A 57,671-nucleotide genomic window follows, 5' to 3' on the forward strand; every position below is an offset into this window, starting at 1 on the left:
AATATACTTAAAACAGATAAAATAATATCAACAACTTAAGGATATTTTTTAGTGAAAGAAGGGAACTGTAATATGATGAATATTAATAATCTTGTGAGACAACATGAAGCAATACGTGAAAATGTAAAAACAATAGAAAGTTTAATTAACAAGAATAGTATAGAAAATGATTCTTTTGAAATATCTAAAAATATTAATTTACTAATAGGGGTATTAAAAGTTCATTTGCAATCAGAGGATAATTTCTTATATCCTGAATTATTAAATGGCGATGATGATAAGCTTAAAGATATGGCTAAACATTATATAGATGAAATGGGAAATATAAATGCAGAGCTTGAAAAATATAAAGCTGAATTTAATACTAAAACCAAAATTAATAACAATATTGAAAGTTTTAAAAATCACACAGCTGAAATTATAAAAGTGCTGAAAAATAGGCTAGATAAAGAAGATAAGCACTTATATCCACTTATAAAGTAACATAAATTGTTTATAAATGCTTTTTAAAATAGTGCTTTTTATATCATTTAAGGAAAAATATTTATGAAGTTTGTTTATAACTTTTTTAAAAATGAGAATATTTCATATAAAAAATCCTATTACTGAAAATTTAATAATAGGATTTTTTATATGAAGGTTATTTAATTATTTGGACCAATAATCTGGACGAGTTAAACTTGCAGGTATTCTCGTATTTGAATTACCTTTAGCTGTGTTGATCTGAGCTTGAGTGAGAAATATGCTGTTTGTAAGATTAGCACCACTGAGGTCAGCATCTCGTAAATCTGCACCAATCAAATCTGCACCACTCAAATTAGTACCTCTAAGGTTTGCTGCAATAAGACATGCTCCTCTTAAGTCAGCACCTATAAGATTAGTTTTTCTAAGATCTGCTCCAAAGAAGTCTAATGATCTAGAAATTGTTTTTTTATTTTTTAAATTAGCATTTCTTTTATTACATGTTTTAGTGCGTATAAGTTCACTAGTATTTCTAAGAAATATGTTAACTTTGCTTCTATGAGCTTCTATATCTAATGATAATAGAGAATTAATATCAAGTAAGGTGAGATTTTTAGTGTTTTCTAATAATGAACTTATTTCTTCCTTAAGGTTGGCATCCGTTTGAAGCATTAATGCTTCAGTAAGATACCATAACATTTCATGAAGCTGTCTCATAATTAAAAAGGCTTCAAACATTTGCTTAGCATGTTCTTGGCTTTCGTGCCAATTGACACCCTTACAAGTAACTTGAGATACCTTTTGACCAGCACCAAAACAATCATAAGCAGTGCAGCCTTTTAGGCCTTTACTTCTAAGATTTTTGTGAACAGAGCAGGTAAAGTCAGGTTGAAGATTTATGCAGGGCTTACCAGCTTCTTTGTCTGTTGGAAAACCTTCAGATGCTGAAAAGTATAATGCTGTACAGCATAATCCAAAACATTTTTTACATTCAATTTTTAATTCTTTATTGTTCTCATTTGTATGTACCATATTTATCTATCTCCTATTGATTACTAAAAAATACAAATAATTTTTACTTATAAATTGTATCATATACAGCTTATATTTCAATATTTACATACTCAATATTTAAAACTTGAATATTATAAAGTTTAATGTAATAATATCTATAAAAATGATAATACATAAATGTTAGAGGTAAAAATATGATATTTTTTGGACATGTAGGAATAACAACTGCGGCTTTTAAATTATACGAAAATATTGTTCCAGTGGAAAAAGTTAATGAAAATGAATCTTATATAGATTATAGGCTGGTTGCCATTGGATCTATACTTCCAGATATTATAGATAAGCCAATAGGAGCATATTTTTTTAGAAGCACATTTCACAATAGTAGGATATTTGCTCATTCTCTGGTATTTTCTATGTTTTTAATAATTTTAGGATCATATTATTTTAAAAGAAGTAAAAATAATGGTTTTATAACACTTGGAGTGTGCAGCTTAATACATCAAATATTGGACAGCATGTGGTTATATCCAGGTATATTGTTCTGGCCAGCTTATGGATTGAAGTTCCCTACTAGACCAGAGGGAAATTGGCTGGCTATGAATATTGCAAATTTACTAAGAAATCCAGCAGTTTATATGCCTGAAATAATTGGTGCAATTATTGTTGGGTACTATTTCATTATGTTAGTAAAAAATAAGAGAGTAAAAGAATTTTTAAAAAGTGGAAGGCTGTAGTTTAAATTAACTTTTTGTATGTAGAAAAGTTTGACTTAATATAAGCAAATTCCGGCACAACTTTTCAGAGGACAGAGGACAATTTACCTTCATTGTCCTCTAAAAATAATGTTTTATATTATACTTTTATACTAATTAGTGATAACATTATAAGTGAAACGAGGTGTAAAAGAATGATATTTTATCATTTTTCAAGTGAAAAGTATAGCAAACTAATTCCACAAGCAGGAGAAAAAAGACATTTAGGTAAGAGTAAGTCTATAGGGAAAAAAGTGACATTTTTAACTACTAATCCTAATATGTTTTATGAAAATGACAATGGAGGTAATTTCTTCGAGTATAGATATATTCTAAATATAGATAAGAATGATCCTCATCTATATGCTGATGATAAATTTAATAATATGATGGAGAAGTTCAATAGAACTTTTGGTTCGAGACGTGGAGTATTTAAGTGGTTTTTCTATGATAGTCCACTTGATTATATTTGTATATCCAAATGGAATGAGAAACTATGTAGATTTAGTTAACAATAAAATATTCACATGTTATAAAGGCTTATTAAATTAAGCCTTTTTTATTTGAAAATAAATATGTAGATAAAGTTTTATAATATAAATAGATTAGTTTACAAATATTTTATAATTATTTATAATGTTTATAAGGCAAAAAGGCCATATTTTTAGAACTATGAGCTTTTAAATTATAAAGATGAAGAGGTAAATATTATGAATGATACTAACATTAATCCACAAGATGTAATATTTGCATTAGATATAGGTACACGTTCTGTAATAGGTACAGCGGGTACAGTAAGAGATAAAAAATTTCATATAGTGGCTGAATATTGTATAGAGCATGAAGAAAGAGCCATGATAGATGGTCAAATTCATGATATAGGTTTGGTAGCTAATGCAGTAAACAATGTTAAAAAGCAGTTAGAAGAAAAGCTTAATATGAAAATGGAGAGTGTATCCATTGCAGCAGCAGGAAGATTTTTAAGGACTATGGTATCTAAAGCACAGCTTAAAATTGATTATGATAAGGAAATAGATAAGGATACTGTAAGAAGCTTAGAGCTTACAGCAGTAAAAAGTGCGGAAGAAAAAATAAATGAACAAAGGGAAGGAAAGCTTTATTGTGTTGGCTATAGTGTAAAAAATTATTATTTAAATGGATACATAATAAACAATTTACTTTCACATAAGGGAGAAAACATAGAAGCAGAAGTTATAGCAACCTTTCTTCCAAGATCAGTAGTAGATAGTCTTTATTCTGTTATGGAAAAGGTTGGACTTCAAGTAGCAAGTATGACTTTAGAGCCTATAGCAGCTATGGAAGCAGCTATACCACAAAATTTAAGACTTTTAAATTTAGCGTTGGTAGATGTAGGTGCAGGTACTTCAGATATAGCTATAAGTAGTAAGGATACTATAAGTGCCTATGGTATGGTTCCTTTAGCTGGTGATGAAGTAACAGAAGTCATTGCACAAAATTATCTTGTAGATTTCAATACGGCAGAATATATAAAAAGACAGTGCAGTACTAATGATAAATTAGTATATAAAGATGTTTTAGGATTAGAAAATGAATTGAATTCCGAAGATGTAGTGAAATTCATTACTCCAACAGTAAAAAAGATAGCAGATGAAATAGGAAGTAAAATTATAGAATTAAATGGAGATAAATCTCCTAATGCTATTTTTATAGTAGGAGGAGGAGCACATACTCCTAAATTAAAGGAGTTTTTAGCAGATAAGCTTAACATATTACCTCAAAGAATAGCCATTAAAGGTAGGGATGCTGTAACCGAATGTGTATGTGAGGATAATTCATTAGGTAGTACTGGTGTAACAGTTTTGGGAATAGCATTAGTTTCCATAAGAAGGCTTGGACATGACTTTATAGATGTAATTTTAAATGATAAAGTAATAAGCTTATTTAATTCACATAGACATACAGTGATGGATGTAATGATGCAGGGGGGGATGAATCCTAAAGTACTAATTGGCAGAAACGGAAAAAATATTAGATTCACTTTAAATGGAATTAAAAGAGTAGCCTTTGGAACTCTTGCTTCACCAGCAGAAATTATGCTTAATGGTAATAAGTCCAATATAGATGAGGATGTTAAAGAAGGAGATAAGGTAGAAATAAAATATGCTAGAGATGGAAATGATTCTGCACCTAGTGCTTTAGATTATGTTAAAAGGCTTTACTCCATAAGCTTTTTTGTTAATGACATAATAGAAAATTTAGAGCCAATAGCTTTAATAAATGGGGAAAAGGTTGATCTTAATGAAAAAATAAAGGAAAATGATGAAGTTGAAATACTATTTCCTGAAACTTTAACTCAATATAAAAAATATGTATCGGAAAACAGTGAAGAATATAAATACTATTTAAATGGCACAGAAATTTCAGATGACTATAAAATAGAAGAGGGAGACAGAATTTATAGTATAAAGAATGATGAAGCAGAAAAAGATGAGGTTATAGAAGAAGTTGTTGAACAAAAGGAAATTGAAACTAGTGAAGAAAGTGTTGATACCGTAGAAAATAAAACTACTGTAGAAAATGAAACTAGTGAGGTGGAAGCTGCTTTAGATAGTGAAAAAAGTGAAGAAAAAGTTGAAGCTTTAGAGGAAAATAAAGAAACAAAACAAGATGAAGAGTTATTAAAAAAGGAAAAATCAGAAGATGAAATTGAAGTAATAGTTAATGGTAAAAACGTATGTTTACAAGGTAAAAAGGAATATGTTTTTATAGATATATTTAATTTTATAGATTTTGATTTAACAATACCCAAAGGAAAGTTATATTTACGTTTAAATCAAAAAGATGCAGGCTATTATGATAAGCTTTCAAGTGGCGATATAATTGAAATTGGTTGGCAATAATATTGTAGATTGGAGAATTAAACATGGAATTAGATTTTTTAAAACTATCAGAGAATATAAAAGATGAAATTGTAAGTATAAGAAGAGATTTTCATATGAATCCAGAATTGGGTTATGAGGAGAACAGAACTTCTCAAAAGATAAAGGATTTTTTACAAAAGGAAGGTATAGAATATACTGAAACAGCTAAAACAGGAATTTGCGGAATAATAAAGGGTAATGGAAATAAAACTATAGGATTAAGAGCCGATATGGATGCTCTTCCACTAGAAGATAGAAAAAACTGTGACTACTGTTCAAAAGTAAAGGGAAAAATGCATGCTTGTGGGCATGATGCACATACATCTATACTTTTAGGTGCGGCTAAAATATTAAACAGTATAAAAGATAAATTAAATGGAAATGTAAAATTATTTTTTGAACCTGCAGAAGAAACCACAGGTGGAGCTAAAGTAATGATAAAAGAAGGAGTTTTAGAAAATCCACAAGTTGATAATGTAATAGGTTTGCATGTAGATGAAAATATAGAGGTTGGAAAAATAGGAGTAAAAAGAGGAGTTGTAAATGCGGCGTCAAATCCTTTTACCATAAAAATTAAGGGAAAAGGAGCTCATGGAGCTCGCCCACATACAGGAATAGATCCAGTAGTTATAGCAAGTTCAGTGGTAATAGCTCTTCAAAATGTTATAAGTAGAGAAATATCACCAACAGATGCAGCAGTTATAACTATAGGGACTATTCATGGAGGTACAGCTCAAAATATAATACCAGAAGAAGTTACAATATCAGGTATTATGAGAACTATGACTACAGAAAACAGAGCTTATGTAAAGAAAAGATTAGTTGAAGTAGTTGAAGGAACTGTGCATGCAATGCGTGGAGAATGTGAAATAGATATAGAAGAGAGCTATCCTTGCTTGTATAATGATGATGATATGTTAGAAAAAGTTTTAAGTGCTGCTGACAGCTTAATAGGAAAAGAAAATGTAAAAATATTGGAGAACCCAAGTTTAGGAGTTGAAAGTTTTGCTTATTTCTCCATGGAAAGACCTTCAGCGTTCTATTATTTAGGATGTAGAAATGAAGAAAAGGGAATAGTAAATCCAGCTCATGGAAGTCTATTTGATATTGATGAAGATTGTCTTCCAGTTGGAATAGCATTACAGTGTAAAATTGCATACGAACTTTTAAGATAATAATGAGCCTCAATACCTTTAAAGGTGTTGGGGTTTATTATTTTATATTGTATTAAAATGAATTTAGTTTTTATATTATCACAAATTTAAATATTTATATATTGCTTTTGACAATAATAGTGTTATATAATTAGATGTTGTTTAATTAGATAAAATGTAAATAATAACATAATAGAGAAATTTGATGTAGAAAGATATATAATACTTATTAGGAGTGATGATATGAAAATTGAAATAGGACCAAATGAAGCAGGACAGAGATTAGACAAATTTTTGAGAAAATGGCTTAAGGATATGCCTTTAAGTGCTATATATAAGAGCATACGAAAAGGTGATGTGAAGGTAAATGGCAAAAAGGCCAAAGAAAAGTATGCATTAATGGAAGGAGATTTAATAGAAACAAGAGATATAACTTCGAATCAAACAAAAAAGAAGTTTAATAGAATAGAAAATAGTTTCTTAAAAATAGCCTATGAAGATGAAAACATGGTAGTAATTGAAAAATGGCCTGGAGTTTTAGTGCACTCAGATGGAAAAAAGAAAGAGCACACTTTAACAGATTATGTACTTTCATATCTTTATGACAAAGGGGATTATACTCCAGAAAATGAAGTAACATTTACACCAGCTTCTTGCAATAGATTGGACAGAAACACTTCTGGTATAGTTATATTTGGAAAAAATTATGAAGCTTTAAAATTATTAAATGAAATGATAAGGGAAAAGAAAATACATAAGTATTATCAAGCTTTAATAAAAGGAAGAATTAAGGATGGCTTGTATAAGGCGTATATTCATAAAAATGAAAGTGAAAATATATCTCAGGTTTATGATGAACCTAGAAAAGATACAAAAGAAATTAGTATGAATGTAAAAAACATTCAAAGCTGTGGAACTTTTTCTTTAGTTGAACTTGAATTGTTAACAGGAAGAAGTCATCAATTAAGAGCTCATTTAAACCATTTGGGTAATCCGATATTAGGAGATACAAAATATGGTACAGCTAAATTAAACAGTTTTTTCTTCAATAAATATGGTTTAAATTATCAATTTTTATATGCATACAAACTTATTTTTAGAGATTGTACTGAAAAATTTATTTACATGCAAAATAAAACTGTAGCATCAGGATTGCCACCTGTATTGAAAAAGATTAAAAATGATATTTTTGATAAGTTTTAATCGTAGATCCAAATTTATATTTAAATATGTTATAGATGATTTATAATCAATATGGGGGATATAGATAAGGAGTTTTACTATGAAGGAACAGTCAACTACTAAAGGATTTGCAATACTTTCTGCGGCGGGTATGATGGTAAAGGTTTTGTCTTTACTCTACATACCCTTTTTAATAATGATAATTGGCGGCGAAGGATATGGAATATATGGAGCTACATATCAGGTATATACTTTTATATTTGTAATTACCAATTCAGGAATACCTGTTGCAATATCAAAGCTTATATCTGAACTTACAGCAGTTGGGAACTATAAAGATGCAGTAAAAAGCTTTAAAATAGCAAGATTCATACTTGTGATTTTGGGAATTCTTATGTCACTTGTATTGCTTATTTTTGCAAATCCTTTAGCTGAATTAGTTAAATTTAATAAGGCTTATTTATCACTTTTAACACTTTCACCAGCTATATTATTTACGTCTGTTGCATCTGCTTATAGAGGGTATTTTCAAGGACGTGCAAATATGACTCCAACAGCACTATCACAGGTTATAGAGCAGATAATGAATATTATCTTTTCTTTAGGCTTTGCTGTTTATTTCATGAAGTTTGGACTAGAAGCTGGTTGTGCAGGAGCTACCATAGGAACATCTGTAGGAGCACTTATTTCAGCTGTTTTTCTCATGTATTATTATGAAAGCAATAGAAGGTTTAAAGTGCCTAAAGGATATATAAATGAAGAAGTAAGAAGATTTACTACAAAGCAATTGTTAAGAAAAATAGTTAAATATGGTGTACCCATAACTATATGTGTAGGTATGACTTATGCTGGAAATTTAGTAGATGTATATAATACAAAATCAAGACTTATGGTAGGAGGAATTACTGAAGTTAATGCTAGTATATTATATGGATATTTAGTTAAATATCAATCTCTTTTAAATGTACCTATTGCCATTATATCTTCACTTTCAGCTGCAATTTTACCTGCTATATCTAGTGCAATAGCAGTGAAGGATAAGAAGCTTGCAAGAAACAAAATAAACTATTCCTTTAGATTATGCTTTTTGATTGCAGTACCTTGCGCTGTTGGACTTGCTTCTTTAAGTACTCCAATTTATGATATGCTGAAGTTCCGTGGAGGAGAATTTATTATGGCCTATGGTTCTGTAGTTTTAGTATTAATGGCTATTATGCAAATACAAACAACTATATTGCAAGGAATAGGAAAACTTTTTACTGCTACATTGTATTCTGTTATAGGGATAGTTTTTAAAATAACTTCTAATTATTTTTTAATAGCAATGCCTAAGATTAATATATTAGGAGCGGTAGGAGGAAGCATAATAGGATTTGCAATTCCTATAGTTTTAAATCATAGAATTATTAAAAAGTCTTTAAATTTAAAACTAAGTCTCTGGATTCATTCCATAAAGCCAATTATAGCATCAGCTGTTATGGGAGCTTTATCTTTTGGTACGTACTATATTCTAAGCTTAGTGCTTGGCTTCATACATAAAGGATATGTTACTAATACAATAGCTACAGTAATAGCTATTGGGGTAGGTGGTCTTACATATGGTTTTGGATTAGTAATTTTAGGTGGAATAAGAAGAGATGATTTAAATTTGATGCCATCTAAACTTACTAGACTTATTCCGCAGTTTGTATTAAATAAAATGAGATAAATTTTATAATGTAATTGCATTAGTATTGAACTGATGCAATTATTTTTTGTCAATTAAGCAACATGTAGTGTTTAATATTTAAGAATAATTCATAATTTACTAGAAAGTGCTATATATAAAATCCTTGTATGGAAAGCTATCTTTAATTTTCACTATCTGAAAACGATATAATTACTTTATTATAGCTTAAAATGAATAAAAATAATGTAATTTGAAGGAATTTTATAAAAATTGTAGAATATATAACAAGGAAAAAAATACAAAAGAAAAAGTCCACAAAATTATTTTAAGGAGGAATAAGCATGGGTTATTGTCACCAATGTGGATCAAAAGTTGAAGATGGGAGTGTATTTTGTACTAATTGTGGTGTAAAGTTAATTGAAGACTTACAAGAAGAAGAAATACAATCTAATGAAAATCAAAATTTTGTTCCAAAAGATACTTTTTTTAATTCTCAAAAAGAAGCATATAGCTCTTATACAAGTTTTAAAAATCAAGTGAATTTTTTAAGTTTAAGAAATATTTTAATTAAAATGCTATTTAAGCCTGTTTCAGGGGGGAAAGAGTTTGTAGAAAATGGTGAAAAATCTTCTGTTATTGGGTTAACAATATTTCTTGCAATTGTTCAAGGAATTTTAGGAGTATGGAAGGTAAATCAAATTATTTCTACAATTCAAAACATAGCTTTAGATTTAGTACAAAAAATATCAGGAATAATGAATTTAATACAGCCAGGTTCATCCAGAAATGTACCAAGTGCAAATGATATAATGGGTTTAACAACTGAAATCAATAAGGTTAAATCTCTTATAAACATACCTTATGGAAAAATATTTTTGCAAAATGGTATGTTGTTTTTAGGCGTAATTATAGTACTTTTTATAGTTATATATTTGGGCACTAATATTGTATCAAAGGATAAAAGAGATCCTTTTACAATATATAAAACGGTACTTATTATTTCAGTACCCACTTTATACTTTGAAGTACTTTCAATTTTACTTTCCTACATGTCGATTTACGTAGGTGCAGGTATATTCCTAATCGGACTAATAGTTTCACTAGCAAGTTTATCTATAATTATTAGGGAAGAATTATTTATAGATGAAAATCATTCAGTATTTATAATTGCAGTATCATTTTTAGCAGCTTTTATCGTGATTTTAATGTGTTTACAGAAATTTTTATCTTCCAATATATCCGATATAATAATGTCTGCAACTAATGTGATGAAGAATATTAGGTATTAAAAATAGTTTGGATAGAGGTGGGAAAATGAGTTTTTGTAGAAAATGTGGTGAAAAATTAGAAGAAGGACAAAAGTTTTGTGCTAAATGCGGCACTGAATTAAATGAAAATCAGGATAAATTAGATGAAAAAATTGCAGATAATGATGAATATATGGATGAAGATGATTATAATTATAATAACGAAATTATAGTTCCTACTAATAACGAGAGAAGAAATTTTGGAAGTTCTATGAAAACCAGAATAGGTATTGTGATAGCTTCAATTGTTGTAGTACTCTTAATTGGTTTATATGCAATTGGCAATTTAATGTCGAATCCTTCTAAGGTAGTTGCAAGGTTTGAAAATGCTGTTGCTTCAGGAAATAAAGGAGATTTGGTTAGTACACTTTATTGTGATGACAATAGATTGGAAATAAACGATAAGACAGTTGTGCCATTACTAACTTATTTTAAGGACAATCCTTCTTATTTAAATACAGTAGTAAATGGTTTGAAAAAGGATGCTGCAAATGCAAGTCAAACCAAAGCTTTAACTGGAATGAATGGCAGCGGCAGATCTGTTTTAACTCTTGCATATGCAGGAAAGAAATTTTTGTTTTTTCCTAACTATAAAATAGCTATAAAGCCAGGTTTTATTCAAGTTAAGACAAGCATAAAAGATGTAGTTTTTTCATTAAATGGTACGGAAATTGGGAAAAGTGATTCAGATAATTTTAGCAAAGAATTTGGACCATTTATACCAGGAAAATATACTATTTTAGCAAATTATAAAGGAAAATACACTTCTTTAAGTGATCCACATGATATTAATTTTATGGATGGTAGCAGTGATAAAGTTAATATAGAAACTTTTACAAATCTTAATTATGTAAAAGTGAAAAGTGATTACCCGGATGCTAAAATTTTTGTAAATGGCAAGGATACAGGAACTAAAGTTGCAGATGCAGGAAATTTTGGACCTTTAGATAACAATACAAAAATATATGGTGTCATTACTAAAGATGGCAAAATGTTAAAAAGCAATGAAGAAACAGTAGATCAGGGTGATAAAGACGTATATTTAAATTTTGCTCAAGCTGAAAGTTTAATTAGAAATCAAGAAAATCAAGTTCATAATTTAGTGTATTGGTATACTTATTATTTCACAAGAGCAGTAAATACTAATAGTTTTTACATGTTGGAAGATTTGCTATATCCAGGAAGTCAAATTTATGATGAACAAAAAGGTTACATTCCTGATACTTATGGTAAAGGAATAAAAGAAGAGATTATGTCCTTTAATTTGTTGTCTTACAAATTAAGTGATGATAATAAATCTGGTACCGTAAATACAGAAGAAGTATATAACATATATCAAAATGGAAGTTCTTCAATTAAAACCTTTAAATATACTTATACATTTAAGTACAATGAAGCAAAAAATGGTTATCAAATGCAGAGTATACAAGCTACTAAATAATATATATGATGAAATAAAAACTGCTGATATTTTTGTCAGCAGATTTTTTTGGATATGAAGTATATAATTTTATCAGCATTTGATTTGGTAATAAGTAGTTCTCGTAAACAAATTCCACTTGAGTTTAAGAATCACTTGATGTTATAATCATTAGAAGATATGTAGAGGAGGAATTTTTTATAATGCATTATTGTGTAAAATGTGGTACAAGATTATCAGATGAAGTTAAGTTTTGTACTAAATGTGGTTCACCGCAAAAGATAGATGGTAATCATGACAGTATTAGAGAAAAAAATAATTATAATAGCGAATACACTCAAGTAATACCTAAAATAAGGGAAGTACCAAATAGAATAGAGCAAGAAGAGAATTATAACCATTCAAATGAAGGGACTTTAAAGTCAGTAATGATAGGTGCACTAATAGGATTGGTTATTTTGACTGTAGGTTTTGGTTCGTATTATTTTTATTCTAAAAATGATACACCTTCAAAGCCGCAGGCATCAACTACAAATACAGTTGGTAATAGCAGCAGTAGTAGTACATCAACTGATGGAAACAGTACATCAAATGTTAGTGAAAGCACAGATAAATCAAAGGACAGCAGTAAAGATAAGAACAATGCTGCAAATACTAATAGTAAATCTGATGAATATATGTTTTCTAACAGTGGAAGTACAAAACTCACAGATGATCAAGTAAGTTCTTTAAGTAAGGAAAATTTGGCTATAGCAAGGAATGAAATATATGCAAGACATGGTTTTGTATTTCAAACAGAACCATTCAAAACTTATTTTAATAATAAAACGTGGTACAAGCCTAATACTGCTTTTAAAGGTAGTGATGAAGAATTAAGTTCAGTGGAAAAATCTAATGTAGATTTAATGCTTAAGTATGAAAATAAATAGAAACTTATTATGTAATATAAAAATTATGCTACGTAAGAGTGCAGTGTAAGTTTGGATTTTAACTTTCATTCCGTTATATATGATAAGGTTGTCATCACGGCTAAATGTATTACAAATTTATATGATTTTATTTAAAATTATATGTGAAAATAGGGCTATAATCAGAGCTCTATTTTTTTATTATTAGAAAATATTTCTGTTATATCAATAGGTATTTTATTAGTTGATAGCATAGAAAGAGTATTCATATAGAAAACTTGTATAGATTTTTAGGATGATTTTACAATTATCATATAAAAGCACTTTTTTCAATATCTATAGCAGTAAAAGCAATAAAAAATGTAAAGTTCTAAATTATAATATATTGTGAGATGAGAATTGGGAAAAGGATGTGAAATAAACTTGATTACTATAAGTAGAATAACATATGATGATTTAAATGATTTATCCAATTTATATGAACAACTTTTAGGAAAAAAAGCAAACTTTGAAAAGTTCAGAGATAAGTTTGCATTGATTAATTCAGATAAAAACTATACATTGATTGGAGCAAAGGATGATAATAACAATCTAGTTGGTTCGCTGTTAGGTATTATTTGTCAGGATCTTGGTGGTGATTGTAAGCCATTTATGGTCATTGAAAATGTAATAGTAAAAAATAACTGCAGGAGAATGGGAATTGGAAAAGTACTAATGAGTTTTATCGAAGGTATTGCTAGAAGGGAAGAGTGTTATTTTACAATGTTAGTATCGGCTTTTAGTAGAAAAGGTGCTCATAAATTTTATGAATCTATAGGATATGGCAACGATGTTGTAAAAGGATTTAAAAAATATTTATAATAAATATTCATAAGGAGAATAAAAATGAAGGATATTATAGATGCAGTATTTATTGATAGAGATGGAACTATTGGAGGAGGATGTTCGGCAGTTTATCCAGGTGAATTTGAATTATATCCCTTTGCAAAAGAAGCTATAAAACTTTTAAAAAGTTTAGGTATAAAGATTTTTGCATTTACAAATCAACCAGGAATTTCAAGAGGGGAAAGTACAATACAAGATTTTGAAAGGGAATTGTTAGGGTTTGGGTTTGACAAGGCATATATATGTCCACATGGTGAAGATGAAAAATGTTCTTGTAGAAAACCAAGTTCTGAATTACTGATAAAAGCTTCAAATGAATACAATATTGATTTGAAAAAATGTGTTGTGATTGGCGATAGATGGAGTGATATGTTGGCAGGTAGTAATGCTGGAACAAAGAAAATATTAGTTATGACAGGTGCAGGAAACGAAGCATTGGGAAAGTATAGAAGTAAATGGTCTAGTATACAACCAGATTATATAGCAGAAAATATTCTAGATGCAGTATCATGGTTGATGTTGTGATTGGAGGTTCTCAGGTTGCTATGAGTACAAACATTAAGGCAATTTTATTTGACTCTGGTCGTGTGCTGAATTACCCTAAGTCTGGAAATTGGTTTATAACACCAAGCTTTTTTAAATATGTTGATAAAGATGTATTTAATAGTATTTCAAAGAATAAAAAGAAGGTTGCTTTTAAAAAGGCATATAATTATATAAATTCATGTAAATTAATTAAAACGCAGGAAGAAGAATATGGCCATTTTATCAAGTATTATAATATATTTTTTAAAGAACTTCCTGAATTAGATTTAAAGACAGATGCTGTTAAAGGGATTGCTAAAGATTTAGTGTACAACCCACAAAAGTATATATTTTTTGATGAAGTGGTAAATGTAATCAGTATACTCAGTAAAAAATATAAATTAGGAATAGTATCTGATGCCTGGCCATCCTTAAATATGGTATTTGAAGCAGCAGAATTGAAAAATTATTTTTCCACATTTGTTGTTTCATCAATGTTAGGGGCTACCAAACCAGAAAGTATTATGTATCAAACTGCACTAGATGAATTGGGTGTGTTGCCTGAAAATACAGTGTTTATTGATGATAACTTAAAAAACTGTATTGGTGCGAATAAACTTGGTATTCATTCAGTTTTGCTATGTAGAATTAAATTTCAGTATGTTTTAAATAAAGTGTTCAGTGTTGGAAAAGGATATGATGTAATAAATAATCTTCATCAATTGACTAAAATAAAATGTATGAGAATTTCTATATGATGAATCTTACTTAGTGTGAGTGTTACAGTAGGTATCCATCAGATAAAAATAAAACTGCCAATGTGTTACATGGCAGTTTTGTTATATTACTAACTTAACTTTCGTTTTATGCTTATATTAAGCTTAAATTATGTATGTGTGAAAGTTGCTAAATTTGTCCTGTAAGCTTTAATACAAATTGTGCAACAAGAGAAGATCCTAAGAATGTACCTATAAAGGAGAGGCAGGATATTAATATAATTCTCCAGCCTGATTTAGCAAAGGATTCTAGGTCATTTCCTATGGATATACCTACATAAGCTAAAATAGGAGTTGTTAATGCCAAAAAGTTAACTTTACTAATATATGAATTTATAATAGCGGAACCTGGTACAGCAGGATATGTAATAATACAACCTAAAGTAACTACATATGCAACTGCAGGTATTTTTACTGGAATAATTTTTGCAAGTAAAATTCCTGCAATAGAAATTCCAACTAAAATCAACATACCTGGTATACTTGCTAGTATACTAGTTTTATAACCTATTAAATTTCCTACTAGAGATAATATTCCTATTAGAACTAAAATGAAAATGGAATTCTTTAGTTTCATGTTTATGCCTCCTTCTTTAACATTTGTTCATCTTCTGATGCAGGTTTTCTATATTTTATAAAATATAACTTCTTATATGCCCATTCTGTAAATGGTATTGCAATCCATAGTGAAATATATACTCCACAAAGTCCTGAGAACATGTTACCAGCAGCACCATAGGCTACAATGGTATCTTTCATACTAGGGAACATAGCAGATAGAGAACCTACTGCTGCGGTCATCATGCTTGCACTTCCAACACCTGATGCCATAGCTAAAGCATAAGGATGAAATGGTAAATATGCTGCAAACAAACTAGCAAGTATTCCATAAAAAATAGTTCCTAAAACTGTTCCACAAATATATACACCCATGACACCTTGACCTTCTGGACCATCTAATCCATACAGATCACTAATTAATGCTACATTAGGCTCACGACCTATAGAATGACCTGCACCTATGGTTTCTCGTTTTAATCCAATTAGAACTGCAATAGGTACAACACAAATTACTGATCCTAAGTGTCCAAATTCTTGAAAGAATAATGCTGGACTTGATTTTATAATTTTAGGTAAAGTAGGTCCTATTGTTGTGCCATATCTTGCCATTAAGAGCATTAGAGAAATAGTGATCATTCCTTTTGCACTAAGCATATCTTTATCATTTACTACTTTTAAAAATTTAGGACTTAACATAATTCCGAAAAATAAAGCATAAAGCATTGGTAATAGTACTACAATACCAGGACCAATTTTAAATTTTATTGTTCCAATTGCTTCTGCTATAATTACTAATATAAGTGCTATAGTGTGAATCTTCCAATTTTTCATTTATTTTTCCTCCTTACTTTTATTTATAGTACTGATTCATTGCTTTTACATATTCTTCTTTTGAGAATACAGGCTTAAAATCATCAATAACATTTTTAGCATTTTTAGCATTATTAACTAGCAAATCTACTACTGTCATAGCAAAGAATTTTGCTGGTAAAATACATGCAGCATGATAATCTTCAACTTTAAAATCTTTTGCATGAAGACATCCACTAACGCCGCCAACATAAGGGTGTATAGTAGGTATTAAGTGAGAAACATCTCCCATATCAGTAGAAGCATTGAAATGTCCTGGATTTAAAATTTTATCTTCTGGTAAAAATTCTTTACAATTTTCTTTAAATAAATTGTTTAAAGGTATAGAACAGCGAAGAGGTAAATAACCAGGAATAGTTTTTATTATTGTTTCAGCACCTATTGCATATCCACCTGCCATTAAGGCTCTATCAACCTTTTCATTTGTTTCGTTCATTGCTTTTATAGTTTTAGCTCTAACATAAGTTTCAACCCTTACATCATCAGGAACGCTGTTTACCACATCTCCACCTTTTGTAATTATAGGATGTACTCTAATACAATCTTCATCTCTAAAGGTCTCTCTTAAAGCATTAACTCCCATTAAACCAAGCATTGCAGCATTTAAAGCATTTATACCTTCATGAGGGGCTTCTGCAGCATGGGCTGTCTTTCCTATATATTGAATTGTCTTAGCTAAAAATCCATTGCTTGATTCTCCTATACCTACTGCTGGTTCAGGAGTATTTTTTGAAGAATGCATCATCATGGCTATATTAACATCATCAAATTCTCCTAAAGAGATTAATTCCTGTTTTCCACCGAAAAAATGAATTTTTCCTTCATCCTTAAGCTTTTGTCTATAAGCAACCTCAATACACTCTTCTGCTGGCACTGCCATAAAGGTTACATTTCCGTCCAAATTATCTTCTACACCAGATAACTTTAATCCTACAGCGGAACCAATCATTGCAGCTAATTGTAAATTATGACCACAAGCATGAGCAGCTCCAGTTGTTTTATCTGCGTCTTTGTGATCTTTGCATATAACTGCATCTAATTCTCCTAGTATAGCTACATTTATTCCATTGTTCTTATCCTTTAACTTTGCTTTTACTCCAGTTAAAGCAAGTCCTTCTTTACAATTCAAGCCTATTTCATTAAAAAACTTTGCTACTCTTTCTGCTGTTTCCTTTTCTTTAAATCCCAGTTCTGGATTTTGTCCAACTTGTTTTGCAAAGTCTATTATTTTTTCTGAATTATCATCAATAGCGTTGCATACTGCTTTTTTTATTTCGTCAATACTTTTCATTGTTGTAACTCCTTTTATATATTTAACGTTCATCCGGATGATGTCATGTAAATTATATTATTACTGAATAATATTTTTGTCAAATTATATGTTAATTTGAAGTTATATTATCTATGTGGCAATTCTCAAGTGACTTCCTTGGTGATTTTATATATTTTGTGAATTATGCATGTTGAATAATGACGCATTAGATTTATGACAATAGTTTAAATAAATATAATATTTCATAATTATGCATAATAACTGTTTGCTATGAAACTACCATTATTATTTTATGGTTATCATGTTTTGTATCACAGAATAGTTATTTATAGAATAATTGTGCGGTCTAATAGTAAAGTTCATAGGATTATTTGTGTTTGTTAGGTAAATAATTCATTTTTTTGTAGTTTTATTGATACATTTGATACGTATAGAAAGAAAGGTACAACTTAGAAAAAGTTGTACTAGTATATGGAAATGGATAGGAAAACAAAACGACATTACTATGCTTGAATTTTTAGAAAATAGAATATATAAAAATCTTTATTATTAAAATTATGCTGTTATTTATTTAAGTTTATAATGTATTTAGAAAAAATCCACTTAAATAAATGCGAAGTATTTTTTAGAGGACAATTGACAGAGGACAATGAAGGTAAGTTTTCCTCCTTACGTCAGACACTGTCCTCTGTCCTCTAGAAATATTGTTTCGCAATATTTTTACTTTATTACATTCATAATGATTTGATAAATAATTGGAATAAAAACTGCAGGAAGCAAATTTGCTACCTTTATTTTAGTCATGTTAAGCATGTTAAAACCTAACCCCATTATAAGAATACTTCCAACTGCAGTCATATCTGTAATTACTGACTGCGTTAAAAGTGGCTTTAAAAGAGAAGCTGCAATGGTTATGCTGCCTTGATAAATTAGTACTGAAAATGATGAAAGAAGTACTCCAAGTCCAAGAGAAGATGCAAAAATAATAGAAACTGTACCATCTAGTATAGATTTTGCAAAAAGTATTTTATAGTTACCGGATAAGCCACCTTCTAAGGCTCCTACTATGGCCATAGAACCTACGCAAAACAATAAACTTGAAGTTACAAAACCTTGAGATATATTTGAACCCTTTCCTTTAAACTTATTTTCTATTGTGTTTCCTAAACCTTCAATTTTTTTATCGATGTCTACCAATTCGCCTATAAGAGCCCCTAATGCAACAGATATTATAATAAGAATGAAATTAGACCCTTTTATTGCACCGGAAATTCCTATAAAAACAGTACACAAGGATAAACCTTGTATTATTGTAGTGCTTATTTTTTCAGATATGCCCCTTTTTAAAACCATTCCAATAATACTTCCAACTATAATGGCAAGGAAATTCACTATAGTACCAAACATAAAAAAAACCCCCCTAAAATTGATATAAATTCATTTTATCAAAAATAAATATTATTGTATACTAGCTTGATTTGCAACTCACCTTATAAAAAAATATATTAAATTGTAACATGCTTGTGACAGACTTTTAATATGATTAACTTATAAAGCTATTAATTGGTATATTTTTAATAAAGCTTCATATAAATTAAATAGTTACAGTAATATAACACTAAAAATTTTAGATAACGATAAAAAACTTGACTATCGAACAAGTGTTCGATATAATATAAACATAAAAGAAATTGAATTAAAAAAATTACCCAATGAAAAAATAGGGGGATTGATTATGGATAAATATAATGTTTTTGTAAGAATTAATTATACATCAGTAGAATCTGAAAAAGAAGAAGTTAAACCTGGTGGAACTAGAGTTAATAACGGAAGAGTAAGTGGAAATAAGTATTTGATAGGTGGAGGATTTTATAACAGAAAGGGAGGAACAGTTATATTTTCTGCTAAAAATTTAGAAGAAGTAAAACATGTAACTGTAGACAAACCTCTTTTAAAAAATGCATCTATAAATTATAATGTGGCTTTTATCCCAAAAGGAATTTAAATAAAGTGATTCTTAGGTTCAGTGGAATTTGTTTATAAGGATAATTTTCTATGAAGCAAAGTTTGCAAAATACCATCTAGTTTTTTACCCAGCTGAACCTTAGAAGAACTTATCCAGGCGCGTAGCAGTGCTTATGCACAACTTTGATATAAGGTTGGGTGTTAGCAATGGTAGCGATCGGATAAAGCTTTCTCATAGTTGACTACTTTATACATTAATTAATTTTTTATGAATTGGCTGATATTGCGTATCAGCTTATTTTTTTTATATTTTTTTAACAAAAGTTTAAGAAATGTGTTGCATAATTATAAAAATAATTGTATAATTATAAAAAAATAAATATTGGGGGGCATTTACATGAAAAAGAAATCAGCAGTACTTATTATAATAGCTGTTTTAGTATCACTATTGGCTGGATGTGGCAGCAGTAATGGAAGTACTAAAAGCAATGATACTAGTAAAGATAATTCATTTCAAAAAATAAAAGATGCAGGTACGTTGAAGGTAGGATTAGACGATTCCTATCCACCAATGGAATTTAGAGATGAAAAGAACAATTTAGTAGGGTTTGATATAGACCTTGGAAATGAAATAGGAAAAAAACTTGGGGTAAAAGTAGAATACATGCCAACAGATTGGAATGGCATAATTTTAGCACTTAAATCAGGAAAGTTTAATATGATACTTTCTTCATTAAGTATGACAGAGGAGAGAAAAAAGGAAATTGATTTTGCAGGTCCTTATCTTGAAGGTGGACAGATAATAGCTGTAAAAAAATCTAATAATGATATAAAATCATCAGCAGATTTAAAAGGTAAAACTGTAGGTTGTCAGCTTGGTTCTACTGGAGAGCAAGCAGCTAATAAGATTCAAGGAATTAAGGAACTTAAAAAATATGATAAAGGTACTGAAGCTTTTCATGATTTAGCTATAGGAAGAGTTGAAGCTGTAATTATGGATGGTCAAGTTGGAGGATACTATAATAAAAAAGATGGAGATGCTTTTAAAATTCTAGGTGAAAAGCTAACTAAAGAACCAGAAGGAATAGGAATTAAAAAAGAAGATAAAGAGCTTAAAGAAAAATTACAAAAAGCTTTAGATGAACTAAAACAGGATGGAACTCTTTCAAAACTTTCAATAAAATGGTTTGGATACGATGTATATAAAAAGTAAAAAATATATTTAATAAAGAATTTATTATGATAATACATTTCAAGGGAGGATACAAATTATGAATATGAAAAAAATATCAGCACTAGTTTTAACAGCAGTAATGGCTATGTCCTTATTTGCAGGATGTGGAAAATCTAACAGTGGTACATCCACTAATCAAAAAACAGATAATTCTCTCCAAAAAGTAAAGGATGCAGGGGTTTTAAAGATAGGATTGGATGATTCTTATCCACCAATGGAATTTAGAGATGAGAAAAATGAATTAGCTGGTTTTGATATAGATATGGGAAAAGAATTAGCTAAAAAATTAGGTGTTAAATATGAACCTGTAACTACAGATTTTAATGGAATAGTATTAGCACTTAAATCAGGAAAATTTGATGCTATAATAGCTGCTATGAGTATTACAGATGAAAGAAAGAAGGAAATAGATTTTGTAGGACCTTATATAGATGGTGGTCAGATAATTATAGTTAAAAATAGCAGCGCTATCCAAGGAAAGGCAGATTTAAAAGGAAAAACATTAGCAGCTCAATTAGGATCAACAGGAGAACAAGCAGCTAATAAAATTGAAGGAGCTAAAGAAGTTAAAAAGTATGATAAGGTAACAGAAGCTTTTCATGACTTATCAATCGGAAGAGTTGATGCTTTAATAGTTGATGGTCAAGTTGGTGGATATTATACTAAGAAGGAAGCTGGAACTTACAAAATACTTACTGAAAAATTAACTAAGGAGCCAGAAGGAATAGGTGTTAAAAAGGAAAATAAAGAACTTAAAGATGCATTACAAAAAGCTTTAGATGAATTAAAGAAGGATGGAACTCTTTCAAAACTTTCAATGAAGTGGTTTGGATATGACATATACAAATAAAGCGAATTAAATAATGAATGTTTAAGCTATTGGATATTGGTATCTTGATTTTTAGTAAAGATACACATATTCCAATAGCTTATTTTTGTTTAAAATAAGTGTTATACTATTTATAAATATTAGGTATTCTCAAAGTGTATAAATTATACTGTTAGGAGGTGGGAAATCTTATGATGGGCCAAATTAAAGGTGAGCTTCAAGAAATTGCTGAAACCATAAAGGCTGTAATTGGTATTGATATAACTATTATGGATAAAAACCTACTGAGAATAGCAGGAACGGGAAAATTTAAAGCTAAAATTGGACTTCAAGGACCTGAGAATTCTGTGTTTGAAAAATGTATTATCACAGGTCAGCCTTATTTTATTGAAAATCCTAAGTTGTGTAGTGAATGTACAATATGCAGTTTTAGGGAAGAATGCGATGAAAAAGCAGAAATTTGTTTTCCAATTATAATTGAAGATAAAGTAGAAGCCGTTATAGGTATGATTATTTTTGAAGATGAACAAAAGGAAGCTTTTCTAGAAAAACAGGATATTTATAAAGATTTTGAGAAGAGGTTAGGAGAACTTATATCATCCAGAATGAGAGAAAAAACTTTTAATAACAAACTGGAATATAAGTCAAAGGAGCTTTTAACTGTAATTAACTCTGTAAATGAAGGAATAATTATAATAGATAAAGAAAACAAGATATTGAATTTAAATACATATATTGTAGATAAATTTAATATAAAATTTTCAGATATAATTGGAAAAAACATAAATTCCATACTTCCAAATAAATATATAAATAAATTTGTCAAAGCAAAGTATTCATTAGAGGAAGAATCTGTAGGAGTAAGTAAAGGAAACTTAAGATATAATTTTCTTGTAACTTGCAAATCAATAAAAGTAAATAATGAAATTTCAGGAGCTGTAATAACCTTTAAAGATTTCAATAAATTGCAGCAATCTGTATTGAAAATCAGTGGAAATCATTCTGTATTCACTTTTGAGGATGTTATTGGTAACAGCAGTGTATTTGCTAGTGTGAAGGAGCAGGCAAGGCATGTAGCAAAACAGAATGTACCTGTGCTGCTTTTAGGAGAAAGCGGTACGGGTAAAGAGCTTTTTGCAAGGGCTATTCATTTTGAAAGTGAAAGAAAAAACGAAATATTTATGGCTATAAATTGTGGAGCAATACCAGATAGTTTAGTGGAAAGCGAACTATTTGGATATGAAAAGGGAGCTTTTACTGGAGCTAGCACCAATGGCAAAATGGGAAAGTTTGAAATAGCTAAAGATGGAACTATATTTTTAGATGAAATAGGAGATCTTCCACTTCATATGCAGGTTAAGCTGTTAAGAGTACTTGAAGATAAAGAGCTTATTAGAGTAGGAGGAGTAAATAACATAAAAGTTAATCCTAGAATTGTAGCGGCTACTCATAAAAATTTATACAAAATGGTAGAAAGAAATGAATTTAGAAGGGATTTGTTTTATAGGTTAAATGTTATACCTATAAATATTCCTCCGTTAAGAGAAAGGCCTTCAGATATTTTAAAACTGTCTATGTACTTCTTAAATAGATATAATAAAATATATAATAAAGAAATAAAAGGCTTTTCAGAATCAGTTCAAAATGCTTTAATAACATATTTGTGGCCAGGAAATGTAAGAGAATTACAAAATTTGATTGAGTATGCCATTAACTTTGAAAAGTCTCAATATATAACTGTAGAAACAATTAGAAAGAGAATGGCAGGAGATAAGGATGTATCTATAGAAAATAGAGGACTTAAGGAAATGGTAGATGAATATGAGAAGAAAATAATAAATAAGTTTATAGAGCATTATGGATGTGACACAGATTCAAAAAAATGATAGCAAAAAAATTAAAAATAAGTACTGCAACATTGTATAGAAAATTAGAAGAATAAATAATTCTTCTCAAAAACAATAATTTATTATCATTTTTGAGAAATGATAAGTATTATGTTTTAATGTTTTAGAATTCACAATGCTTAGCGAAAATTAACTGATTATTTAGATAAATTCAAATTTTATTTTAATTTGGTTTGATGTAATAAAGAAATTTATGTACTTTTAATTCTTATTTTTGCGAAAATAAATAACGTAGGGATCTAAAAATGTACAAATTAGTACTTCCTAAATGTTGGAAATGCCTAATTGTCATATTTTTTAATAAATAAAAAAGTATGGCATGGTATTTGCTTGATATATAAGCATAAACATTAGGAGGTATTTTAGTATGAAAAATGATGAATTATTAGTAAGCATTTTGAAAGATCAAGTGGTACCAGCTCTTGGATGCACAGAACCAACTGCCGTTGCTTATGCTGCAGCTATGGCTAAAGAAGTACTAGGAGAACAGGTAGAATCACTAGATATTTATGTGGATAGAAATATTTTAAAAAATGGAAAAGAAGTAGGAATACCAGGAACTAGCGAAAAGGGTAATGTGGTTGCAGTTGCATTAGCTTTAATTGTAGGAAAATCAGAATATAAACTTGAAGTTTTAAAGGAAGTTACAAATGAAAGCTTGGATGAAGCATTAAAATTAATAGATAAAAAAATGATCAATTTACATTTAAAGAAGGATGTTTCAGGCCTTTATATTGAAATAGTGGCTAAGGGGAAAAATAATACTTCAAGAGTAATTATAAAGAAAACACATTTAAATGTAGTATTGGTAGAGAAAAATGGTGAATGCATTTCTAAAAAGGATGAAAAGGAAGAAGCAGCAAAACCTTCTTTGCGAGATAGAATAAGAGAATTTACTGTAGCTGATATGAAGAAATTTGTAGATACAGTAGATTATAGTGAAATAGAATTTATAAATGAAGGAATAATAATGAATAAAAGAGTTGGTGAGGATGATTTAAAGTATAATTTGGGAATAGGTATTGGAAGCATGCTTAATGAAGTCAAAGGAGATTTAGAAGCATATGCCAAAGCTATAACTTCAGCAGCTTCAGAAGCTAGAATGACAGGACATCCATTACCTGTTATGAGCAGTGCAGGAAGTGGAAATCATGGATTAGTAGCTATACTTCCTATAGCAGTTATAGGAGAAGGTGAAAAAATAGAAAGGGAAAAAATAGTTAGAGCCGTATCTTTAAGCCACTTAGTAACTGTTTATATAAAAAGTTATACAGGAGCATTATCACCAGTATGTGGCTGCGGTGTAGCTGCAGGAGTAGGTGCGGCAGCAGGACTTACTTATTTGTGGGGTGGAAGCTTAAAACAAATAGAAGGAGCAATTAAGAATATGTCTGCAGGTATTACAGGTATGATTTGTGATGGAGCTAAAATAGGATGTTCTTATAAGCTTTCAATATCAGTAACAGCAGCATTAGATGCAGCTAAAATGGCAATGAAAAATATATTTATACCATGTAATGATGGAATACTAGATGAGTCCGCAGAAAAGACAATACAAAATTTAGGAAGAGTATCTAATGAAGGAATGTCTAATACTGATGATGTAATTTTAGATGTAATGATGAAAGTATGTAGTTAAAAATTATATGACATAAGGGTGTAGTGGAAGTTTGGATTTTAACTTTTACTCCGTGATATATGCTAAGTGTGTCATCACGGCTAAATGTATTAAGCAGAGAGCCAAAATCTAAGATTTTGTGCGAATCGCTTACTCCTCTGAGGAAACGAAGAGGAGTTTCCAATTTAAAATAAAGCTCAAAATTTTTGAAAGCCTAAGAACTTTGTCAAACTCGGTTCCCTCAGACAGGACTAAAGTTCTAAGGCTTTCAAAAATTTTGAGCTAAGAATAATACTAAAACAATTTAGCTAATGTGATGACACACTTAGCATATATCACTGCATAAAAGTTAAAATCCAAACTAATGACTTCAAGCGTACACATATAATTACACTGTCATAGGTAATTTAAAATCATATTTAAACATAATTTATAACCCTTAAAATTAAGGCGGAGCCTGCTAATGTAATAATATATTTAATAATTAACAAATATATTATTTTTGCAGGCTACGCTATTTTATGAAGGTTGAATATTTAATTAATACATAGGTTTTATGAACATTTGAGTCCAATAACACTGACCATTTGTATTTTTTGCAAGTCCTACACCTATTTCACTGTAGGAAGGGTTTAAAATATTACTTCTATGACCTGGAGAATTCATCCAGGAATTCATAACTTCTTCAGCAGTTCTTTGACCCATAGCTATATTTTCACCAGCTGCAGAAAACTTTATACCAAAGCTTTCTATCATATTAAATGGAGAACCATAAGTTGGTGATGTATGTGAAAAGTAATTTTTATTTATCATATCTTGAGACTTATATCTTGCAATTCTTGAAAGTTCCCAATTAGTTTTAAAAGGCTGCAAACCAATCTTTGATCTTTCTGCATTTACCAAGGATATAACTTTATTCTCGATAGTTTTTATATCCTGAATATTTGGTATAGTAAGCTTTTGTCCTGGTATAATCATAGCAGGATTTTTAACTTGAGGGTTTAAGGATATAATTTCACTTAAACCAACTTCAAACTTTACTGCAATTTTCCACATACTATCTCCTGGAACTACAGTATAAGTTGTATTTTCAGCATGAACTTTACCGCATCCCAGCAGTAGAAATAGGAATGTGCTTAATGTAATTAACTTCTTTTTCAAAAAAATCACCTACTTTCACCTATATATTTTGAATATAGGTGAGTTTTTATGGCATGTATATAGTGTAAATAATGCCAGTAGAAAACTCAATTAAGCATAATTTGTGTGCAAATACAAATATATTGTGTAAAAATTTTTTATTTTGTATTATAATAGTATATTGTAACAATAAAATGTTAAAAAATTCAAAATTCGGATTTTTTAAAATTAAAAGTCGAAAAGGAGATAAACATACTATGAAGAAAAAAACCCTTAGAAAAAGTCTCATAACTTTATTATGTTTTTCTACTTTAATACCATTATTAATAGTAGGAATTTATAGTTATGTATCCCAAAGTAAATCATTTCGTGATGATTTCGACACCATACTTAAAAATAACTCTCAAGAGATAAGTAGTGTCATAAAAAAGGAAAACAAAAGTTATAAGGAATCTTTAGAAATGATAGCTAATGAAGCTAGCGTTAATAATTCAACGACAAATGCAGAGTATAGTAAGTTGTTATTACAAAATTTAGATCAGTTTGTAAAATCTCATAATGATATAACTAATGCTTATGTGGCAACTGCTTCAGGCAATATGATATTAGCGCCAATTCAACAGCTTCCAGAAGGATTTGATCCAAGAAAAAGAGATTGGTATAAGGATTCACTAAGCAAAGATGGACAAGCCATTGTAACAGATCCATATGAAGATGCTGCTAAAAAAGGGAACTTTGAAGTTACTTTTGCTAAAACTGTAAAAGATGCTTCTAGTGGACAAGTACTAGGAGTTGCAGCCATGGATATAAAATTGGATAATTTATCAAGCTTAATTTCGGAAAAGAAAATTGGACAAAATGGATATACATTGCTTTTAGATAATAAGGGGAATATTATAGGAAGTAAAGATAAATCTATGTTAAAGAAAAATACCAAGGATTTACCATGGATTTCTAAGATTATGTCCAATGGAGATAATAATGTATATGAAGACACTATAAATGGCTCAAGCTTTAGAATATGCACTGTTAAAGATAGTACTACTGGATGGATAATTGCTGCACTTATACCTAAAAGTGAATTAAGTGAAAGAGTCAATCATGCAAGAAATGTTACAGCTTTAATTTCCTTAATTGCATTTTTTATTGTATCTATACTAGGTAATTTATTTTCAAAATTTATAACTAATCCATTTGCAGAGTTAATAAAAGTACTTAATAAAATGCAAAATGGAGATTTTTCAGAAAAGGTAAGTAAAGAGAATAATTCTATATATGAAGTTGAAATGATAACGGATAGTGTAAATGTGCTTAGAGATGAAATGGTAGAGATGATAAGTAGTATAAAAAATGTTTCTGATAATATAAATACATCTTCAAATGACCTTAAGCAGATATCACAAGAGTCCCATGTATCAGGAGAGGAAATATCAAAAATAGTTTCTGGAATATCTGAAGGTGCAGTTGAACAAGCACAATCTATGAATGAAAGTGAAATTTTGACAACTAAGCTTGGAGGAGAAGTAGAAAATTCATTAAAAAGAGCTAATGATATGGTAACTATAGCGAAGGGCGTAAAAGAATCTACTGACAATGAAGCTAAAGTAATTCATAAATTAAGTGGTAGTTTTGAAGCAACTGCTAAATCCAATAGAGATGTAGCTGAACAAATAAAAAGATTGTCAGAAAAGTCTAATGAAATTAGTATTATAACAGAAACTATAACGTCAATAACAGAGCAGACAAATCTTTTAGCTTTAAATGCTAGCATTGAAGCAGCACGCGCAGGAGAAGCAGGAAAAGGTTTTGCTGTAGTTGCTGGTGAGGTTAAAGATTTAGCAGAGCAGTCTGAAGAATCTGCACTTAGAATAAGTAAGGTTATAACTGAAATAAAGGAAAATATAAGCCAGCTTTTAAATAAGATGGGGAACACAGTGGTACTTGGTAAAAATGTTGATGAGGCTATGGGGTTAACAAATGAATCCTTTAAAAGCATATATAATTCTATAGATAAATTAGAGGAAAGTGTTCTAATTGTAGATAGTTCACTGAAACAAATGAATAAACATAAGGATTCAGTTTTATCTCAAATACAAAATGTAAATTCTGTATCTCAAGAAATAGCAGCAACTACAGAAGAGGTAAATGCCTCTGTTCAAGAGCAAGCATCAGGACTTGAGAAGGTAGTAAAGGCAGCGGGTGAACTAGAAAATCTTGCTAGTGGACTAAATTCATTAGTGGATAAATTTAACATTTAAAAGTAAAATTATTATATAAAATTCATTAAGGGAAGTTAAATAACTTCCCTTAAAAATGTATAATAATTAAAGTTAAGATTCAGTCCTAAAAATTGTGTAGTAAATATGATAGATTGGTAATATCACTTATTGTCTATTTATTATAGTTTTTAGTGATTAGAATTATGTTTATTTGCTGAATTATTTTCTTTATTATGACCTTGATTTTCTTTTACATTATTTTCTTTATTATTTTTAATTTCCTGACCGTTATTTTCTTTTGATTTTACATTGGTTTCAGTGCTAGTTGTAGCCTTAGCATCAGTTGTTGTAACAGTAGTATTGTTGTCAACAGCACCTTGAGTAGTAGTGTTGGTTGTATTATCAGTAGTATTAGTAGTATTTGTGTTTTCATTAGTTGTAGTAGGTTCAGGTGTTGTATTAGTATCTCCTGAAGTAGTATTATTTGTTGTGGAATTTGTTGTATCCTTAGGTTGGTCCTTTTTAGCTTGTTTTTTTAGTTGACCTACTCCACCTTTCATGGCTTCTTTTTTTGCTGCAATTGCTTTAGTGAATTTTTCATTTTCAGAAGCTAAAGCTGTTTGGGCTTGTTTTAAAGTATCTTCAGCAGTTTTTATTGCCTGCTCATCACCAGCTTTTTTAGCTTGCTCTAATTTAGTTTCAGCTTCTTTTACTGCTTTTTTAGCTTGAAGTAATATTTGTTTTTCTTTAGCAGCTGCTATTATGGCTTCCTTTTTCCTTGTTTGCATTTCTATAACTTGTGCCAAAGTTACCTTGGCATTTCCAGAAACTTTGTTTTCTATACTTTTTAAGACTTCTATAGATTTCATTTGTGTATTTGTTATTGATGTTTTTAATTTTTCTAGCTTTTCTAATTTGTCAGCATCATCAGTAGTGTTAGTAGATACTTTATCTACAGCATCATCTATTTTGTCTTGAGCTTCAGTGATTTTATCATTATATTCATTTAATGTTTTAGATGAAAGAACAGTGTTTTTCTTATCAGTCATTAATTCACTTTCACCAAGTCTTTCTTCTGCCACATCTGCTAAGGCTTCAGCTTTTTTATCATCTCCAGAAGCCATACTGATTTTTAAGTTATCTAAATTTTTATCAATAGAATATAATACAGTATTATCAGGTGTTATACCTGCTTTATCTGTAAATGTTGCAGTGCTGGCATCTGCTAAAGCTACTCCTCCTCCTATACTTAATGATACAGCTAGAGCTGTTACAAATAATGCTATCTTTTTCATGTGTATTATTCCTCCTCGAAATTGTTTATTATATTGTTTTCATAGATATATACGGAATATATTTTAATTTTTAAGGGGGTAGATAAAAAAATATATTAAAACCTGTAAAAAGTATTTTATATAAATGAATTCTCCTATTTGTAATTATAATGAAATTATTAAAATATAATTGAATATAATCCAGTTGGTGTAATAATGTGAATTATTTGTACGTTGAAAGCAGACAAATGAAGATATATACTGTAAAAAAAGTAATCTTAGGAAGACTTCATGAAAAATAGAAGTCTATTTTTCTACATATTATCATCAATAGCATCTAAAAAAGAAAGATCTATTGTAAATTTGAAAGGAGAATTTGGATGAGATTTTTTATAAAGTCTAAGGATATAGGAATAGATTTAGGAACATCAAATACTTTATTGTATGTAAAAGGAGAAGGTGTTATATTAGAAGAGCCTTCAGTAGTAGCTATAAATACTACAAATAGACAAGTTTTAGCAGTTGGCGCAGATGCTAAGGATATGATAGGAAGAACGCCAAAAGGTATTGAAACTATTCGACCCTTAAAGGATGGGGTAATTGCGAACTTTGATTTGACACAGCAAATGTTAAAAAACTTCATTGAAAAGATTAATGGTAAAGGTGTTTTTAAAAGTTCCAAAATTGCAATTTCCCATCCTTCAGGAATTACTGAGGTTGAAAAGAAGGCTATTAATGAAGTAATAAATCAAATGGGTGTACGTAAGATTATGCTAGTTGAAGAATCCGTGGCTGCTGCTATAGGATCAGGATTACCTGTGAATGAGCCAGTTGGTAACATGATTATAGATATAGGAGGAGGTACTACAGAGATAGCAGTCATTTCTCTTCAGGGAATTGTTACAAGTAAAACATTAAGAGTTGCAGGAGATGAGTTAGACGAAACAATTATTGATTATGTAAAAAGAGAGTTTAATTTAATTATAGGAGAAAGAACAGCAGAGAAAATTAAAATAGAACTAGGTTCTGTATATGTAGATGAAGAAGAAAGAAATATGGAGATAAGAGGAATAGATTTGGCAACTGGACTTCCGAAGGCTGTCACCATCATAGATAGTGAAATACGAGAAGTTTTGAAAGAGTCTGTAGCTTTAATAATTGAAGCAATTAAAGCCACCATTGAACAAACTCCACCAGAGCTTGCAGCAGATATAATGGACAAGGGTATAATGCTTTCAGGCGGTGGATCACTTCTAAAAGGCTTAGATAAACTTATATATAGCGAATTAAATATACCTTCATATATTGCAGAAAACCCTCTTCAGTGTGTTGTTCTTGGTGCAGGTAAAAGTTTGGATATGTAAAGATATATATTAAATGTTTAAAGGAGATACCTAAATGGAACAAAATTTAAATGAAAAAATTAAAGATAAACTTACTAAAGTGTGCTTATGCAAGGCTATATCAAGAGCCTCTATCAAGAATGCAATAAATAGTGGTGCCACTTCTGTTGAAGAGGTAAAAAAAATTACAGGTGCTGGTACTGGATCTTGTAATGGAAAAAGGTGTGAGCATAAAATTCAAGCATTAATAGATCAATTAACAAAGTAAAGTAAGAAAGAGTTTTGTTAATAAGATATGTAAAAAATCCTATAATTTAAATTATAGGATTTTTTACAGGCTGTTGATAAACATATTTTGTCAGCAGCCTTTTAAATTTTTAGCCCGATAGGGCTTTTTTTAAATTCAAAAAGGATTTTAAGATTTTGTGTAGAATTAATATAATATCAGATTTTTTAAGGAGTTAACTATTATGATTAAAGAAAATAATTCTGCACAGCAACAATTAGAGTTAGTATATATAGAAAATTTAGTTCCCAAAGATCATATCTTAAGGAAAATTGATAAATATATAGATTTTTCATTTATAAGAGATTTAACTAAGGACTTCTATTGTCCTGATAATGGACGACCAGCAATTCAGCCAGTAGTTTTATTCAAAATGTTATTTATAGGTTACTTATTTGCAATAAGATCAGAGCGACAGCTCGTGAAAGAAATTGAAGTAAATGTAGCTTATCGCTGGTTTTTAGGATTTTCATTAACAGATAAAATCCCAAGTCATTCTACTATAAGCCAAAATAGAATAACAAGATTTAAGGATACAAATATATACCAAGAAATCTTCGATAATATTGTATTTCAAGCAATAAATAAAAAATTGGTAGATGGTAAAATTCTATATACAGATTCTACACATTTGAAAGCTAACGCTAATAAAAACAAGTTTACAAAAGAACAAATTACACAATCAACCAAAGACTATTTTAATGAGTTAGAAGAAGACATTAATAAGGATAGAGTAGCTCATGGAAAACAACCTCTAAAAAAAAAGATAAAATAGAAAAAACTAAAGAAATTAAGACCAGTACTACAGACCCTGATAGTGGCTATATGCATAGGGATGGAAAACCAAAAGGATTTTTTTATTTAGATCATAGAACTGTAGATGGAAAGTATAACATAATAACAGATGTTTATGTAACGCCTGGTAACATAAATGATGTAGATCCTTATATAGAAAGACTAGATGTTCAAATTAAAAAGTTTAATTTGCAAACTAAATATGTTGGAGCCGATGCTGGTTATTCTACTAATAATATTTGTAAACAAATATTTGAACGAGAACTAAAAGCAGTTATGGGCTATAGACGTAGTCCTCATGTAAAAGGTAAATTTACTAAATTTAGATTCCAATATGTTAAAGAACAAGATGTATATTATTGTCCAGATTTAAGAGCATTAGAATATAGAACTACTAACCGTGATGGTTATAGAGAATATGTATGTAAAATCGAGTACTGCAGCCAATGCAATAAAAAAGAAAATTGCTTATCAGATAAAAGCAAAAGAAAAGTTGTTTATCGCCATGTCTGGGAAGATTACAAGGATGAAGTAATCAAATTTACTAAGACTGATAAAGGAAAATGGCTATATAAAAGAAGAAAAGAAACTATCGAGCGTAGCTTTGCAGATTCAAAAAATCTCCATGGTCTGCGCTATTGTCGCATGCGTGGAATTAAAAAAGTTTCTGAACAATGTTTGTTAACAGCAGCAGTTCAGAATATGAAAAAGATAGCCAGGGTGCTATCGCACCTATTTTTGCAATTTTTAAAGAATTCACTAACCAATTTATGGATAACATTCTCTTTTTATATGCTACCGCATAAATATTTAAGACAAAATTAAACCCAGCACTTTAAAAATGCTGGGTTTATGAACAATCTGTAAAAAATCCTATAATTTAAATTATAGGATTTTTTAATTTTATTAGTGAATTTGTACTGGTTTTTTTATAATGTAAAGTCCATAAATTATAGTTAAAATTGCAGCTGCATTAGGAATTATAACTCCAAATACATTAGGTATAAATGAAATAAGTTTGTCTTCTAAAATCATTTTAAAGGCTGTGTGAGCAAGAATTGCGCCTCCTATGTATGTAACAATAGGGTATCTTTTCATTAACCTTGATACATATTGACTCCCCCAAAATATAATAGGTATGTTAAGTAGAAGTCCAAATATAACAAGTACTATATTACCATCAGCTGCTCCTGCAATGGCAAGAACATTATCTAAACTCATAGTAGCATCTGCTATAATTATACTCCATATAGCACCAATGAATTTATTAGATGGGCTTATACGTGCGTTTTCGTTTTCATTATTTGGTTTTATGAAGTTCCAAGTTATTTTTGTGAGGAGTATACCTCCAACTAGTTTAATAGGGAGCCATTCTATTAAAAGAATATATGTCATAAAGCATGTGAATACAATTCTTAGTAGAACTGCAGCAAATACTCCTATAGCAGAGGCTTTTTTTGCATATTTTTCAGGTAAATCTTTAGTGGCTAAAGCAATAACACCTATATTATCACCACTAAGAACTATATCCAAAAGGGTAATTTGAAAGGCTCCAATTATACAGGTTATTAAATTATCCATTTTTATCACTCCATTTGTTTACAATTATTGGTTAATAACTGCGATACTATAGATTGTAACATAAAAATGCTAAAAAAAGAATAGTTAATAGTCTACTAGTATTATTCATAATTGGATAAAAAGTAATATTTGAAAATATTTGAAATTTGTTTTAAAATTATATAAAGATTATAGTGCAAGTTTGCGAAAATAATTATGGGTAAGAAATAACTATGAAACTAAAGGAGAAAAACTTTATTATGGGTGTACTAATAGTGGATGACTCTATGTTCATGAGACATTTAATAACAAAAATACTTAATAAGCATGAAATAAATATATTAGGAGAAGCAGCTAATGGCAGGGAAGCTATAGATAAATATAAGGAATTAAAGCCTGATGTAGTTACTCTGGATTTAATGATGAATGAAATGTCAGGATTAGAAGCTTTAGAGGAGATTATGAAAATAGATCCTGAAGCACAAGTAATTATATGTTCATCTATGGGACAAAAAGCTTTTATAAAAGAAGCAATAGAATTAGGTGCAAGAGGATTTGTAATAAAGCCTTTTGATGAAGATTCTCTAGTAGATGAAGTACAAAAAGCATTAATATCTAAAAAAGATAAATAATCTATAAAAAATAAATAAATAGATAAATGAAGCTTTAATATTGCGAAAATTATTTATTATGAAGGAATTAGAAAATTTTTATAGAAATATTTATTTAATGGATATTATACAATTCATTACAAAACTAAAGAATAGAAAAATGACAGGGGGGGATTTTCATGATGTTAGCAAATTTTTTTAATACTATGTACAATATGTTTATGTTCATAGCATTATGTGTCTTATTCATTTATTTGATAAGCAGGTCTATGAAGATAGTAAGACTTATTGTAGCACAAAAAAATGATATGATTGGAACTATATTTCTAACTATAGTTTTTAGTATTCCTATTATTTTGGCTTCAAAATATGCTTATACAATAGGTGATGCAAAGACAAATGTAAGGGATTCAATAGCAGTATTATCGGCTATAATTGGAGGACCAATAGTAGGAACACTTGTTGGTATAGTAGGAGGTGTGTATAGGTATACATTAGGAGGATGGACTACTTTAGGATGTACTACTTCAACTGTTTTATCTGGAATTATAGCTTCTATTATTGTATATAAAACCAAGTTTACTCTTAAGAAGTTGGATAATAAAAGTATTACAAAATGGGCTATATTTATAGCGCTTTGGGAAGTTATACATATTCATATCTTAGTGCCTATTTTAGGAGAAAAGCCTTTTATAGAAGCAAATCAAGTATTGTTCAATACACTGTCTATTCCAATGATTGTAATGAATGCTTTTGCCACAGGAGTATTTTTAATAATTGTCAAGGATATGATTGTAAACGATAGCAGAATTATAGTGGAAAAGCAGCAAAAGATGATTACTGAAATACAAGATTCAAAGCAAAAAATAGCTATGGTAAATGGTAAGATAAATGAAATAGTGGGAGAACTTTCTAATTTGTCTCAGAATTTGTTTGAGGACATGAATAATACTCTTGTATCAAGTAAGCATATTTCGGATACTATAAATAAGGTTACAGCAGCAGTTTCTAGTCAGGATAAAGAAATACAAAATGGAGTAGGAATGATAGAAAACTTATCAGATAAAGTAAATAAAACTGTTACAATAACAGAAGGTATGGCTGAAACATCAAGTAAAGCAGAACAATTAAATAAACAAGGAATGGAAGCTGTAAAACTTTTAAAGGATAAGACAAAAAGTAGTGATTTAACTATAAAAGCTGTAGATGAAAAAGTTACTAATTTAAGTAAGAGTATAGATAGAATTGACAAGATAATAGAAACTATAACAGGGATTTCTGAGCAGACCAATCTTCTAGCTTTGAATGCAAATATAGAAGCAGCAAGAGCAGGTGAGGTTGGAAAAGGATTTGCTGTAGTAGCAGATGAAGTAAGGAAACTTTCAGAGGAAACATCTTCTTCAGCAGTGGAAGTTAAAAAGCTCATAAATGAAATAGAAAATGAATCACAAAATATAGTGAATTTTATGAAAGAGGTTAAAAGTATAGTAGAAGTACAGAATGATGCTGTTGATAATACAGGAAGTATTTTTAATGACATATATAATTCTATAAATAATATTTTAACATCTGTAGAAAGTAACAAGGATAATGTTTTTTATATAGACAAGAATAAGAATGAACTTGTGAAATTAATTAATAATGTATCGGAAATATCAAAAAATACTTCAACAGGTGCTGAAGAAGTAAATAGTACAATTAAACAAACTGCAGCTTCCATGGAAAAAGTATCTGATGTAGTTAATAAGTTAAACAAAATGATTGCTGAATTAAAAAATATGAATGAATAAATAATAAAAGAGAATGGAAAAAACTTTCCATTCTCGAATTTTTTTAGGCACAATTTGACTCTTTTAGAAATGGACCTTTGACACTGCCAGAAGTATCTCTCATAGTGCAAAATTTATTATAGCAGTTTTCACAGGAATGATCCTTACGATTAAAAGCTATGCTTTTATCAGCACCATATACATATGACATAGATTTTGAAGGATAAATCATGTACTTATCAATTATACTTATGCCATGAATATCTTCATTACCAAATTTGTCTACTATATCTTTTTGATATTCCAAATCGATTTCTCCATCCCCTGGAGCAATTTTACAAGTAAGACCCAAATTCATATCTTTAGCAGTTTCATATATAGTATTAAAAAACTCTGAACTTACACTAAAAAGATAGGAACTAGCCATAGCATCTAGTAATACAGCTTCATAAAATTTACCTTCTTCAAAAAGACTATCTACTTTTTTTACAGAACCTTCTCCAATAGTTACTAAAGCATAAACTACATGGGAACAGTTATTGATTATAGTTGAATTTATTTCTCCAATTTGATTATCTATTTTAAGAACACCAATAGGTTTGGAAATTTCTCTTAATGTAGGAAGTAAGTTATCATAGATTTTGCTCAATTCCTCATAATGAGGTGTTTGGCAATAAGACTTAACCGCATTAATAATTTTGGTTTTATTTAATTGAAATTTAAAATCAGAAACAATGTACATAAGCCTCACCTCGTATTTATATTTATCATAAGTATATTATAATTAAATAAATACAAAATTGCAAGAGCATATACTCATTATTTCAAAAAATACTAAAAATATATGTTTAAAAGGCCAATTTAGGTGCCAATAAGGTTCAGATTGGACTTGAACTTGCAAAATGCCATTGCGTACAATAATGCCAATTCTTATAAAAATGCATAAACCTACACAATTATGCATATGGTAGTACCTTTATTTAAAGTGCTTTCCACATATATATTGCTTCCATGAGCATCTATTATTTGTTTGGAAATTGCCATGCCTAAGCCAGAACCTTCAATTGATGTATTAGTATTTGTACCTCTATAGTATTTCTCAAAAATATAATCTAAATCTTTTTTAGCTATACCTTTACCATTATCCTTTAGTGTAATATACACTTTTTCTTTTTCATAAATGGATATATCCACTTGAACCTTTTCATCATTGTGAATTAAGGCGTTAAAGATTAAATTGCTTAATGCTCTTTTAAATAGTTTTTCATCCACAAAAGCTTGTATATTTTCTTTTTCAAAGTGAAAATTTACATTTCTATTGCAATAGCAGGGATGATTTAAAATGCTTATAATTATATTTTGAAGTAAAAGGGTAATATTTATTTTCTCTTTTTTTAAAGGAATTACCTTATTTTTTAGTTTGTAAGTAAAATTTAAATCTTCTATTAAAGTTTGAATGTATGAAGATTTATTGTATATTATTTGTGAATACTCAACAATCTCATCATTGGAAAAAATGTAATCAGGATCTTTCATGATTTCGGAATATCCTTTTATAGAAGATAAAGGTGTTTTTATGTCATGGGATATAGAAGAAATCCAGAGTTCACGCATTTTTTCTATTTCTTCTCTCTTAGCTTTATTTTCCTTAAGAGTTTTGCTTAAATTATTTAAATTGGTAAATACGTTTTTATAAACTCCATATTCTGAATAACTTATTTCATAGTCTCCTTTAGAAAGTGTGTTAATGCCATCTATTATAGTATCAAGAGGTTTAGCCATTCTTTTTCCAAATATAAAATAGGAGGTTACTACTGCAATTAGTATGTTTATAGCCATTAAAATAATAAATTCACCTCCTAAAAAGCTTTTAATCTTGCTTGGATTAAAAGTTAAAGTATATTTTGCAACACGATTAAAAGGAAACCCTATAATATAGGTAAAACTTTTGTCATTATACTTTTTTTCACTTATAAATACAGAACTATTTGCTATATCATAGGTATGAATATGAACTATATCTATTGGTTTATAGATAGAAGGAACTTCCTTTGGCTTTTTAAAGGAGTAGACTTCCTTAAGATTTTCATCTATTATTTGAATCCAGGTATTATTATCTGAAATTTGCTTTTTTCCATCTTCAATTACAAAAGGCTTGTTATCCTTAAAATCTATATATTCAGAGAAGTTCAATGTAAAATTTTTAGGACTAAGTGTATTGAAATTTTTTTTGGTATATATAACTGTGAATCTAAGAAAAAGAAAGTTTATTAAGAATTCAATTATAAGTATAAAAACTAGTGTTGCTAAAAATCTTGTTGTAAGGGACCAATTAGTTTTAATTCTATTTAAAATTTTCATATATTTTCACCTCAAAGGTTAAAGTAAAATTGGACTTTTTAAAAATACAATTGGACTTTTTAAATGGATGCGTAATTTTTCTTATCATAATTAAGTTATTATTGTTTTGATATACGTAGTTTGTATCCAAGTCCTTTAACTGTAATAATATATTCAGGATTAGAAGGATCTTTTTCTAGTTTTTGTCTAAGTTTTCTCATATGAACCATTATGGTGTTGTCATATCCTTCATAGTCGTCATCCCAAACTTCATTACATATCATTTGTTTGGTTAATATTTGATTAGCATTTTGAGCCATATAACGTAATAGATGATATTCTTTAGGGGTGAGTACTATATTTTCGCCAAGTTTTAATACTTCTCCGTTTTGAAAATCAATAACAATATCACCAAAGGAAATTTTTTCTTCCTTTACAGAGAGTTCATTTTTTATGTATATATTTCTTCTTAAATGTGCCTTTATTCTGAAAGCAACCTCCTTAGGACTAAAGGGTTTAGTTACATAGTCATCTGCACCCAAACCAAGAGCAAGAATTTTATCAACATCGTCGGATTTTGCAGATAAAAAAATAATTGGAACAAAGGAAAATTCTCTAATGCGTTTGCATACATCAAAGCCATCTATATCAGGCATCATAACATCCAAGACTACTATATCTGGATTTTCTATCTTACATGTTTTTATGCCATCTGTACCGTTTGCAGCTTTAGATATTCTTCTAAAACCTTCCTTTTTTAAAACTGTTTCCATAAGTTTTAATAGTTCTATTTCATCATCAATTAAAAGGATTTTTCTATCTAAAATATTATACATGCATATTTTAATGAGAATAAGTATTCCATTCTCACTAAAATTCACTTCCTTTCGTTTCATCCTATTTTTCATAAATTACATTAATAAATTATAAAAGCTATTCCATGATTATTAGTGGCTTGTATTATTTTCTCTGTAAACAAATTTGTAGTATAACATTGTTCAATTCTAATTAAATCACCAATTATAATTACTACAATTATAGCATTGTTTACATATTTTTTAATTAAGTAGAAAAATTTTAAGGTTCCGTTAAGGTTGCCATAAATGAAATTTAAGCTTGGACCTTTAGTATATAAACATAACTTAATTGAAGGAGGAGCGGGAATGTCAGAAAAAATTATAGAAACAGCAAATTTGACAAAGAAATTTAAAGATTTTAAAGCAGTAAATGGCATAAATTTAACAGTTAAAAAAGGAAGGGTTTATGGTTTTTTAGGACCTAATGGTGCAGGAAAATCAACAACTATAAGAATGCTTTTGGGACTTATAAAACCTACAAAGGGGCAAGTTAAGATTTTTGGTATGGATTTGAGAAAAAATAGAATAGATATTTTGAGAAAGGTAGGCTCCATGGTAGAAGCACCATCCTATTATGGAAATTTAACAGCTTATGAAAATCTTCAGGTAACGGCAGAACTTTTAGAACTTGACCATAAGTATATTGATGAAGTTTTAGAAGTGGTAAAGCTTACTGAATGGAAAAATAGACAGGTGAATAAATTTTCATTAGGTATGAAGCAGAGATTGGGAATTGCGCAGGCTTTAATATCAAAACCTGAGCTTTTAATATTGGATGAGCCTACTAATGGACTTGATCCATCAGGAATTCATGAAATAAGAGGACTTATTAAGGAACTTCCAAAGCTTTATGATATGACAGTAATTATATCCAGCCATAATTTAAGCGAAATTGAACTCATAGCAGATGACATTGGTATTATAAATCGAGGAAATATATTGTTCCAAGGAACACTTGAGGAATTACATGCAAAAAGTAAGGGGCAAATTTGTATAGGCTCAAAGAATTTACAGGGTACTATGAATACATTAAATAATTATGGATGCAAATTTAAGTTAAAAGATAAAGATATTTTCTTGAAGCCTGAAGGCAGGGAAGCAGATGATATTTTAAAGCAGTTAGTATTAGATGATAATAAAATATTCAAATTCGTAGAAGTGCAAAAGTCACTTGAAGAAATATTTCTGGACCTTACTGAAGGAGGAGAAATTAAATGAGCTTCACATCAATTTTAAAATCTGAGTTAATGAAATATAAAAGATCAGTATTGTGGAAGGGAGTTTTTTTAATTCCGATTCTTTCATTTGCTATGTTATTTGCAGATTTACATATTAGAGTTAGTTTTTTAATGTCAAATGATCATATAAAGCACCTAGCTGAGATTGGAATTTATAGTAAGCTTCAAGCTTTACTTTATGAAAATCATCTTGCTACATTGTGGTTTATACTTCTAAACTTGTCTATTGTTGTAGTAGCAGTTATTGTAAATTATACGGAATACAGCGAAAACACCTGGAAACAAATAATAGCAAGACCAGTTGAAAGAAGACGAATTTACATATCAAAATGGATTATAGTATTAATGGCTGCAATTATTTTAGTAGTTTTAAATGGAGTATCCATAATGGTTGTAAAAAATTTCTTTGGTATTAATGGTGACTCTACATTGATTTTTAAATATAAAATATTAGAGATGTGTACAGTTTTAGGTGTAGTAAGCTTTCAGCAATTTATAAGTTGCTACATGAAAAATTCGCTGGTATCAGCAGCTGTAGGTTTTGCAGGGAGCATAGGAGCTTATATGTTTGCACAAAGTAAATTACTTTCATATATAATTCCCTATGCTAATGTTATATTAGCACTACCTTCAGAAGGAAATAAGGATGCGCAAGCAGCAGCTTTTTTTGGAATAGCATCTGGTGTCTTATGGCTTGTAATAGGAATTATAGAATTTAATAAAAGAGATATTAAGTAAATAATTCTTATATTTAGATAAAGTGGAGGTTAAATAAAATGAAAAATGTATTTAAAGTGGAATTACTAAAGTTGAGACATTCAAAAATATTGAATATAGTAATGTTTCTTCCACTGTTTTTTGTAATATTGGGTTTTACAAACTTTTTAAGATATAAAGAGCTTTTTACAGAAAAAGGTCAAAATGTATGGTCACAGGTGTATACTCAAAGTTCTATGTTTTATGGATTATTTATTATAGCATTATTTATTACTATTGTTATAGCTATTTTAGTTAGAATAGAAAATGCAGATGACAATTTCAAAAGAATACTCACATTACCTATAAAAAGAAGTGATTTATATATAGCTAAGTTATTTGTGGCAATTGCTATAGTAGCATTAAATCTTATTATTTTGATGTTGCTTACTATTTCTGCAGGGGTAATTATAGCTCCAAGTAATCAAAGTATGCCAATGGAACTAATATACGCACCAATACTTTGTATTATAGCTTCGCTGCCTGTTATAGGAGTTCAATACTACTTAAGTATGAAGTTTAAAAATATTGCTGTACCACTAGGAGTTGGTTTAGCATTTTCTATTCCATCTATTCTTATTAACAACACTAAATATTGGATGCTGTTTCCCTGGACTTATCCTGGTAGAGTATTATTAAATGCTGGAAGTACAAGCTTTTATTGTCCAATGTATATGTATATAATATCAATTGTTGTGTTTATAGTTTTTACAATGGTTGGATTGTATGAATTTAATAATAGAGATGTTTAGATTAAGAGAAGGTAAAAGTTATCCTAAATTATAAAATTAACTCAATTAAGGTTTGTTTGATTCTAACCATATTTGTTAATATTTGAAATATGATTTTGGTAAATATATAATATTTATATATTAGTTAAAAGATTTTTTTATATTAAAATATTAAAAAAGGTTAGAAAGGAAGATGAATATAATATGAAAATTAAAGTAAAAAATGCATTTGTAAGTGCAGCAATTGCATCTTTAATTTTAGTTACAGTTCTATCGACTAATTCGGTTAAAGCAGCTGTAGAAAAAGTAACCAGGACAAGCGGAACGGATAGGTATAGTACAGCGGCTTCAATTGCTATGTTTAATTGGGAAAATGGTAGTAATAATGTGGTGTTAGCATCGGGAGAAGGATATGCAGATGGGTTAAGTGCTTCAACATTAGCTAAAAAGTTAGATGCACCAATACTTTTAACTACATCTGATACGTTAAGTAAAGATACAGAAAATGCAATTAGTACGTTAAAGCCAAAGAATATATACATTGTTGGTGGAACTGCATCAATTTCTGAAAAAATAAGAAACAATCTTAAAAATAAATACAACATAATAGAATTAGCTGGAAACACAAGATATGAAACCAATGTAAAAGTGGCTAACAAATTAGTTGAATTAGGTGTTAATCCTGACAATGTTTTAGCTGTTTCTGGTGAAGGATTTTCAGATGCAATTTCGGCAGCACCGGTAGCTGCTGCAAAGGGAGAAATATTATTATTAGTAAATAATGATGAAGCTTCAATCAAATCAACAATTAGCTTTTTAAAGGGGAATAAATCAAAAGTTACAGTTATTGGAACTGATAAAGTAATAAATGATAAAATTTATAATGTTCTTGGAGCATCTGAAAGAATAGATGGAGGAAAAGATAGGTTTGCTACTAACTTAAATATATTAAATGCATTTTGGAGAGACTTAAATTTTGATAAAATGTATATTGCAAGTGCCCAATTTTCAGAGCCAGATGACATGTATGCAGATGCACTTGTAGCTTCAGCTATATCTGGAAAATATTCAGCACCTCTTGTATTAGTAGATAAAGACTCTTCTGATGCAACAGATAATGCTGTAGCTTATATTATTAAAAATAATACATCAAATGCTGATATACTATTGATTGGTGGAACGGAAGTTATTTCAGAAAATATCGAAGATAGAATAACTCCAGTATATAATCCTCTAGATAATTATTAAAAAATCCATCAAACTATGATAATGTAATCTAGGCTTGCAAAAGGCCTAGAGATAGAAAGTTATAGGTTTAATTTTACAATATTATTGAAATCATATATTTAGCCTCAATACTTGTTATCCTTTGGAAAGTATTGCTTGATAATTTCAGTTTAATATTGTTATCCAGCATATCTAGTATATTCCAATACATGTATAATTAAATGCTAAAGTAGTTCGGATTATTAAGATAAGATTAAGAAAAAATTATTGTATATTATTACTTAGAAATGGAGAAAGCGTATTATTGTGAAGATTGATAGATTACTGGGGATTTTAAGTGTCCTTGCAAATACGGAGCGGATTACAATACAAGAATTAGCGGAAAGGTTTGAAGTTTCTAAACGCACAATTTTTCGAGATTTGGATACACTGAACCAGTCGGGAGTTCCTATTGTTGCTTATTCAGGAATTGGTGGAGGAGTATCTCTCCTTGAAGGATATAAACTCAAAAACAATATTCTTTCCAAAGGTGACATAAAAAATATCTTTACTGCACTTAATGGATTAATGAGTATTGATGAAAGTAATGATTTAATTAATCTAATGGCAAAGCTAATCCCGGAAGAAACAAGCATGGTATTTTCAGAAAGTGATTATGTAATTGATCTGTCATCATGGTTTCAAGACAGCATTACACAAGAAAAGGTATCTAATTTGCATAAAGCAATTAAAAATCGAAAATGTATTTATTTAGAATATATATCAAAAAGATCACGGCGGGTAAGAATCATTCATCCTCATAAATTAGTTTTTAAACAAGCATATTGGTATTTATATGCTTTTTGTGAGGATAATCAGGAGTTTCGATTGTTTAAGGTAAACAGAATTGCTAATTACAAAATTATGGATACAAGTTTTAGTTATAAGACAGTTGAAAAAATAGATTTCAAAAAGGATTTTGGTATTGGCTTGTTTTCTTCAGAAAATCAGAAATCATTGTTTGAAGTTATACTAGAATATGATATTACTAATGAATTTTTCCTAACAGATAAAATAGATGCGAAATTTTTTCATAGAATGAGCAGTACAAAAGATAAGGGGCAGATTATATTTTCTGTTTCTTACTTAGAATGGGCTGCTAATTTAGTTTTTAGTCTGCAGGACAAAGTTAAAGTTATAGCTCCTTTTGAATTAAAAGAAGCAGTAAAAGTCAGAATAAAAAGAATAAATGAACTTTATAAAGATGACATATAGGTGTCATCTTTTTCATTGTACAATACTTAAGAAAGGAAGTGTTACAATGAAAAAAGAAGTACTTGTGTTTATTTTTAATGGATATGCAGATTGGGAAAGTGCCTATATTTGCTCAGAACTCAATGAAGCAGAAACGGATTATATTGTAAAAACTTTAAGCTTGGATAAAGAACCTAAAATTTCTATGGGTGGTTTTCGAATTATCCCTGATTATGATGTAAGTGATTACCCAAAAAATTTCAGTATGCTGCTTTTAATTGGAGGTTATGCTTGGATGAAACAGAAAAATAATGCCATTTTGCCTGTGGTAGAGTATGCTGTAAAGCATCATATTCCAGTAGCAGCAATTTGTAATGCAGCTAATTTTATGGCAGAGAACGGGTATTTGGATAATATCAGACATTCTGGCAATATGCTAGAGTATATGAAATCACAAGCGCCGCACTACAAAGGCGACATCAATTTTCTTGAAAAACAAGCAGTTTGTGATTCAGATATCATAACTGCAAATGGTACAGCCTCTTTAGAATTTGCTAGAGAAATTATGCTGTATTTAAAGCTTAAACCTGTAGAAAAAATTGATGAATGGTATAAATTTAACAAATTGGGGTTTTATAAAAAGTAAAGCAGTACAATCTGCAGAAAATCTTTATTATATTAAATTAAAATTTTTAATGTGTTAAATTTGATTTACTAATAAGTAAGTAAACATTTTAACATATATGCACATTGATCAACAGCAACTTCCTTATTAAGACCTGAATTATGAAAAAAAAGTAATTCATGGCAAAGGTTATCAGCAGTGTTTAATGCAAGAAACATTTTCTCCTTTGGGTTATTAATAATAATATTTCTTTCCTCTAATTGCTCGAATATTCTAATTGTTATTTGTTCATGTTGATTTTTAAAATGATTTTTTATATCTTCATCCAGAAAACTTAAAGCCATAATTTCATTATGAAGATTTTTAGATAAATTGTGGGATTCAATTAATATGTTGATGACTTCTTTAATTACATCTAATAAATCTTCTTCCATAGGTATCTGATTAAATTTTGTGATTACAAGTTCTTGCATAATATTGCTGTATTTGTGCAAAGCTTGAATAAATATATCTTTCTTATCTTTAAAGTAGGCATATACAGAACCTGTAGCAATGCCTGCTTCTTTTGCTATATCCACAGTAGTTGTATTATTATATCCTCTTTCATTAAATACTTTATAAGCAGCATCAATAATTTTATTTTTCTTTTCAATGGACCTCTTTTGACGAGGTATTCGTATCTTTCTATCCATTTTCATCACCTAAAATGATTTTAATATAAAAAAAATATTGCGTCAAGAATAATATGAATATGAAAAAAGTTTCATATTTTTCTTGACAAACATGAAACATATTTCATATAATTCAAATGTGAAATATGTTTCAGATTTATGTTTAAAATTTAATTTAATATTTTTGTTTAGAAAGAAGTGTTAGGAGGTATAAAATGAAAAAGGTAATATTTATTTTAGTATTTTCTTTATTATTAGGCGGCTGCAATAGTGTAAAGACAGAAGTAGGTGAAAATTATAAAACTGAAGCAGCTCCAAGAGAGGTATTTATCTTTGCAGGTAAAATTCAGTCTAATGATTCAATAAATTTAGCTTCTAAAATTGCACCTACTAAGGTTTCAAAGGTTGCTGTAAATGTAGGGAGTAAGGTTAATGCAGGAGATCCAATTGTTTATTTAGATACTACAGATTTAGACAATCAGGTAAAACAGGCAGAAGCAAAAGTAAATACTGCAGTGGCTGGTTTAAGCAAGGTTGAAAGTTCAGCTAGACCTGAGGATATTGCCATAACAGAAGCTAAGATAGCTAGTGATAACAAAATTCTTCAAAATGCTGAAAGTAGTTATAATCGTGTGAAGCAGCTTTATGATAAAGGATATGATACAAAACAAAATATGGAACAGGTAGAAGCAACTTTAATTGCAGCCAAGAATACATTGACTTCTGATAATGAAAATTTGAGCAAGTTAAAGAATGGTTCAACACAGCAGGATATAGCTGCATCTCAAGCATCAGTGAAGGAGGCAGAAACTTTAGTAGATTCTTATAAAAGTCAATTAAGCAATGGGGTAATTAAATCTCCTATATCAGGTGTAGTAAGTATTTGTAATATACATGAAGGAGAAATTGCTGCTACAGGTGCTAATTTAGTCACTGTAGTAAACAATGATGAATTATACATTGATGGATATGTTCCAGAGGATATGCTTTCAGAAATTAAGATTGGACAAGCAGTGATTATAAAGCCATCAAATATGCCTGAAAAAAGGTTTAAGGGTGAAATATCTGTTATAAATCCAATGATGAATTCTAATGATAAAAATGTAGTGAGAGTTACAGTAAAAGATGAAAGTCATATTTTAAAAACAGGCATGATTGCTCAAATAGGTTTTAGTAAGTAAAAGAAGGTGAATATTGTGAAATCAAAAAGAAAGATTGTAATGATTGGTATGCTGCTTATAATGGTTATATGTATGGCAACTATTGGTATATATTATTGGTATAATAGTACATATTTTGTTTCTACAGAGGATGCAAAGGTGGATGGAGATTTATATAAGATAAGTTCTCAAATATCTGGTAAACTTTTAGAGTTTAATGGAGAAGAAGGAACTATGGTGGATAAAGAACAAATAGTTGGTCAGCAGGAATTAGCTGGACAACCTGAATCTAATTTAGATACTTCTGTTTTGCGTGCACCTATAAAAGGTACAATTATAAAAAAAGCAGTAAATGTAGGTGAAATAATAACTGCTGGTCAGGTGCTTGCTTATGTAGTAGACCCGGATAAAGTTTATATTACAGCCAATATAGAAGAAACAAAGCTGACTAAATTAAGAGAAGGCGAAAAGGTAGATATTTCAATAGATAAATATAAAGGTAAAAAGTTTACTGGAGTAATACAGTCTATTGGTGAAGCTTCAGCTTCTGAATTTTCATTACTGCCAACCTCTACAAGTGCTAACTTTACTAAGGTTGTTCAGAAAGTACCTGTAAAAATCAAATTAAATAGTTATGGAAAAGTTAAATTGTTACCTGGAATTAATGCAGTAGTAAAAATTCATATCAAATAATAATTTTGGAAAGTCAGGTGTTTACAGATGGAAGAGAAAGAAGCAGCTTCTTATAAATGGCTTTGTTTAATGGTAATCATTATAGGAACCTTTATGGCATTTCTTGATACTAGTATTGTAAATATAGCATTGCCTAAAATAATGTCTGTTTTTTCAACTTCTTTAGATACTGGTCAATGGGTTTTAACTGGCTATATGCTTGCAGCAGGAGCGGTTATACCTTTAACAGGATATTTAGAAGAGGTTTTAGGTTATAAGAAAGTATATATATTTGCAATAGTGGTATTTACTATAGGTTCATTTTTGTGCGGAATATCTTGGAGTATAGATGTATTAATATTTTCAAGAATTTTACAAGCAATAGGTGGAGGTATGATTATGCCAGTTGGCATGTCTACACTCTACAAAGTAATTCCAAAAGAAAAAATTGGATTAGCAGCTGGCATATATGGTATATCAATAATGGTAGCTCCTGCTATTGGACCAACCTTAGGAGGATATATAGTTCAATATTTAAGCTGGAATTTAATTTTTAACATAAATGTACCTATTGGCATTATAGGAACAATTCTTGCTGTAGCAATATTAAAGGAAGATGTAAAAAAAGTTGACAAAAAATTAGATGTTATTGGAGTTTTAACTTCTACATTGGGACTTATAAGTGTTCTATATGTAATAAGTGAATGGTCTAAAATAGATTGGGGAGATATAAAATATCCATTACTAATTGTATTTGGAGGTTTTAATCTTGCAATATTTATATTTAATGAGCTTACTATAGATAATCCACTATTGGAGCTAAGAGTTTTAAAAATACTTCCCTATTCAGTTAATACAATTTTAATTAATATAATAGTATTTGCTATGTACGGGGTGCTTGTATTTATACCATTATTTTTGCAAAATTTATCAGGACTTAATGCTATGCAGTCAGGTATTATTATGTTGTACTATGCAATAGGTTCAGGACTTACTATGCCCATAGCTGGGAAAATGTCAGATAAAATAGGGGGTAAACCCTTTATTATTGTAGGTATAGTTTTAATGATTATATCAACTTATGAATTATATTTTTTAAGTACAGAAATGAGTAATTCAACACTTAAATTTTTATTGTTTATAAGAGGAGCTAGTGTAGGATTATGTATGATGCCTGCCACTACTATGAGTATGGAACAGGTACCGCCAGAACTTATAAGTAGAGCTTCAGCTCTCCAAAATACAGTAAAACAGGTGGCAGGTTCACTAAGCACGACTATACTTACAGTATTTTTACAAAATAGACAGAGTTTACACTACTATAGATTAGCTGAACAATTAACACCTTTTAACCCTGTAACTTCAAATTTTATTAATAATGTTCAAAGCTACATATTGCAAAAAGGTGCAGTAGTCGCAAATGCTAAAACAGGAGTATTGTATTTAGCTTATAAATATGTATATACAGAATCCTATATGAATGCAATAGATGATGTATTTATGTTAACTTTAATTGTTGTGGCAGCAACAATACCTTTAATGTTTATGGAGAGAATAAAAAAACAAATTAGCAAAATATAAAAAATATCTTCTATTTTTCAATAATACAGGTCATTTTCATCAAAAAAGTTACATAAATCCTATATTAGAACTTAATTTTAGCCAAAATTTCTAAGTAGCTTAAGAAAATTAATGCATTTTAAATTAAATTTAAAGAATATATTGACAAAAAAAATATAATTGCTAAAATATAGTTAGCACTCAACATCAATGAGTGCTAACAAAAGCAATTTAAAAATGCATTTTGAAACTTTAAATGATATAAAAATTAAAAAATCGGGAACCTACAGAACATATTCTTAAGTCTTACTTATTATGAAAAAACTATAGTTGATTAAGAGTAGGAAAGTGGCTTGATTAATTTAAAAATAACCGCACCTACTTTGATAGGTGTGGTTTTAATATGTTAAAAATTTCAATGAAGGGAAATGATATAAATGGCTACAAAACAATTTAAAGCAGAGTCTCAAAGACTACTTGAATTAATGATTAACTCAATTTATACAAACAAAGAAATATTTTTGAGGGAACTTATATCAAATGCAAGTGATGCAATTGATAAGAGTTATTATCGTTCACTTGTTGACAGCAATATAAGCTTCAATAAAGATGATTTTTACATTAGAATTACAGCAGATAAAGAAAATAGAAACCTTACTATTACTGACACAGGTATTGGCATGACAAAGGACGAACTTGAAAATAACCTTGGTACTATTGCTAAAAGTGGTTCGTTAGCATTTAAAAATGAAAATGAGGAAAAAGAAGGCGTAGATATTATAGGTCAATTTGGAGTTGGCTTTTACTCAGCTTTCATGGTATCAGATGTAGTTACTGTTATAAGTCGTTCTATAGATTCAGAGGAAGCATATAAGTGGGAATCAAAAGGTGTAGAAGGTTATGACATTGAACCTATAGATAAAGAAACAGTGGGAACTGAAATCATATTAAAAATAAAAACAAATACTGATGATGAAAACTATGACGAATTCTTGGATGAATATAGATTAAAAGCTTTAATTAAGAAGTATTCTGATTTTATCAAATATCCAATTAAAATGATGGTGAAAAAGAGTAAGGAAAAGGAAGGCAGCGAAAAAGAAGACGGCAAAAAAGAATATGAAGATTATTATGAAGATGAAACTTTAAACAGCATGGTTCCAATTTGGAGAAAAAATAAAAATGAATTAAAACAAGAAGATTATGATCAATTCTATATGGATAAGCACTTTGGTTATGAAAAACCTTTAAAATCAATCCATACTAGTGTTGAAGGATTAGCAAGCTACAATGCTTTATTATTTATTCCAGCTAAAGCACCTTATGATTTCTATACAAAGGAATTTGAAAAAGGTTTAGAGCTTTATTCTAATGGTGTTTTAATAATGGAAAAGTGCTCAGATTTATTGCCAGACTACTTCAGCTTTGTTCAAGGTTTAGTTGATTCTGCTGATATTTCTCTTAACATTTCAAGAGAACTTTTGCAGCAGGATAGACAACTTAAATTTATTGCAAAGAAAGTAAAAGATAAAATAAAAAGCGAACTTTCATTAATGCTTAAAAATGATCGTGAAAAGTATGATGAATTCTTTAAGAGCTTTGGAAGACAGCTTAAATATGGTGTTTATTCTGACTTTGGAACTAATAAAGAAGTACTTCAAGATTTATTGATGTTCTATTCTTCAACAGAGAAAAAGCTTGTAAGTCTTGATGAGTACATTTCACGTATGAAAGAAGATCAAAAATTCATATACTATGCAACTGGTGAAAGTGTAGAAAAGATAGAAAGGCTTCCACAAACTGAGTTAATCAAAGATAAAGGCTTTGAAATATTGTATTTCACTGATGATATTGATGAATTTGCAATTAAAATACTTATGAAATATAAAGAAAAAGAGTTTAAATCTGTTTCCAGCAAAGACTTAGGTATTGAATCTGATGAAAAAGAAAATGAAAAGGAAACACAAGAAAACAAAGATTTATTTGATTTCATGAAGGAAGCTTTAAGTGGAAAAGTTAAAGAAGTTAGAGCATCAAAGAGATTGAAGACTCATCCAGTTTGTCTTGCAAATGAAGGTGAACTTTCTATTGAAATGGAAAAGGTGCTTAACATGATGCCAAATAATCCAAATCTCAAAGCTGATAAGATTTTAGAAATAAATACAAATCATGAAATGTTTGATGCTATTAAAAAAGCATTTGAGGAAGATAAGGATAAAGTAAAAATGTATTCAAATATTCTATATAATCAAGCATTATTGATTGAAGGTCTTTCAATAGAAGATCCAGTTCAATTTGCAAATGATATATGTAATTTAATTAAATAAGATACATGTAAATGCTGAATTAGAATATTAGTTGTATGTTTCAAGGTTGAAAAAATGTATTTAACTTGAATTTCAAGAACGTATATGGATTGTGTAAATCTATATACGTTCTTTACTTTAAAATACTTGAGTTATATGTTTTATATGATGTATTATTATACTTGGGAATAATTCACTTTAGTTAAAAATTAATATGATTTAATGGATTTGTATAAAGTGGAACATTTTATCAAAAAACATTTAGATAGGAGAAGTAATTTGATATCAATATTAAAGGAATATGAAAAGAGAAAAACTAAATATAATTTATTATTAAAAAAACAAGAGAAGCGTATAAGTAATTTAAGTAATTTAAGACTTGCCGCTTTTCTACTAGGATTTGTAATTTTAATAAGAATGTACACCTTAAAATTGTATTTCATGTTTGATTCTGTAGTCTTAGTTATGATTATTTTGCTTTGTTATCTAGCTCATTTACATAAGGACATAGAAAATAAAAAGAAATATATAAATGCACTTAAGGAGATAAATGAAACTTCAATAAAAAGATTAAAGGGAGAATGGAAAAGCTTTAAGGATAGTGGAGAGGAATTTATAGATGAGAACCATAATTATTCCTACGATCTTGATATTTTTGGAAAAGGTTCTTTGTTTCAATGGATAAATACATGTCGTACTTATATTGGAAGACGAAGGTTGAAGCAAATATTAACGGAAAAACCTGAAGATGAACAGAGTATACATGATAGACAGTGTGCAGTTATAGAACTTGGACCTAAAATACATTTTAGACAGAGGCTTGAGGCAGAAGGAAAAATAATTTGTAATGACAAACAGGATACCAAGGAACTTTTTTCATGGATAAAAGAAAGAAATGACTATATATTAAAAAATAAAATAATTTGGATTTTAAGAATTCTTTCAACGGTGACTGGAATAACTAGTTTAACGTTAATAGTTAGAATAATTGATTATGTCATAGCTGTTTTACTTGATACTAGCAGAAGTGCACCAAAAATATTTTATATAATTCCATACTATATTCCTATTTTTTTAATTTTTATTCAATGTATTATTTTAAGAATAAAAAGAGAAGATAGAATGAAAAATTTAATTATTGCAGAAAAGTATAATTATAACGTAAAAACATATAGAAACATGCTTAAGCATATAGAAAAGCATAAATTTAAGTCAAAGTACATTATAGATTTGTGTAAAATACTTTATGATAATGATGCCAAAAGCGCATATAAACAAATAGATACTTTTTCTAAGATTTGTGAATCTATAGTAAGTAGACGTAATGCTTTATATCCCGTTTTGAATTCAATTCTCATGTTAGAATATCACTGGACCATTTCTATTGAAAGATGGAAGACAAAAGCAGGTAATGACTTTGAAAAGTGGCTTAGCATAATAGGGGAACTAGAGGCATTATGCAGTATTGCAAATATTAAATATGACAATCCTCATTGGAGTATGCCTGAAATTGTAACTGGAACATCAATGATTACAGCAAAAAATATGGGTCATCCTCTTTTAGGAGAAAAAAGGGTATGTAATGATTTAAATATAGAAGAACCATATCAAGTTATGCTTATAACGGGGTCTAATATGTCAGGAAAAAGTACATTTATGAGGACTGTAGGAATTAACGTTATATTGGCATATGCTGGAGCTCCTGTATGTGCATATCAATTTTGCTGTCCTATTATGGAGCTCTATAGTTGTATGAGAACAAGTGATGATTTAGGGCAAAGTATATCTTCCTTTTATGCAGAAATATTAAAAATAAAAAATATTGTTAAAGCCTCAAAGGAAGGTAAAAAGGTACTATTTTTATTAGATGAAATCTTTAAAGGAACTAACTCAAAGGATAGACATACTGGAGCTATGATTTTAGTAAAACAATTAAGTAGAACTGGAAACTTAGGATTTATATCCACTCATGACTTGGAACTAGGCGAAATGGCAAATGATAAAGATTCAAAAATTAAAAACTACCATTTCTCTGAATACTACAGAGATAATAAAATTTATTTTGATTACAAATTGAAAGCAGGAATTTCACCTACAAGAAATGCTTTATATCTAATGAAATTAGCTGGAATTGAAATAGAAGAAAATAATGAGGGTGAATAGAGGGTTTTTATTATTAATTATCCAACTTTTAAAATAAAATTAAACAGATAAATTAATGAAATAGAAATCTAAAATACAAGTTTTAATAGAGCTTTGTGTTTTAGATTTTTTTCGTATAAAGAGCTGTCATACTAAAAATAAAAAATAGCATTGACAATGCTTGAAATTTCCATTATTATATACATAGTTTAATAGTTTTATATTAAACTATGTAATTTGAAATATCAATTAAAGATAAATTTAAATTAGAAAGGTGTGTGCAAATGAAATTTTGTATTAATAAAAAAGTAGATTTTCCTATATATCAACAGTTAAAAGAACAAATAAAATACTTTTTATTAAGTGGCATGTTACAAGCTGGTGAAAAAGTTCCTTCGCCAATGGAATTAGAAAAACTTCTAAAAATAAATCGTAATACAGTAATTTCAGCTTATAAAGAATTAGAAAAGGAGGGGTTATTGGTGGGTAAAAGGGGACAAGGTACATATGTTTCAGACAATATTAATGACTATAATACTAAAAAACATAACAAGGAATTATTAACACTTGCTGAGGAAACTATAGAAAAAACAAAACAATTAGGGTTTAAACCAGAAGAATTGTTTACAGTAATTTTTAATTATACTGTTTTAGGAGTAACTGATTCAAAGCAAACATGTTTAAAAGCCTTGCTCACAGAAAGTGCTATTCAAGATTTAGAGTATTTTAGAGATGTTTTAATAAAAGAACTTGGTATTAATATTGATATCTGCCTTTTGTCAGAACTTCAAGATAACATAGATTCAGAAACAGTAAGAAATTGTGATTTTATCATAACAGGTTTTAATCATGTTGAAGATGTTAAAGCAATTATTGAGCCTTTAGGTAAAGAAGTTATTGGACTTATGGCAGCACCTCGCATTCATGCTTTTATGAGTATTGCAAAATTAAGTTCTGGTACAAAAGTTGGTATTGTATGTGGAACTACACATGGAGCTTTGAATATGAAAAAAGCAATTGAGGATGCAGGGGTTCAAAATATTACAATTATTACTTGTGGAACAGAAAACAAAAAACAATTGTTAGATATGCTTAAAAAAGTTGATGTTGTTATAACCTCACGAGCAGCTTTTGACACTGTGAAAGCTTCACTTCCGCAAGGAGTTCAGCTTTTAGAGTTTTTTTCAGAACTAGATAGAAATAGCTTACAAATGTTAAAACAGTACATTAATAATAAAGCAGCTTTAAAATAAAAAGAAGGTATAAATAATGATTGATTCTAATGAAATAAAAAAATTTTTATATGATTTAGGAGCAGAGATATGTGGTATAGCGCCTATTGAAAGATTTAAAAATGCTCCAGATGGTTTTCATCCAAAAGATATTTTTCCTGAATGTAAGTCGGTAGTAGTTTTTGCAAAAAGAGCACCATCAGCAAGTATGCTTAGCGGCAATAGAGTGGTATATACACAGGTTACTATATCTATTTTCAAGGAGCTGGATAGAATATGCGTAAATACGTGCTGTTATTTAGATAAACTTCATGTGGGTGCAGTGATGATACCAGCAGATAACCCATATGAATATTGGGATAATGAAAAAAAGCAGGGAAAGGGCATATTATCTTTAAAACATGCAGGAGAATTAGCTGGTATTGGAGTTATGGGGAAAAACACTCTTTTAGTAAATGAAGATTTAGGAAATATGATGTACTTAGGAGCTTTACTTATAGATAAAGTTGTAGATTATGATCCAATGATAACTGAAAACTATTGCTACGATAAGTGTAAAGTATGCATTGAAAATTGTCCTAAGAAGGCACTTAATGGTGTAACTGTAGATCAGTCATTATGCAGAAGTAATATAGCTGCACAATCAGCTAAAGGGGACTGGTTATATAACTGTAATAAATGCAGAACTTTATGTCCTAATGTATTAGGACATAAAAAATAATGTGAAATGTTTTTAACTAGGGAGGTTAAAGTATTGAATAAAAAAACTTTGTCTGTTGTGATTGCTTTAACATTAGCAGCAACAATTAATGGAAGTGTTTTGGCAGCACCATCAAATGATAATACACAAATAGCTCAAATTCAACAGCAAAAACAAGATTTAGAAACAAAAGTGGAAAAGTTGGACAACCAGATAACAGAAATAATGAAGCAAATAGATGGAAATAAAAAAAGTATTGAAAAAACTACAGCTGATATAAAGGCAACAGGACAGGAATTAGCTAATGCAGAAAGTAACATAAAGGGACAGCAAGATGTATTTAATAAAAGAATAAGAACTATGTATATAAATGGTTCAAATAGTTATTTAGGTGTTATATTAGAATCTAGTAATTTAAGTGATTTCATATCAAGAATGGATACTATTAGAAAAATAGTAGGTTTTGATGAAAAAGTAATAAATGACTTAAAACAAAAGAAGGATATAATAACAAAGAAAAAAGAAGCTCTAAATAATGAAAATAATAAGCTTTTAGCTTTAAAGGCAGATAATGAAAAGAAATTAGAGAGTTTTAATATCAATAAAAGTGAGCAAAAAAATTTAATTGCAAGCCTAGACTCTAAAGAAAAAGCTCTTAAAGATGCAAATGCTCAAAGTCAAGTTGAAAAATATAGTGCAGCATCACCAGCGTTGTCAAGAGGCTCATCATCAGCTAGTGCAGTAGTTGCATATGCATCAACTTTCCAAGGAGTGCCTTATGAATGGGGAGGAAATGGTCCAAGCTCCTTTGATTGTACTGGTTTTACTTGTTACGTTTTTGCACACTTTGGAATAAGTTTGGAAAGAGTAGCTGATCAGCAGCAACAGCAAGGAACTTATGTATCAAGAGGCGAGCTTCAACCAGGGGATTTAGTTTTCTTTGGATCACCAGCTCATCATGTTGGAATATATGTAGGTGATGGATGTATGATTCATGCACCACATACGGGAGATGTAGTTAAGATTTCTCCATTACATTCTGACTTTAGTGGAGGAAGAAGAGTATTGAAGTAGAATATTATTCTATAAAAAAACGCCACGATAAATGTGACGAATTTGTAAACTTTTCATTCTTTATGTCATTATTATACCACAAAATGGATAAAAAGTCAAGTATTGCAGTGTTGTTGCAGGTGTTGTATATATTATTAGAGGTGATAATTTTATGGAACAAAAAAGCATAACAGCACTAGTAAGTGCATTTTCAAGAGCATACCATTCAACACAAAATTCAGAGAAAATATTTGATGATTATTTGGCAAAGAAAATATTGACGGAGGATGAATATGAAGAAATAGCAAATAATATGGCAAAAGGAATATCTTTTTTTAATCCATCTTTTTCAGGTACACAGGAGGAAGCTTTGAGGTGGGTCGTTGATAATCAATTATCACCAACTCCATTGAGTAGAGGAGCATTTGCGGAAGGATTACTTAAAAATGCTGTACAAAATGGTGCAAAACAGTATTTAATTTTTGCAGCTGGATATGACACATTTGCATATCGCCAATCTGACTGGGCATCAAAAATTGAAATTTTTGAAATTGATCATCCTGCTACTGCTGCAGACAAGCAAAAACGTATTAAATCAGTGGTATCGGAAAAACCAGCAAATCTACATTATGTGTCTGCGGATTTTAGGGAAAATAACTGGCAAAGTAATTTACTTGAATGTATAGAATTTGACAAAAGCAAAATTAGCTTTTGTAGTTTGCTTGGAATAAGTTACTATTTGTCTAAACAGGTATTTGCAGAAACACTTAATATAATTTCAGGCTTTATACCAAAAGGTAGTAGTATTGTTTTTGATTATAATGATGAGAAGGCTTATACAGATAAAGCAGGAGAACGAGCTAAAATACAAGTAGCACTGGCTGGTGCTTCAAATGAAAAAATGCTTGGAAGTTATTCTTATATGGAATTGGAGAAACTATTGTCTGAAAGTAA

Annotated in this window: 51 protein-coding genes (1 of these 51 cut by a window edge); 39 read left to right on the forward strand and 12 right to left on the reverse strand. The window is 29.3% G+C overall.

The genetic code is table 11. The annotated features are described in order from the left end of the window. The first annotated feature begins 72 nt into the window (after nt 1–72). Complete coding sequence (locus Ccar_RS02505) at nt 73–483, forward strand: hemerythrin domain-containing protein (protein ID WP_007063892.1); 411 nt, start codon at nt 73–75, stop codon at nt 481–483. A 165-nt stretch (nt 484–648) separates the two neighbouring features. Here Ccar_RS02505 and Ccar_RS02510 read toward each other — a convergent pair whose 3' ends face one another. Beyond that, nucleotides 649–1,494 carry a pentapeptide repeat-containing protein gene (locus tag Ccar_RS02510; RefSeq protein WP_007064300.1) on the reverse strand — a complete coding sequence of 282 codons (846 nt, stop codon included), beginning with the start codon at nt 1,492–1,494 and terminating at the stop codon, nt 649–651. Between the two features lie 176 nt (nt 1,495–1,670). Between Ccar_RS02510 and Ccar_RS02515 the strand changes: the two genes are divergently transcribed. The 12 genes from Ccar_RS02515 to Ccar_RS02570 all read left to right on the forward strand — a co-directional run bounded on the left by Ccar_RS02515 (nt 1,671) and on the right by Ccar_RS02570 (nt 14,942). Continuing rightward, nucleotides 1,671–2,213, forward strand: a complete 543-nt coding sequence (locus Ccar_RS02515) for a metal-dependent hydrolase (protein ID WP_007064301.1) — start codon at nt 1,671–1,673, stop codon at nt 2,211–2,213. 173 nt (nt 2,214–2,386) lie between these two features. Further along, nucleotides 2,387–2,743, forward strand: coding sequence for a hypothetical protein (locus Ccar_RS02520; RefSeq protein WP_007064302.1), 357 nt, complete (start codon nt 2,387–2,389; stop codon nt 2,741–2,743). A gap of 198 nt (nt 2,744–2,941) precedes the next feature. Further along, on the forward strand, nt 2,942–5,113 hold the full coding sequence (locus Ccar_RS02525; protein WP_048029847.1) for a cell division protein FtsA: 2,172 nt from the start codon (nt 2,942–2,944) through the stop codon (nt 5,111–5,113). 23 nt (nt 5,114–5,136) lie between these two features. Further along, nucleotides 5,137–6,309 carry a M20 metallopeptidase family protein gene (locus Ccar_RS02530; RefSeq protein ID WP_007063357.1) on the forward strand — a complete coding sequence of 391 codons (1,173 nt, stop codon included), beginning with the start codon at nt 5,137–5,139 and terminating at the stop codon, nt 6,307–6,309. Nucleotides 6,310–6,531: 222 nt separating this feature from the next. Continuing rightward, the gene (locus Ccar_RS02535) at nt 6,532–7,491 is read left to right on the forward strand and encodes an RluA family pseudouridine synthase (protein WP_007063356.1); all 960 of its coding nucleotides are present in this window, start codon (nt 6,532–6,534) and stop codon (nt 7,489–7,491) included. A gap of 79 nt (nt 7,492–7,570) precedes the next feature. After that, entirely contained in the window at nt 7,571–9,178 is a 1,608-nt protein-coding gene (locus Ccar_RS02540; protein WP_007063355.1) for a putative polysaccharide biosynthesis protein, read from the forward strand. A 302-nt stretch (nt 9,179–9,480) separates the two neighbouring features. Then, on the forward strand, nt 9,481–10,428 hold the full coding sequence (locus Ccar_RS02545) for a zinc ribbon domain-containing protein (protein ID WP_007063354.1): 948 nt from the start codon (nt 9,481–9,483) through the stop codon (nt 10,426–10,428). 25 nt (nt 10,429–10,453) lie between these two features. Continuing rightward, nucleotides 10,454–11,887, forward strand: a complete 1,434-nt coding sequence (locus Ccar_RS02550; protein WP_007063353.1) for a zinc ribbon domain-containing protein — start codon at nt 10,454–10,456, stop codon at nt 11,885–11,887. 182 nt (nt 11,888–12,069) lie between these two features. Beyond that, nucleotides 12,070–12,795, forward strand: a complete 726-nt coding sequence (locus Ccar_RS02555) for a YARHG domain-containing protein (RefSeq protein WP_007063352.1) — start codon at nt 12,070–12,072, stop codon at nt 12,793–12,795. A gap of 402 nt (nt 12,796–13,197) precedes the next feature. After that, nucleotides 13,198–13,635 carry a GNAT family N-acetyltransferase gene (locus Ccar_RS02560; protein WP_035775191.1) on the forward strand — a complete coding sequence of 146 codons (438 nt, stop codon included), beginning with the start codon at nt 13,198–13,200 and terminating at the stop codon, nt 13,633–13,635. Between the two features lie 24 nt (nt 13,636–13,659). Beyond that, the gene (locus Ccar_RS02565; RefSeq protein WP_007063350.1) at nt 13,660–14,184 is read left to right on the forward strand and encodes an HAD-IIIA family hydrolase; all 525 of its coding nucleotides are present in this window, start codon (nt 13,660–13,662) and stop codon (nt 14,182–14,184) included. 20 nt (nt 14,185–14,204) lie between these two features. Continuing rightward, the gene (locus Ccar_RS02570; protein ID WP_035775189.1) at nt 14,205–14,942 is read left to right on the forward strand and encodes an HAD family hydrolase; all 738 of its coding nucleotides are present in this window, start codon (nt 14,205–14,207) and stop codon (nt 14,940–14,942) included. 148 nt (nt 14,943–15,090) lie between these two features. Here the strand turns inward: Ccar_RS02570 and Ccar_RS02575 are convergent, their stop codons facing one another. From Ccar_RS02575 to Ccar_RS02590, 4 genes are all read right to left on the reverse strand, one after another. After that, nucleotides 15,091–15,537 (reverse strand): hypothetical protein, encoded by a 447-nt coding sequence (locus Ccar_RS02575; RefSeq protein ID WP_007063348.1) that lies wholly within the window; start codon nt 15,535–15,537, stop codon nt 15,091–15,093. A gap of 2 nt (nt 15,538–15,539) precedes the next feature. Continuing rightward, on the reverse strand, nt 15,540–16,352 hold the full coding sequence (locus tag Ccar_RS02580; RefSeq protein WP_007063347.1) for a DUF3100 domain-containing protein: 813 nt from the start codon (nt 16,350–16,352) through the stop codon (nt 15,540–15,542). 19 nt (nt 16,353–16,371) lie between these two features. Further along, nucleotides 16,372–17,682 carry an amidohydrolase gene (locus Ccar_RS02585; RefSeq protein WP_007063346.1) on the reverse strand — a complete coding sequence of 437 codons (1,311 nt, stop codon included), beginning with the start codon at nt 17,680–17,682 and terminating at the stop codon, nt 16,372–16,374. Nucleotides 17,683–18,384: 702 nt separating this feature from the next. Then, nucleotides 18,385–19,071 carry a DUF554 domain-containing protein gene (locus Ccar_RS02590; RefSeq protein ID WP_007063345.1) on the reverse strand — a complete coding sequence of 229 codons (687 nt, stop codon included), beginning with the start codon at nt 19,069–19,071 and terminating at the stop codon, nt 18,385–18,387. Between the two features lie 328 nt (nt 19,072–19,399). Between Ccar_RS02590 and Ccar_RS02595 the strand changes: the two genes are divergently transcribed. The 5 genes from Ccar_RS02595 to Ccar_RS02615 all read left to right on the forward strand — a co-directional run bounded on the left by Ccar_RS02595 (nt 19,400) and on the right by Ccar_RS02615 (nt 25,238). Next, nucleotides 19,400–19,669: a hypothetical protein gene (locus Ccar_RS02595; protein ID WP_007064131.1), complete on the forward strand. Its 270-nt coding sequence runs from the start codon at nt 19,400–19,402 to the stop codon at nt 19,667–19,669. Between the two features lie 357 nt (nt 19,670–20,026). Then, nucleotides 20,027–20,842, forward strand: a complete 816-nt coding sequence (locus tag Ccar_RS02600; protein WP_048029852.1) for an ABC transporter substrate-binding protein — start codon at nt 20,027–20,029, stop codon at nt 20,840–20,842. 64 nt (nt 20,843–20,906) lie between these two features. Beyond that, nucleotides 20,907–21,713 carry an amino acid ABC transporter substrate-binding protein gene (locus Ccar_RS02605; protein ID WP_179945240.1) on the forward strand — a complete coding sequence of 269 codons (807 nt, stop codon included), beginning with the start codon at nt 20,907–20,909 and terminating at the stop codon, nt 21,711–21,713. A gap of 170 nt (nt 21,714–21,883) precedes the next feature. Continuing rightward, nucleotides 21,884–23,578 carry a sigma-54-dependent Fis family transcriptional regulator gene (locus Ccar_RS02610; RefSeq protein WP_007064127.1) on the forward strand — a complete coding sequence of 565 codons (1,695 nt, stop codon included), beginning with the start codon at nt 21,884–21,886 and terminating at the stop codon, nt 23,576–23,578. Between the two features lie 388 nt (nt 23,579–23,966). Beyond that, nucleotides 23,967–25,238: an L-cysteine desulfidase family protein gene (locus tag Ccar_RS02615; protein ID WP_007064126.1), complete on the forward strand. Its 1,272-nt coding sequence runs from the start codon at nt 23,967–23,969 to the stop codon at nt 25,236–25,238. 519 nt (nt 25,239–25,757) lie between these two features. Here the strand turns inward: Ccar_RS02615 and safA are convergent. After that, nucleotides 25,758–26,378, reverse strand: a complete 621-nt coding sequence (gene safA / locus Ccar_RS02620) for a SafA/ExsA family spore coat assembly protein (protein ID WP_007064138.1) — start codon at nt 26,376–26,378, stop codon at nt 25,758–25,760. 236 nt (nt 26,379–26,614) lie between these two features. Between safA and Ccar_RS02625 the strand changes: the two genes are divergently transcribed. Then, nucleotides 26,615–28,615, forward strand: coding sequence for a methyl-accepting chemotaxis protein (locus Ccar_RS02625; protein WP_035775580.1), 2,001 nt, complete (start codon nt 26,615–26,617; stop codon nt 28,613–28,615). A gap of 149 nt (nt 28,616–28,764) precedes the next feature. Here Ccar_RS02625 and Ccar_RS02630 read toward each other — a convergent pair whose 3' ends face one another. Beyond that, complete coding sequence (locus Ccar_RS02630) at nt 28,765–29,871, reverse strand: DUF5667 domain-containing protein (protein ID WP_007064140.1); 1,107 nt, start codon at nt 29,869–29,871, stop codon at nt 28,765–28,767. A 359-nt stretch (nt 29,872–30,230) separates the two neighbouring features. Between Ccar_RS02630 and mreB the strand changes: the two genes are divergently transcribed. The 3 genes from mreB (at nt 30,231) to Ccar_RS02645 (ending at nt 33,099) form a co-directional block, all read left to right on the forward strand. After that, nucleotides 30,231–31,214, forward strand: a complete 984-nt coding sequence (gene mreB / locus Ccar_RS02635) for a rod shape-determining protein (RefSeq protein WP_007064141.1) — start codon at nt 30,231–30,233, stop codon at nt 31,212–31,214. Nucleotides 31,215–31,248: 34 nt separating this feature from the next. Beyond that, nucleotides 31,249–31,461, forward strand: a complete 213-nt coding sequence (locus tag Ccar_RS02640) for a (2Fe-2S)-binding protein (protein WP_048029854.1) — start codon at nt 31,249–31,251, stop codon at nt 31,459–31,461. Nucleotides 31,462–31,663: 202 nt separating this feature from the next. Continuing rightward, nucleotides 31,664–33,099, forward strand: a protein-coding gene (locus Ccar_RS02645) for an IS1182 family transposase (protein ID WP_416101003.1) whose coding sequence is annotated in 2 segments (ribosomal slippage) — nt 31,664–32,246 and nt 32,246–33,099 — 1,437 coding nt in all. Because the reading frame shifts where the segments join, the coding sequence is not laid out codon by codon here. Between the two features lie 81 nt (nt 33,100–33,180). Here the strand turns inward: Ccar_RS02645 and Ccar_RS02650 are convergent. Beyond that, the gene (locus Ccar_RS02650; protein ID WP_007059021.1) at nt 33,181–33,855 is read right to left on the reverse strand and encodes a TerC family protein; all 675 of its coding nucleotides are present in this window, start codon (nt 33,853–33,855) and stop codon (nt 33,181–33,183) included. A 239-nt stretch (nt 33,856–34,094) separates the two neighbouring features. On the opposite strand from Ccar_RS02650, the gene Ccar_RS02655 reads away from it, so the two are divergent. Further along, nucleotides 34,095–34,466, forward strand: coding sequence for a response regulator (locus tag Ccar_RS02655; protein WP_007059020.1), 372 nt, complete (start codon nt 34,095–34,097; stop codon nt 34,464–34,466). Between the two features lie 158 nt (nt 34,467–34,624). Continuing rightward, the gene (locus tag Ccar_RS02660; RefSeq protein WP_007059019.1) at nt 34,625–36,235 is read left to right on the forward strand and encodes a methyl-accepting chemotaxis protein; all 1,611 of its coding nucleotides are present in this window, start codon (nt 34,625–34,627) and stop codon (nt 36,233–36,235) included. Nucleotides 36,236–36,278: 43 nt separating this feature from the next. On the opposite strand, the gene Ccar_RS02665 is transcribed toward Ccar_RS02660, so the two are convergent. The 3 genes from Ccar_RS02665 to Ccar_RS02675 all read right to left on the reverse strand — a co-directional run bounded on the left by Ccar_RS02665 (nt 36,279) and on the right by Ccar_RS02675 (nt 39,390). Beyond that, nucleotides 36,279–36,956 (reverse strand): hypothetical protein, encoded by a 678-nt coding sequence (locus Ccar_RS02665; RefSeq protein WP_007059018.1) that lies wholly within the window; start codon nt 36,954–36,956, stop codon nt 36,279–36,281. Nucleotides 36,957–37,162: 206 nt separating this feature from the next. Continuing rightward, nucleotides 37,163–38,575, reverse strand: coding sequence for a HAMP domain-containing sensor histidine kinase (locus Ccar_RS02670; RefSeq protein ID WP_007059017.1), 1,413 nt, complete (start codon nt 38,573–38,575; stop codon nt 37,163–37,165). A gap of 98 nt (nt 38,576–38,673) precedes the next feature. After that, nucleotides 38,674–39,390 (reverse strand): response regulator transcription factor, encoded by a 717-nt coding sequence (locus Ccar_RS02675; RefSeq protein WP_035774138.1) that lies wholly within the window; start codon nt 39,388–39,390, stop codon nt 38,674–38,676. A gap of 327 nt (nt 39,391–39,717) precedes the next feature. On the opposite strand from Ccar_RS02675, the gene Ccar_RS02680 reads away from it, so the two are divergent. The 6 genes from Ccar_RS02680 to Ccar_RS02705 all read left to right on the forward strand — a co-directional run bounded on the left by Ccar_RS02680 (nt 39,718) and on the right by Ccar_RS02705 (nt 45,242). Further along, nucleotides 39,718–40,629 carry an ABC transporter ATP-binding protein gene (locus Ccar_RS02680; protein ID WP_035774136.1) on the forward strand — a complete coding sequence of 304 codons (912 nt, stop codon included), beginning with the start codon at nt 39,718–39,720 and terminating at the stop codon, nt 40,627–40,629. Further along, nucleotides 40,626–41,387, forward strand: a complete 762-nt coding sequence (locus Ccar_RS02685) for an ABC transporter permease (protein WP_007059014.1) — start codon at nt 40,626–40,628, stop codon at nt 41,385–41,387. Before Ccar_RS02680 ends, Ccar_RS02685 begins: the two co-directional genes overlap by 4 nt. Nucleotides 41,388–41,425: 38 nt before the next feature. After that, complete coding sequence (locus Ccar_RS02690; protein WP_007059013.1) at nt 41,426–42,157, forward strand: ABC transporter permease; 732 nt, start codon at nt 41,426–41,428, stop codon at nt 42,155–42,157. Between the two features lie 183 nt (nt 42,158–42,340). Next, nucleotides 42,341–43,384, forward strand: a complete 1,044-nt coding sequence (locus Ccar_RS02695) for a cell wall-binding repeat-containing protein (RefSeq protein ID WP_007059012.1) — start codon at nt 42,341–42,343, stop codon at nt 43,382–43,384. Nucleotides 43,385–43,669: 285 nt separating this feature from the next. Further along, entirely contained in the window at nt 43,670–44,617 is a 948-nt protein-coding gene (locus Ccar_RS02700) for a helix-turn-helix transcriptional regulator (protein ID WP_048029858.1), read from the forward strand. Nucleotides 44,618–44,663: 46 nt separating this feature from the next. Further along, on the forward strand, nt 44,664–45,242 hold the full coding sequence (locus Ccar_RS02705) for a type 1 glutamine amidotransferase family protein (RefSeq protein WP_007059009.1): 579 nt from the start codon (nt 44,664–44,666) through the stop codon (nt 45,240–45,242). A 68-nt stretch (nt 45,243–45,310) separates the two neighbouring features. On the opposite strand, the gene Ccar_RS02710 is transcribed toward Ccar_RS02705, so the two are convergent. Beyond that, complete coding sequence (locus Ccar_RS02710) at nt 45,311–45,913, reverse strand: TetR/AcrR family transcriptional regulator (protein WP_007059008.1); 603 nt, start codon at nt 45,911–45,913, stop codon at nt 45,311–45,313. A gap of 194 nt (nt 45,914–46,107) precedes the next feature. On the opposite strand from Ccar_RS02710, the gene Ccar_RS02715 reads away from it, so the two are divergent. The 9 genes from Ccar_RS02715 to Ccar_RS02755 form a co-directional block, all read left to right on the forward strand. Continuing rightward, entirely contained in the window at nt 46,108–47,073 is a 966-nt protein-coding gene (locus Ccar_RS02715) for an HlyD family secretion protein (protein ID WP_007059007.1), read from the forward strand. Nucleotides 47,074–47,088: 15 nt separating this feature from the next. Next, entirely contained in the window at nt 47,089–47,745 is a 657-nt protein-coding gene (locus Ccar_RS02720) for an HlyD family secretion protein (protein ID WP_007059006.1), read from the forward strand. A gap of 27 nt (nt 47,746–47,772) precedes the next feature. Continuing rightward, complete coding sequence (locus Ccar_RS02725) at nt 47,773–49,305, forward strand: DHA2 family efflux MFS transporter permease subunit (protein ID WP_007059005.1); 1,533 nt, start codon at nt 47,773–47,775, stop codon at nt 49,303–49,305. Nucleotides 49,306–49,721: 416 nt separating this feature from the next. Then, complete coding sequence (htpG, locus tag Ccar_RS02730) at nt 49,722–51,611, forward strand: molecular chaperone HtpG (RefSeq protein WP_007059004.1); 1,890 nt, start codon at nt 49,722–49,724, stop codon at nt 51,609–51,611. Nucleotides 51,612–51,869: 258 nt separating this feature from the next. Beyond that, nucleotides 51,870–53,753 (forward strand): MutS family DNA mismatch repair protein, encoded by a 1,884-nt coding sequence (locus Ccar_RS02735; protein WP_048029861.1) that lies wholly within the window; start codon nt 51,870–51,872, stop codon nt 53,751–53,753. Between the two features lie 263 nt (nt 53,754–54,016). Then, complete coding sequence (locus tag Ccar_RS02740) at nt 54,017–54,985, forward strand: GntR family transcriptional regulator (RefSeq protein ID WP_007059000.1); 969 nt, start codon at nt 54,017–54,019, stop codon at nt 54,983–54,985. 16 nt (nt 54,986–55,001) lie between these two features. Next, complete coding sequence (locus Ccar_RS02745) at nt 55,002–55,685, forward strand: epoxyqueuosine reductase (protein WP_007058999.1); 684 nt, start codon at nt 55,002–55,004, stop codon at nt 55,683–55,685. Nucleotides 55,686–55,718: 33 nt separating this feature from the next. Next, nucleotides 55,719–56,738 carry a C40 family peptidase gene (locus tag Ccar_RS02750; protein ID WP_007058998.1) on the forward strand — a complete coding sequence of 340 codons (1,020 nt, stop codon included), beginning with the start codon at nt 55,719–55,721 and terminating at the stop codon, nt 56,736–56,738. 151 nt (nt 56,739–56,889) lie between these two features. After that, a protein-coding gene (locus Ccar_RS02755) for a class I SAM-dependent methyltransferase (RefSeq protein ID WP_007058997.1) crosses the window boundary here: on the forward strand, nt 56,890–57,671 show its 5' portion. It continues 133 nt past the right edge of the window; 782 of the gene's 915 nt are visible here — the first part of the coding sequence; its start codon is at nt 56,890–56,892; its stop codon lies beyond the right edge, outside the window.

Source organism: Clostridium carboxidivorans P7, assembly GCF_001038625.1.
GTDB lineage: Bacteria > Bacillota > Clostridia > Clostridiales > Clostridiaceae > Clostridium_AM > Clostridium_AM carboxidivorans.

What these genes read in the sequence shown, in the direction of transcription:
- Ccar_RS02665 (WP_007059018.1), bottom strand. Translation starts at nt 36,956, where the DNA reads ATGTACATTGTTTCTGATTTTAAATTTCAATTAAATAAAACCAAAATT.
- Ccar_RS02650 (WP_007059021.1), bottom strand. Translation starts at nt 33,855, where the DNA reads ATGGATAATTTAATAACCTGTATAATTGGAGCCTTTCAAATTACCCTT.
- Ccar_RS02625 (WP_035775580.1), top strand. Translation starts at nt 26,615, where the DNA reads ATGAAGAAAAAAACCCTTAGAAAAAGTCTCATAACTTTATTATGTTTT.
- Ccar_RS02660 (WP_007059019.1), top strand. Translation starts at nt 34,625, where the DNA reads ATGATGTTAGCAAATTTTTTTAATACTATGTACAATATGTTTATGTTC.
- Ccar_RS02685 (WP_007059014.1), top strand. Translation starts at nt 40,626, where the DNA reads ATGAGCTTCACATCAATTTTAAAATCTGAGTTAATGAAATATAAAAGA.
- Ccar_RS02615 (WP_007064126.1), top strand. Translation starts at nt 23,967, where the DNA reads ATGAAAAATGATGAATTATTAGTAAGCATTTTGAAAGATCAAGTGGTA.
- Ccar_RS02630 (WP_007064140.1), bottom strand. Translation starts at nt 29,871, where the DNA reads ATGAAAAAGATAGCATTATTTGTAACAGCTCTAGCTGTATCATTAAGT.
- Ccar_RS02705 (WP_007059009.1), top strand. Translation starts at nt 44,664, where the DNA reads ATGAAAAAAGAAGTACTTGTGTTTATTTTTAATGGATATGCAGATTGG.
- Ccar_RS02525 (WP_048029847.1), top strand. Translation starts at nt 2,942, where the DNA reads ATGAATGATACTAACATTAATCCACAAGATGTAATATTTGCATTAGAT.
- Ccar_RS02715 (WP_007059007.1), top strand. Translation starts at nt 46,108, where the DNA reads ATGAAAAAGGTAATATTTATTTTAGTATTTTCTTTATTATTAGGCGGC.
- Ccar_RS02565 (WP_007063350.1), top strand. Translation starts at nt 13,660, where the DNA reads ATGAAGGATATTATAGATGCAGTATTTATTGATAGAGATGGAACTATT.
- Ccar_RS02655 (WP_007059020.1), top strand. Translation starts at nt 34,095, where the DNA reads ATGGGTGTACTAATAGTGGATGACTCTATGTTCATGAGACATTTAATA.
- Ccar_RS02595 (WP_007064131.1), top strand. Translation starts at nt 19,400, where the DNA reads ATGGATAAATATAATGTTTTTGTAAGAATTAATTATACATCAGTAGAA.
- Ccar_RS02530 (WP_007063357.1), top strand. Translation starts at nt 5,137, where the DNA reads ATGGAATTAGATTTTTTAAAACTATCAGAGAATATAAAAGATGAAATT.
- Ccar_RS02510 (WP_007064300.1), bottom strand. Translation starts at nt 1,494, where the DNA reads ATGGTACATACAAATGAGAACAATAAAGAATTAAAAATTGAATGTAAA.
- Ccar_RS02670 (WP_007059017.1), bottom strand. Translation starts at nt 38,575, where the DNA reads ATGAAAATTTTAAATAGAATTAAAACTAATTGGTCCCTTACAACAAGA.
- Ccar_RS02610 (WP_007064127.1), top strand. Translation starts at nt 21,884, where the DNA reads ATGATGGGCCAAATTAAAGGTGAGCTTCAAGAAATTGCTGAAACCATA.
- Ccar_RS02575 (WP_007063348.1), bottom strand. Translation starts at nt 15,537, where the DNA reads ATGAAACTAAAGAATTCCATTTTCATTTTAGTTCTAATAGGAATATTA.
- Ccar_RS02540 (WP_007063355.1), top strand. Translation starts at nt 7,571, where the DNA reads ATGAAGGAACAGTCAACTACTAAAGGATTTGCAATACTTTCTGCGGCG.
- Ccar_RS02675 (WP_035774138.1), bottom strand. Translation starts at nt 39,390, where the DNA reads ATGTATAATATTTTAGATAGAAAAATCCTTTTAATTGATGATGAAATA.
- Ccar_RS02605 (WP_179945240.1), top strand. Translation starts at nt 20,907, where the DNA reads ATGAAAAAAATATCAGCACTAGTTTTAACAGCAGTAATGGCTATGTCC.
- Ccar_RS02680 (WP_035774136.1), top strand. Translation starts at nt 39,718, where the DNA reads ATGTCAGAAAAAATTATAGAAACAGCAAATTTGACAAAGAAATTTAAA.
- mreB (WP_007064141.1), top strand. Translation starts at nt 30,231, where the DNA reads ATGAGATTTTTTATAAAGTCTAAGGATATAGGAATAGATTTAGGAACA.
- Ccar_RS02550 (WP_007063353.1), top strand. Translation starts at nt 10,454, where the DNA reads ATGAGTTTTTGTAGAAAATGTGGTGAAAAATTAGAAGAAGGACAAAAG.
- Ccar_RS02580 (WP_007063347.1), bottom strand. Translation starts at nt 16,352, where the DNA reads ATGAAAAATTGGAAGATTCACACTATAGCACTTATATTAGTAATTATA.
- Ccar_RS02600 (WP_048029852.1), top strand. Translation starts at nt 20,027, where the DNA reads ATGAAAAAGAAATCAGCAGTACTTATTATAATAGCTGTTTTAGTATCA.
- Ccar_RS02585 (WP_007063346.1), bottom strand. Translation starts at nt 17,682, where the DNA reads ATGAAAAGTATTGACGAAATAAAAAAAGCAGTATGCAACGCTATTGAT.
- Ccar_RS02570 (WP_035775189.1), top strand. Translation starts at nt 14,205, where the DNA reads ATGAGTACAAACATTAAGGCAATTTTATTTGACTCTGGTCGTGTGCTG.
- Ccar_RS02690 (WP_007059013.1), top strand. Translation starts at nt 41,426, where the DNA reads ATGAAAAATGTATTTAAAGTGGAATTACTAAAGTTGAGACATTCAAAA.
- Ccar_RS02640 (WP_048029854.1), top strand. Translation starts at nt 31,249, where the DNA reads ATGGAACAAAATTTAAATGAAAAAATTAAAGATAAACTTACTAAAGTG.
- Ccar_RS02515 (WP_007064301.1), top strand. Translation starts at nt 1,671, where the DNA reads ATGATATTTTTTGGACATGTAGGAATAACAACTGCGGCTTTTAAATTA.
- Ccar_RS02695 (WP_007059012.1), top strand. Translation starts at nt 42,341, where the DNA reads ATGAAAATTAAAGTAAAAAATGCATTTGTAAGTGCAGCAATTGCATCT.
- htpG (WP_007059004.1), top strand. Translation starts at nt 49,722, where the DNA reads ATGGCTACAAAACAATTTAAAGCAGAGTCTCAAAGACTACTTGAATTA.
- Ccar_RS02505 (WP_007063892.1), top strand. Translation starts at nt 73, where the DNA reads ATGATGAATATTAATAATCTTGTGAGACAACATGAAGCAATACGTGAA.
- Ccar_RS02745 (WP_007058999.1), top strand. Translation starts at nt 55,002, where the DNA reads ATGATTGATTCTAATGAAATAAAAAAATTTTTATATGATTTAGGAGCA.
- Ccar_RS02725 (WP_007059005.1), top strand. Translation starts at nt 47,773, where the DNA reads ATGGAAGAGAAAGAAGCAGCTTCTTATAAATGGCTTTGTTTAATGGTA.
- Ccar_RS02740 (WP_007059000.1), top strand. Translation starts at nt 54,017, where the DNA reads ATGAAATTTTGTATTAATAAAAAAGTAGATTTTCCTATATATCAACAG.
- Ccar_RS02555 (WP_007063352.1), top strand. Translation starts at nt 12,070, where the DNA reads ATGCATTATTGTGTAAAATGTGGTACAAGATTATCAGATGAAGTTAAG.
- Ccar_RS02590 (WP_007063345.1), bottom strand. Translation starts at nt 19,071, where the DNA reads ATGTTTGGTACTATAGTGAATTTCCTTGCCATTATAGTTGGAAGTATT.
- Ccar_RS02710 (WP_007059008.1), bottom strand. Translation starts at nt 45,913, where the DNA reads ATGGATAGAAAGATACGAATACCTCGTCAAAAGAGGTCCATTGAAAAG.
- Ccar_RS02520 (WP_007064302.1), top strand. Translation starts at nt 2,387, where the DNA reads ATGATATTTTATCATTTTTCAAGTGAAAAGTATAGCAAACTAATTCCA.
- Ccar_RS02535 (WP_007063356.1), top strand. Translation starts at nt 6,532, where the DNA reads ATGAAAATTGAAATAGGACCAAATGAAGCAGGACAGAGATTAGACAAA.
- Ccar_RS02545 (WP_007063354.1), top strand. Translation starts at nt 9,481, where the DNA reads ATGGGTTATTGTCACCAATGTGGATCAAAAGTTGAAGATGGGAGTGTA.